Source organism: Streptomyces sp. NPDC008092, assembly GCF_042957285.1.
Taxonomy (GTDB): domain Bacteria; phylum Actinomycetota; class Actinomycetes; order Streptomycetales; family Streptomycetaceae; genus Streptomyces.
Genome location: NZ_JBIBHY010000011.1, coordinates 224,867 through 282,353, shown reverse-complemented (window position 1 = coordinate 282,353; position 57,487 = coordinate 224,867). Strand labels below are relative to the sequence as shown.

Below are 57,487 nucleotides of genomic sequence, written 5' to 3'. Positions count from 1 at the left end.
GGGCGGACCACGGCACGGAGGTCGCGGATCATCGACATGGGCAGGCTCCTTCGCGACAGGCAGCGGAAGTCCGCCGAGGAACGGGTGGAACTACCCGGAATGAGGACGTCCTGGCTTCGGATGTTTGGCACGTCCACAAAGCGGGGAGCACCGCACCGTTGCGGTGGCGACTTCGCTACTGATTCAGATCAGACGAACGGATCCAGACAGATCCGGAACGGACCGGTCAGAGGGATCAGGCAAGCGAAACGAAGTGCTCTTCCGAACGACAACGCGCACGACAAGGCGGGCAGCCAGCCAGAGAAGAAATCAGAGGCCGGAAGAGCGAGTGGTACTGCACGGGTGACTTCGATCCATGACAGCCCCACCTCCTCCAGCCGGTCCCTCGTAAGGGAGTCCTGTCGGTGTCGGGGTCTGACCGCGACGCACTGCGTGCTGCCCCGAACCACCGCGGTCAGAGTAGCAGCAGCCCTCAGTGTCAAGGCGCGGCTTTGCCCGGTACTGACGAGTTCTATGCTCACGACATGGCTGAAGTTCTTCCTCTGGTCGAGGCCCGGTTGACCACCGCACTGGGCGAACCGGACGCGCGCGCGGCGGTCACCTTCCTCGGTACGGACCGCATCGAGGTGCTCCGCTTCCACGAGGACCTCCAGGGCGAGAACGTCGTCCGCTACGCCACGCTCGGCATGTCCGCGCACCCCATGGCCGACCCCACCGCGACGGTCGCGGACCCCGTCGAGGGACCGCGCGCCGAGCTGGTCCTGTCGGTCCGGGCCGGGCTCGCCGAGACCGACAAGGTGCTCCGCGCGCTCGCCGTGCTCGCCGCGTCCCCGCAGGTGGAGGGCCTGGTCGTCACGCCCGGCGCATCGCTGGACGTGGGCGGCCCGCTGTGGCCGGGCGCGCCCTTCACCTCCGTCCTGGTCGGCGAGCCGGGCGGTCTCGTCGAGGATCTGGAGCTGGACGATCCCCTCGACCCCGTACGGTTCCTGCCGCTGCTGCCGATGACGCCGAACGAGGCCGCCTGGAAGCGGGTGCACGGCGCCGGGGCCCTCCAGGAGCGCTGGCTCGCCAACGGGGCCGACCTCCGGGACCCGCACCGGAAATCCGTCCCGCTGGACTGACGCGGGGGTGAGGAAGCTCACCAAGCGGCATCAGTGGTCGGCCAGTTGGCGGAGACGGTGACGCCGGCGCCGGTGGCGGGCCGCGCGCAGGGAGCCGTCCAGCCCACGCCGCCGCGTGCGCTGGACGGGTGATCGTCCTTGACGTGGGGGATCCGGGGTAGGACCGTGGGGCTCTATGAGGGGCGAACCCAGTTGCCCGAAGTGTGGTGGCCGGGTCAGGGCTCCCGGACTCTTCGCCGACACCTGGCAGTGCGATGTCCACGGGACCGTGCATCCGGTACAGCCCGTGATCCCGCCCAGCGTCGAGGCCCTCGGTGTGGTGGTGCACCGCACCCAGGTTCCGGTGTGGATGCCCTGGCCGCTGCCGGTCGGCTGGCTGTTCACGGGCGTGGCGTGCGCCGGTGACGACCGCAGCGGCGGCCGCGCGACCGCCGTGGCCTGCTCCGGACCCGCGCCGCTCGGCGGCATAGGGGAGATGATCCTGGTCGCCGAGGAGCTGGGAGTCGGCCTCGGCGCCCGGTACGCGGGGATCGACGGACCGGACCCCGGGCCGTACATGAACGTGGAGAAGCCGCCCCAGGCGAAGGTCCTGGCGGCAGGCCGGCCCACGCCGCTGTGGCATGTCTCCGGGGCACCCGACGACCGGGCCGTCTTCGCGGGCGAGGCACGGGGGCTCTGGCTCTGGATCGTGGTGTGGCCCGAGCAGACGGGGCTGCTGATGTACGACGAGCTGGTGCTGACCGATCTGCGGGACGCGGGGGCAGAGCTGGACCTGGTGCCCTGCGGGGCGCTGTCGCCGCGGTTGCTGGAGCCGTAGAGCCGTAGAGCCGTAGAGTCGTAGCGCCGTAGCGCCGTAGGCGCCGTAGAGCCGGTGCGATCGTCGTCCGCGGGCCCGTGGGGGCCGGTCGCGCGGTTCCCCCCGCCCCTTTGGGGCGCGTTGCCTGTGCGTCCGCTGTACGGGGCGCCCCTGGCATTCGGGTGTGACAGGGCACCCGCTGTCGGCCGCTATCCTTGACGCGTCCCTTCCGTACCGTCCCGCTGGAGCCTGTGTCGTGCGCATCGATCTGCACTGCCACTCCACCGCCTCCGACGGTACGGACACCCCGGCCGAGCTGGTGCGCAACGCCGCCGCTGCCGGTCTCGACGTCGTCGCGCTGACCGACCACGACACCACCCGCGGGTACGCCGAGGCCCTCGCCGCGCTGCCCGAGGGGCTCACGCTGGTCACCGGGGCCGAGCTGTCCTGCCGGGTCGACGGCGTCTCCATGCACATGCTGGCCTACCTCTTCGACCCCGAGGAGCCCGCCCTGCTCGCCGAGCGCGAGCTGGTCCGCGACGACCGGGTGCCGCGCGCCCAGGGCATGGTCGCCAAGCTGAACGCGCTGGGCGTGCCGGTCACCTGGGAGCAGGTGCTGCGGATCGCCGGGGACGGTTCGGTCGGGCGGCCGCACGTCGCCTCCGCGCTCGTCGAGCTCGGTGTCGTACCGACCGTGAGCGACGCCTTCACCGAGGAATGGCTGGCCGATGGCGGCCGGGCCTTCGTGGAGAAGCACGAGACCGACCCCTTCGAGGCGATCCGGCTGGTCAAGGGCGCCGGCGGGGTCTGCGTCTTCGCGCACCCTGCCGCCGCCAAGCGCGGACGTACGGTCCCCGAGCGGGCGATCGCCGAGATGGCCGCGGCCGGTCTCGACGGCATCGAGGTCGACCACATGGACCACGACGAGGACACCCGCGCACGGCTGCGGGGGCTCGCCGGGGAGCTGGGGCTGCTGGTCACGGGGTCGTCCGACTACCACGGCAGCCGCAAGACGGTGACCCTGGGCGAGTACACCACCCATCCCGAGGTGTACGGCGAGATCACCCGCCGGGCGACCGGTGCGTTTCCCGTCCCGGGGACCGGCGGAGCCTGAGGCCCGTCCTCGCCCGCCCGTTCCCCTCCTCCCGCAAGGCCTGTAGCACCCCCATGTTCGATCTCGCCGTCTTCGGCTCCCTCTTCCTGACCCTCTTCGTCATCATGGATCCCCCGGGGATCACCCCGATCTTCCTCGCCCTCACCGCCGGGCGGCCCGCCAAGGTGCAGCGGCGGATGGCCTTCCAGGCCGTGTGCGTGGCGGGCGGTGTGATCACGGTCTTCGGGCTGCTGGGGCACCAGATCCTGGACTACCTGCACGTCTCCGTGCCCGCCCTGATGATCGCGGGCGGGCTGCTGCTCCTGCTCATCGCCCTGGACCTGCTCACCGGCAAGAACGACGAGCCGAAGCAGACCAAGGACGTCAACGTGGCGCTGGTGCCGCTGGGCATGCCGCTGCTGGCCGGCCCCGGTGCGATCGTGTCGGTCATCCTCGCCGTGCAGAAGGCCGACAGCGTGGCCATGCAGGTGTCCGTGTGGACCGCGATCCTCGCCATCCATGGCGTGCTGTGGCTGGTGATGCGCTACTCGCTGCTGATCATCCGGGTCATCAAGGACGGCGGCGTGGTCCTGGTGACGCGGCTCGCGGGCATGATGCTCTCCGCGATCGCCGTGCAGCAGATCATCAACGGCGTCACCCAGGTGATCAAGGGCGCGTAGCGCCACGCGGCGGGCCGGTGAACGCAGAACCCCCGCACGGCGTCGGTGCCGTACGGGGGTTCTGAAGACTGTGCGGTGCTCCGCGCGTCGTCGGTCTGGCTGCTCTCGTCTGTCGTTGTCGCGTCGTCCTGGGGCGTCTTGTGGCGCCCTGTGCCGTCCTGTTACGAAGCCTGGGTCTCGGCCGGTCGGATCCACAGGCGCTGCCCCACGGCGGCGGCCTGCTGGACGATCCTGCTGACGGAGGCGGCGTCCACGACAGTGCTGTCCACGGTGGTGCCGTCGACCTCGTCGAGTCGCATGATTTCGAAGCGCATGGCCTCTCCCTTCGTCGTCGTGTTCCGTAGGAGTCAACGGCTTGCGTGTTACAAACATTCCCTACGCTAAAGAAATTTTTCGAACGTCTAATTACCGACCGGTAAGAGTGTGCAGGAGACTGACCGGGACCGGTTGTGTTCGCAGCGTGACCGCCGGGACAATGGAGGCGATGAACGACGACCTCGCCGCCCTCCAGTCCCGTGTCGACCGCACGAACGAGCTGCTCACCCGCATGCTCGCCGAAGTGGCCAAGACGCCCTCGACGCACGCCATCTTCGTGGACGCGGGCTACCTCTACGCGGCCACGGGCCGGCTCGTCGCCGGGACGGAGGACCGCCGCGCCTTCGACCTCGACGCCGAAGGGCTCATCGAGGCGCTCATCGACAAGGCGCGCCAGATCTTCGCCGACAGCAGGCTGCTGCGCGTCTACTGGTACGACGGCGCCCGCCGCCGCATCCACACCGCCGAGCAGCAGGCCATCGCCGAACTCCCCGACGTCAAGGTCCGCCTCGGCAACCTCAACGCCAACAACCAGCAGAAGGGCGTCGACTCCCTGATCCGCACGGACCTGGAGTCACTCGCCCGGCACCGCGCCATCAGCGACGCGGCCCTGCTCGGCGGCGACGAGGACCTGGTCTCGGCCGTCGAGGCCGCCCAGGGCTACGGCGCCCGCGTCCACCTCTGGGGCATCGAGGCCCCCGAGGGCCGCAACCAGGCCGAGCCGCTGCTCTGGGAGGTCGACAGCCAGCGCACCCTCGACCTTGAGTTCTTCAAGCCGTACGTCTCCAGACGCGCCGCCCCCGCCTACGAGGCCGGCGCCACCCGACCCACCCGTGAGGACGTCCGGTTCGTCGGCGCGCAGATCGCCGCGAAATGGCTGTCCGCACGGGGCCGGGAGTCGCTCGTCGAACTGCTGCCCGGCCACCCCTACCTGCCGGGCTCCGTCGACCAGGACCTCCTCGTCGAGGCCGAGGGGCTGCTCCAGTACTCCCTGCGCGGCCAGGCCGACCTCCGCCGCGCCCTGCGGGACGGCTTCTGGGAGCACCTCCAGACGCAGTACTAGGCGCAGACGCGGTACCAGGGGTGCAGACGTAGTACCGGGCGCGGGCGCAGTACCAGGCGCAGTACCAGGCGCAGTACCGGGCGCAGTACCAGGCGCAGGCGCAGTGCCGGGTGCTCCGCCGGGACTGCCGTGCGGCGCCGGCGTTCGTCCCCGGCGCCGTCGAGGCTGCTCAGACCTGGTCCCGGGCGCCGTCCCAGAAGTCCGCGATCGCCTCGGCGGTGGCGGCCGGCCGGTCGGTGTTGGGCGAGTGCTCCGCCCCCTCGACGACCGTCCGGTGCGCCCGCAGCCGCAGCGCCATGTCGTCCAGCAGCGGTACCGGCCAGGTGTCGTCCCGCGCGCCCGACAGGACGTGGAACGGCAGCGGTACCGCGGCGAGTTCCGCGACGCGGTCCGGCTCGGTGCACAACTGGCGGCCGGTGGCGAGGAGTTGGGCCGGCTTGTTGCCCAGCCAGCGGCGCCGCAGATCCTCGCCGTCCTCCAGACCCTCCTCCGGCCCGTCCGGTTCCTCTAGCTCCTCCGGTGCCTCCATGGCCTGCATGGCGTCCCACACCTCGGCCATCGACATCACGGCCAGCGCGTCCCGCAGCAGCTTCACGCGCTGCTGCTGGGAGGAGGAGATCTGCGCCGGGCCCGAGGCCATCAGGGTCAGCGAGCGGAACGGCGTGCGGTCGAGGAGCACGGCCGCGCGGGCGATCTGGCCGCCGAGGGAGTGCCCCAGCAGATGCACCGGCCGGCCCGCCCCGACCACCGCCGCCTGCGCGAGCACGTCCCGCGCGAGCTCCTCCTGGGCGTACGCCGACTCGTCGTCCACCGGCCCGTCCGACTCGAACTGCCCGCGCCCGTCCACGGCGACCGTCCGGTACCCGCGCCGGGCCAGCGGCACGTGCAGCCGGTTGAAGTCCTCCTTGCTCCCGGTGAACCCGGGCAGCAGCAGCGCGACCCCCCTGGGCTCGACCCCGGCGGCCACGGGCGCGTCGACGACGGCGAACTCACCCCGGCCGGTGGCGAGTGCGTACGCGCGGGCGCCGGCGGGCGGGACGAAGGTAGGAGGCCTGCTCATGGGGGAGAGGGTATCCGGAGCGGGGTGACCGGCCGGGAGCCGGTGGGTGAATCCCGGCGCCGGGGCGAGAGGTGCGGAAACGCCGACGGCCCGGACCACACGGGGTGTGGTCCGGGCCGTCCTGCGGTGCTCAGGCCTCCGGGGCCGCGGCGGTCGCCTTCCGGGTCCGGCGGGCCTTCGGCTTCGCCTCCGCGTCGGCCGCCTCGGCGGATCCTGCGGTCCCGGCAGCCTCGACGGACTCGGCCGCCTTGCGGGTGGTGCGTCGCCTCGGCTTCGCCTCCGGCTCCTCCGTGGCCTGCGCCGGGATCTCCGCGGTGGCGGCGGCTGCCGTCTTGCGGGTGCGGCGGGGCTTGGCCTCGGTGGCTTCGGCGGTGTCGACGGCGGCCTCGGCCGCCTTCCGGGTGCGGCGCGGCTTGGGCTCGGCCTCGGCCTCGGCGGTCTCCGGGGCGGCGGCCGCCGTCTTCCGGGTCCGGCGGGGCTTCGCCTCGGTGACCGCCTCGGCCGTCTCCGGCTCGGCGACGGTCGCCGCCGCCTTGCGGGTGCGCCGCGGCTTGGCCTCGACGGACTCGACGGATTCGACGGTGTCCACCGCGGCTTCGGCGGCGGCTGCCGTCTTCCGCGTGCGGCGCGGCTTGGCCGCCGCTTCGGCCTCGGCCGTCTCCGGGGCGGCGGCTGCCGTCTTGCGGGTGCGGCGGGGCTTGGCCTCGGTGGCTTCGGCGGTGTCGACGGCGGCCTCGGCCGCCTTCCGGGTCCGGCGCGGCTTGGGCGCGGCCTCGGCCTCCGCCTCGGCGGTCACCGGCTGCGGCGCGGCCACCGCGGGCTCGGCCGGCTCGACGGCCTTGCGGGTGCGGCGGCGGGCCGGGGCCACCGGGGCCTCGACGGTCTCCGCCGCAGCCTCCGCGACCTCCGTCACGGGCTCGGCGGCCTTGCGGACACGGCGACGCGGCTTGGTCTCGACCGCCTCGGCGGTGTCCACCGCGGCCTCGGCGGCCGCGGCCGTCTTCCGCGTGCGGCGCGGCTTCGGCTCCGCCACGGTCTCGACCGCCTCGACGGCTGCCGCGGGGGCGGCCGCCTCGGGAGCCTCGGCCGTCTTGCGGGTACGGCGGCGGGCGGGGGCTGCCGGTGCCTCTCCGGCATCCGGAGCCTCGGTCACCACCGGCGTCGCCTCCGCGACCGGCGCGGCCTCCGCGGACCTGCGGGTGCGACGGCGGCGCGGCTTCTCCGCCGCGGCCGGTTCCACGACGGCCTCGACGACGGCCTCGACCGTCTCGACGACGGTCTCCGGCGTCACGGTCACCGGGGCGGCGGCCGCCACCGGCTCCTGCGACGCACCGTTGCGGGTGCGGCGACGGCGGCGCGGGGTGCGGGTGGCCGCCGGCTCCGACGCCGCCAGGGCGTCGTCGGCGGAGGCGGGCGACGCGGACTCGGCGGCCGGCGCCGAGGACGCCGCCATACCGGAGGCCTGGTCCATCGCCGTACCGCCGCGCGTGCGACGGCGGCGGCGCGGAGTGCGGGCCGGACGCTCGCGCTCCTCGGTACGGGCCTCGTTGCGGGCGTCGTTGCGGGCGTCGCCCCGACCGCCCCGGCCACCGCGACCGCGGCCACCGCGGCCGCCGGTCTCGCCCAGGTCCTCCAGCTCCTCCGCGTCGAGCCCGGCGCGGGTGCGCTCCGAGCGCGGCAGGACACCCTTGGTGCCCGCGGGGATCTTCAGTTCCTCGAAGAAGTGCGGGGAGGTCGAGTACGTCTCCACCGGGTCGTGGAACTTCAGCTCCAGCGCCTTGTTGATGAGCTGCCAGCGCGGGATGTCGTCCCAGTCGACGAACGTGATCGCCGTACCCGACGCGCCCGCGCGGCCGGTACGGCCGACCCGGTGCAGGTACGTCTTCTCGTCCTCGGGGGACTGGTAGTTGATGACGTGCGTCACGCCCTCGACGTCGATGCCGCGCGCGGCGACGTCGGTGCAGACGAGGACGTCCACCTTGCCGTTGCGGAACGCGCGCAGCGCCTGCTCGCGGGCGCCCTGGCCGAGGTCGCCGTGGACGGCGCCGGAGGCGAAGCCGCGGCGCTGGAGCTGCTCGGCGATGTCGGCGGCGGTGCGCTTGGTGCGGCAGAAGATCATCGCGAGCCCGCGGCCCTCGGCCTGCAGTATGCGCGCGATCATCTCCGGCTTGTCCATGGAGTGCGCGCGGTACACGAACTGCGCGATGTTCGCGACGGTCGCGCCCTCGTCGTCCGGCGCGGTGGCGCGGATGTGGGTGGGCTGGCTCATGTACCGGCGCGCGAGGCCGATGACCGCGCCCGGCATGGTCGCCGAGAACAGCATGGTCTGGCGCTTGGCCGGCAGCATGTCGATGATCTTCTCGACGTCGGGCAGGAAGCCCAGGTCGAGCATCTCGTCGGCCTCGTCGAGGACGAGCGACTTGATGTGCTTGAGGTTGAGCTTCTTCTGGCCCGCGAGGTCGAGCAGACGGCCCGGGGTGCCGACGACGACGTCGACGCCCCTCTTCAGGGCCTCGACCTGCGGCTCGTAGGCACGGCCGCCGTAGATGGCGAGAACGCGTACGTTGCGGACCTTGCCGGCCGTCAGGAGGTCGTTGGTGACCTGGGTGCAGAGCTCGCGCGTGGGGACGACGACGAGCGCCTGCGGGGCGTCGGTGAGGGCCTCGGGGGCGGCGCGGCCGGCCTCCACGTCGGCGGGGACGGTGACGCGCTCCAGGAGCGGCAGACCGAAGCCGAGGGTCTTGCCCGTGCCGGTCTTGGCCTGGCCGATGACGTCGGTGCCGGACAGGGCGACCGGGAGCGTCATCTCCTGGATGGGGAAGGGGTTGATGATGCCGACGGCTTCCAGGGCCTCGGCGGTCTCGGGGAGGATTCCGAGTTCACGAAACGTCGTAGTCAGGGTGCTGCCTCTTCTGTGTGTCGCGGCGCGAGGCGAGCGCGGGGGGTCTTTGACGGACCGTGCCGGGGACGTCGGCTGCCTTACGTGCGGGCCGTGGGGGGCACGCCGTAGTGCACGGGACCTCTGCCGACGCTCTAGCGCTCGTACCGCTGAGGGTGTGTCCCTCCGGTCGTCGTACGCACAGTGCCGTACGAGCCGGGAGGGCTGTCGGGTCGGAGCCGATCGGGCCACCGACCGGGCATCCTCATACGTGCGGCCTGTCGAGGCACGTCGGAATTCGACGGCGTACCAGCAGGCGCATTACCACCATACCCCGGAATCGTGCACATGTGATGGCCGATTTGGTCACGTCGTGGTAGTCACAGTGGTTGACCAGGGGCTTCGCGGAGACTTCGGGTGGCCTGCCGGGACTTCCCCGGTGCTTCCCCAGGGCTCCCTCGGCGCGGCGGGCGGGCTATTGTGCGCTTCATGACGAGCTCTGACAAGCCTGAGACCGCCTCCGCCGAACCGACCGGTGTCGCCGCCCAGGACTGGGCGCAGGCGGCTGCCGACCCGCACTACCGTGCCGCGGTCGTGGACCTGCTCGGCGCCCTCGCGTACGGCGAGCTCGCGGCGTTCGAGCGGCTCGCGGAGGACGCCAAGCTGGCCCCCTCGCTGGTGGACAAGGCCGAGCTGGCGAAGATGGCGTCGGCCGAGTTCCACCACTTCGAGCGGCTGCGCAACCGGCTGACGGAGATCGGCGAGGACGCCACGCAGGCGATGGAGCCGTTCGTCGCGGCCCTCGACGGCTTCCACCGGCAGACGGCGCCGTCCGACTGGCTGGAGGGCCTGGTCAAGGCCTACGTCGGCGACTCGATCGCCAGTGACTTCTACCGGGAGGTCGCGGCCCGCCTCGACGCCGACACCCGCGAACTGGTGCTGGCCGTCCTCGACGACACCGGGCACGCCGGGTTCGCGGTGGAGCGGGTGCGTGCGGCCATCGACGCCGACCCGCGGGTGGGCGGCCGACTGGCCCTGTGGGCGCGGCGGTTGATGGGGGAGGCGCTGTCCCAGTCCCAGCGGGTGGTCGCCGACCGGGACGCGCTGTCGACCATGCTGGTCGGCGGAGTGGCCGACGGGTTCGACCTCGCCGAGGTGGGGCGGATGTTCTCCCGGATCACCGAGGCGCACACGAAGCGGATGGCTGCGCTGGGGCTGGCCGCGTAACGCCCTCCGGAGACACCACGGCGCCCCTTTCGGGGCGCTGCGGCTCAGGACGGCTGAGAGGTCCGGTTACGCCGGGATCGATCGTCGGCGGAGCCGACGGCCCGCCGGGCGGAGCAGCAGCGACAGGGACGCCGCCGAGACGATCGCCGCGCCCAGGAGAGTGACCAGGACCGTGCCGGGGCCGAGCGCGCTGTGGGTGACGAAGTCCCCGAAGAGGGCGCCCGCGACACCCGTGGAGAACACCAGCGGGCGGGCCGGGAGCCGGTGGGACAGCCGACTGGTCGCGGCCCACGACAGGGCCAGGCCGAGCAGAGCGGATCCAAGGACTTCCAGCAGCATCACGAGGGGTCCCTCCCACGGCCGGCCGGTGCTTCACGGTCGTAGCCCGTCATACCCGTGACCTGCGGAATGCAATCCTCCTCTGTGGACGACTTGTGGGCCACATGTGGAGGGGCGACATGGCGAGGGGCCGGGCGGACACAGGTCCGCCCGGCCCCTCCGCGCTGCTGTGGTCAGACCGCGCTGAAGCCGACCTTGCGCACCGTCGGCTCGCCGAGCTCGATGTACGCCAGGCGGTCCGTCGGGACCAGGACCTTGCGGCCGCGCTCGTCCTCCAGGGACAGCACCTGTGACTTGCCGGCCAGCGCGTCGGCGACGAGGCGCTCGACCTCCTCGGCGTTCAGACCGCTCTCCAGAACGATCTCGCGGGGCGCGTGCTGCACGCCGATCTTGACCTCCACGGCTATGTCCCTCCGACGGTCATTGAAGTGCGCGACGTTCCGCGCCGTACGCAGCACACATTAGCCCGGTGAGGGGACGTACACCCTGCGCACGTCCACGCCAGGAGCGAACACCGAACGGGAATTCCCTCCGGCGGTGCTGTCGGCGGTGCTGTCGGTCGTGGTGTCAGTGGTGGGAATCGAGGCCGTGCATGGGGAATCCCGCGATGCCCCGCCAGGCCAGCGAGGTCAGCAGCTGGACCGCCTGGTCGCGCGGGACGGAACGGTCGCTGTGCAGCCAGGAGCGGGCCACCACCTGGGCGAGGCCGCCGAGGCCGGAGGCCAGCAGCATCGACTCGGCACGCGGCAGACCGGTGTCCTCGGCGATGACCTCGCAGATCGCCTCGGCGCACTCGGTGGTGACCTTGTCGACGCGTTCGCGCACCGCGGGCTCGTTCGTCAGGTCGGACTCGAAGACCAGGCGGAAGGCCCCGCCGTCGTCCTCGACGTACGCGAAGTACGCGTCCATGGTCGCCCGGACGCGCTGCTTGTTGTCGTTCGTCGACGCGAGCGCACCGCGCACCGCCTGGATCAGGGCCTCGCAGTGCTGGTCCAGCAGGGCCAGGTAGAGGTCGAGCTTGCCCGGGAAGTGCTGGTAGAGCACCGGCTTGCTGACGCCGGCGCGTTCGGCGATGTCGTCCATGGCGGCCGCGTGGTAGCCCTGCGCGACGAACACTTCCTGGGCGGCGCCCAGCAGCTGGTTCCGTCGGGCACGGCGCGGCAGGCGCGTGCCCCGCGGGCGTGCCGCCTCTGTCTGCTCGATGGCTGTCACGCCGCCTCCCAAAGTCGTCCACATGAGTCGTCCACATGCGGATCGCTCCGCGCGGCCATCGTACTTTTCGGTAACCCTGCTGTGCGCGGTGCGAGCGCAGAATTTCACGTACCGGACGACGGCGAAAGCCGCACCGGGAAATACCCGGACATGCGAACAGGCCAGGTGGGCACGCCCAGGCCGGTCGTGGTCAGCGGTAGTCGTCCTCGTCGAGGGCGACCACCCGTGCCTGCTCGATGAGATCGGCCTCGTTCGCGCGGTCCGCGTCCACACCGGTGAGCGGGTCGTCGTGGGACGGCGTGACGTCCGTGTGCTGCTCTGCCGCGTCGCCCTCCGGGGCCTCGACACCGATCTCCGGGACGTCCTCCGCCTCCAGATCGTCGAGTACGTCGGGGTCGGTGGGGTCATGGGCCATGGTGGGCTCCCTTCCTTCGGAGATCCCTGGCGGAAGCAGGGGGCCACAAACGGGTGCCCTGTCTACGAGCGTAGGAGACACCGGATGCGGACGCTATGCCGTACGCGGATCGCACGGCTCGCCCGGGCAGGTCTGTGACGGCGAACACATGAATCACTGTGTGATCGTCTCGTAACATTGGCCCATGTCTTCGACCGAGCTGCCCTTCGTGCCGCCCACCAGCGTGCTCCCCGAGGCGGCGGCAGTCAGAGTCGCGGCGGGCGAGCGGCTGCGGTCCGTGGGACTGCCCGGCGTGACCCTCTCGGTCCGCTCACGCCCGCCCGCGCGCGAGGGCCTGCCGCCCGCGCTCTACATCCACGGGCTGGGCGGCTCCTCGCAGAACTGGTCGGAGCTGATGGAGCGGCTCGAAGGCGTCGTGGACGGCGAGGCGGTCGACCTGCCGGGCTTCGGCGACTCACCGCCGCCGGACGACGGCGACTACTCCGTCACCGGGCACGCGCGCGCGGTCATCCGCTATCTCGACGCGGCCGGCCGCGGTCCGGTCCATCTCTTCGGCAACTCCCTCGGCGGCGCGGTCGCCACCCGTGTCGCCGCCGTCCGCCCGGACCTCGTGCGCACCCTGACGCTCGTCTCCCCGGCCCTGCCCGAACTGCGCGTGCAGCGCACCGCCGTGCCGACGGTCCTCCTCGGCCTCCCCGGCGTCGCCGGGCTCCTCACCCGCACGACCGGCAAGTGGACCGCCGAACAGCGGGTACGGGGTGTGCTGGCGCTCTGCTACGGCGATCCCAGCCGGGTGACGCCCGAGGCGTTCGAGCACGCGGTGGAGGAGCTGGAACGGCGGCTGCGGCTGCCGTACTTCTGGGACGCGATGGCGCGGTCCGCGCGCGGGATCGTCAACGCGTACACGCTGGGCGGCCAGCACGGGCTCTGGCGCCAGGCCGAGCGCGTGCTCGCCCCGACCCTGCTGATCTACGGCGGCCGCGACCAGCTCGTCGGCTACCGCATGGCCCAGAAGGCCGCGCGCAGCTTCCGCTACTCCCGGCTGCTCTCCATGCCGGACGCCGGGCATGTGGCGATGATGGAGTACCCGGCGGCGGTGGCCGGGGCGTTCCGTGAACTCCTCGCTTCCGCCGACAGGTTGGGCGACGGAACGGCTTCCGGGGCCATCGGCGGCGGTCCGGTCGCGCCGGGCGCGGGGAGCTGAGGGGCGAGTGGGACGGCACAGCCGCCGCGGGCCGGCGTCCAAGGGTGATGCGGCGGACATAGCGAACGTGCCCGCGGCCCGGAAACAGGGCCCCGCGGGCGGCGAGCGTGGTCCAGCGGGGCCGACGGTGCCGCGTCCGGCCGACGGGACACCCGCGGGCGGGACGCCGCGGTTCGCGGACGGCACGCCTGCGCAGGGCGTCCCGCGGCTGCCCGACGGCACGCCTGCCCGGGGGATGCCGGGGTTCCCCGGCGGTATGCCGGCCCGTGGTGTGCCGACCGGCGGTGTGCCCCGCCACCCCGACGGGACTCCGGCGCACGGCGTCCCGCGTTTCCCGGACGGAACCCCGGCGCACGGCGTCCCGCGCGTCCGTGGCGGTCACCCGCAGCAGCGTGAAGCGGGCGGCGCATGGGGCCGGCTGGGTGGGCCGGCCGGTGCTCCCGCCGGTCCCATCGGTCCCGGTTCCGGTCCCATCGGTCCCGGTTCCGGCCCCGCAGGCCCCGGTTCCGGCCCCGCAGGTCCCGCTTCCGGGCCTGCCGCTGCGGCCTTCGGGGCGACCGGTGTGTCGATACCGAGGCAGCGGCGGAGCGGGCCCGGTGGGCCGCGGCAGGACTACGTGGCCGCCTTCGACGAGGACGTGGACCTCTTCGCGCCCCGCCCCGGTATCGGCGCCCAGCGCGCGGAAACGTATCCGCCCGGCTTCGGTCAGCACCCGCACCCGTCCCCGTTCCCGTCCGGCATCGACGGCGGTGAGGGCGATGCCGACGCCGCGGCGCCCACCGGTGAGCCCGCGCAGCCCAAGGGCGGCAAGAACCGGGCCTTCGCGGGGGTCGCGGCCGCCGCCGTCACCACCGTGCTCGCGGTGATCGTCGCCGGGCAGGTGATCGACGGCCGGGACGGCGACGCCGTGCGGTCGGAGTCGGCCGCGGGCGGGACACGGGCCACCGACGGCGCCGCCTCGCGCGGAAACGACCGTACGACGCCGTCCGCCTCGGTCTCCGCCTCGCCGAGCGTGGCGACGCTGTCGTACGAGCAGGCGATGGGCGAGAAGTACCCGCTCGGCGCCAAGCTGGCCGGGTCAGGGAAGTTCACCACCGTGCCCGGGAGCGCGAAGGCGCCGGGCACGGGGCGGAAGTACACCTACCGCGTCGACGTGGAGCAGGGGCTGGGCCTGGACGGGAAGCTGTTCGCCGAGGCCGTGCAGAAGACGCTCAACGACGACCGCAGCTGGGCCCACGGCGGCGCCCGTACCTTCGCGCGCGTCTCCTCCGGCAAGGCCGACTTCGTGATCACACTGGCCAGCCCCGGCACCACCGCCAAGTGGTGCGCCAAGTCCGGCCTCGACACGACCGAGGACAACGTGTCCTGCGACTCGGCGTCCACGGAACGCGTCATGATCAACGCGTACCGGTGGGCGCAGGGCAGCAAGACGTACGGTGACAAGATTCACGCCTACCGGCAGATGCTGATCAACCACGAGGTCGGCCACCGGCTCGGCTACGGCCATGTGACCTGCGACAAGGACGGCGAGCTCGCGCCGGTCATGCAGCAGCAGACCAAGTTCCTCGACCACGACGGAATCCACTGTCTGCCCAATCCCTGGCCCTATCCCAAGAGTTGACAGGTGGCTCATACATCACATTGACATGCGCAGAAAGTTCGTACATATTTCTGGGCATGTCGTCCCTTCACGCCTCCCCGCGCGCCGCCATCGAGCTGGCGCTCATTGGCGTGACCGCGCTCTGCGTGGCCGACATCCACTGTCGCTGACGCCCGCCTTCAGGCGTTCGCGTCGCGATCTCTCCCTGCTGCCGTGACCTGGGTCACGGCTCTTTCGACGACCTGACGCCCGGGCAGACGTCTGTTCACTTTCGTCTCACTCCTCGTCAATCTGTCTCGTATACCGAGACTCGCCTTCCGAGAGGTCGTCATTCCGATGCGTCACCCGTCCGTGAACAGCGCCCGCGCGGCGTACGTTTCGCTCGCCCTGGTCGTGGCGGCGGGCGCCGCCGCCTGCGGGCCGAAGGACAACGATGCCAACGGCTCCAGTGGCGACTCCACGCCGCACCAGGGCGGCACGCTCACCGTCCTGAACTCCGACCCCCAGTCGGACTTCGACCCGGCCCGCCTGTACACCTCCGGCGGCGGCAACGTGCCCTCCCTGGTCTTCCGTACCCTCACCACCCGCAACCGCGCGAACGGCGCCGCCGGCACCAAGGTCGTCCCCGACCTGGCCACCGACACCGGGCGCCCCAGCAAGAACGCGACCGTGTGGACGTACACCCTGAAGGCGGGCCTCAAGTACGAGGACGGCACCGCGATCACGTCCGCCGACATCAAGTACGGCATCGAGCGCTCCTTCGCCCCCGAACTCAGCGGCGGCGCTCCCTACCTGCGGGACTGGCTGGTCGGCGCGGCCGACTACCAGGGGCCGTACAAGGACAAGAAGGGGCTGTCGGCGATCGAGACGCCGGACGACCGGACGATCGTCTTCCACCTCAACAAGCCCGAGGGCGAGTTCCCGTTCCTCGCCACGCAGACGCAGTTCACGCCCGTCCCGAAGGCCAAGGACACCGGCACCAAGTACGAGGAGCACCCGATCTCGTCCGGCCCGTACAAGGTCGTCAAGAACGAGAACGACGGCGAGCACCTGGTCCTGGAGCGGAACAAGTACTGGTCCGCGGGCGTCGACGACCAGCGCAAGGCCTACCCGGACAAGATCGACGTGCAGTCCGGGCTCGACTCGTCCGTGATCAACCAGCGGCTGTCGGCGTCCCAGGGGACGGACGCGGCCGCGGTGACGACGGACACCAACCTCGGTCCTGCCGAACTCGCCAAGGTCACCGGCGACAAGGAACTCGCCGCCCGCGTCGGCACCGGGCACTTCGGCTACACGAACTACATAGCGTTCAACCCGAAGGTCAAGCCGTTCGACAACCCCAAGGTGCGGCAGGCGATCTCGTACGCCGTCGACCGGTCGTCCGTGATCAACGCGGCGGGCGGCAGCGCCCTCGCCGAGGCCGCGACCACCTTCCTGCCGAACCAGAAGTCCTTCGGCTACACGCCGTACGACCTCTTCCCGGCGGGTGCCACCGGCAACGCGGCCAAGGCCAAGGAGCTGCTGAAGGAGGCGGGGTACTCGAACGGGCTCACCGTCACGCTGACCCACGACAACGCCGACAACTTCAAGACGAGCCCCGAGATCGCGACCGCGATCCAGGACGCTCTCAAGAAGGCCGGCATCACGGTCAAGCTCCAGGGTCTGGAGGACAACAACTACTCCGACACCGTCCACAGCGTGAAGACCGAGCCGGGCTTCTTCCTCGCCGCCTGGGGTGCCGACTGGCCCTCCGGCGGTCCCTTCCTCGCGCCGATCTTCGACGGCCGGCAGATCGTCAAGGACGGCGCGAACTTCAACGCCTCCCAGCTCAACGATGCTTCGGTCAATGCCGAGATTGATGCGATCAACAAGTTGACCGACCTTGACGCGGCCGCCAAGCGGTGGGGTGCACTGGACCAGAAGATCGGCGCGCAGGCCCTGACCGTGCCGCTGTTCCACCCGGTCTACAAGCGGCTGGTCGGCAAGGACATCAAGAACGTCGTGATCAGCGACTGGACCGGTGTCCTGGACATCTCCCAGGTCGCGGTGAAGTAGCACCGTGAGCGAGGCACTTGTCGCCACCCAGGCCCCCGAGGCGTCCGCCTCGGGGGCTTCGGGGGCTCGTCAGTTCTGGCGGCGGCTGCGTGTGCAGCGGGCCGCCGCGGTCGCGGCGGGCGTCGTCGCGCTGCTCGTCCTGGTCGCGCTCGCCGCGCCGCTGCTCACCGCGCTGGAGGGCCAGGACCCGACCACCTACCACCCCGCCCTCATCGACTCCGCGCGCGGCGGTGTGCCGATCGGCTCCCTCGGCGGCATCTCCGCCGACCACTGGCTGGGCGTGGAGCCGCAGACCGGGCGGGACCTGTTCGCACGACTGGTGTACGGGGCGCGGGTGTCCCTGGGCGTCGCGTTCGCGGCGACCGTGATCCAGGTCTTCCTCGGTCTGGTCGTCGGCGTGGCGGCCGCGCTCGGCGGTGGATGGATCGATCAACTGTTGAGCCGGATCACGGACATCATCGTCGCGCTGCCCCTGATGATCATGTCGCTGGCGCTGCTCGCGGTCGTGCCGCAGAGCTTCCCCCGGCCCGTCCTGGTCACCCTCGTCATCGGGCTCATCGCCTGGGGCACCATCGCCAAGATCGTGCGCGCCCAGACACTCACCCTGAAGGGGCTCGACTACGTCGCCGCCGCGCGGCTCAGCGGCTGGGGTGCCTGGCGCATCGCCCGCCGCGAACTGCTGCCCGGGCTGGCCGCACCGGTCATCACGTACGCCTCGATCCTCATCCCGGTCAACATCAGCGTCGAGGCGGCCCTGTCCTTCCTCGGCGTCGGGGTGAAGCCGCCGACGCCCTCCTGGGGCCAGATGCTCACCGCGGCCGACGTCTGGTACCAGGCGGCCCCGCAGTACCTGCTCCTGCCGGCCGGCGCGCTGTTCGTGACCGTCCTCGCCCTGACCGTCCTCGGCGACGGCGTCCGCATTGCCCTGGACCCGCGCGCGGCCTCCCGGCTCGGCGTCGGCACCGGCCGCGGGCGCGGGCGCGGGCGCGGGACCGTGACGACGGCGAAGTCGACTGCGGAGCCGACCACGAAGCCGACCACGGAGTCGACGGCTCAATCGACGGCGCAGTCGACGGCGAAGGAGGAATCCGCGTGAACGGCTTCGGCGGCTTCCTGCTCCGCCGCACCATCGGCGCCCTGGCGACCCTGCTCGCCATCTCGGTGCTCGTCTACGTCGTCTTCTACGTCACCCCGGGCAACGTCGCCCAGATCACCTGCGGTCCGCGCTGCTCCCCGGAGCAGGTGCACCAGGTGGCCCAGCAACTGCACCTGGACGACCCCCTGTACGTGCGCTACTGGCACTTCCTGCAGGGCCTGGTCGCCGGCCAGGACTACTCCACCGGCACCTCCGTGGAGCACTGCTCGGCGCCCTGCCTCGGCCTCTCCTACCAGACCGACCAGCAGGTCCTGAGCATCATCCTGACCAGGCTCCCGGTCAGCCTCTCGCTGGTGACCGGGGCGATGGTGCTGTGGCTGGTCCTGGGCGTCGGCACCGGCGTGCTCTCCGTCTGGCGGCGCGGCCGGCTCACCGAACGGGTGCTGACCGGCCTCACGCTGGCGGGCTGGGCCACGCCGGTCTTCGTCATCGGCCTGGTCCTGATGATCGTCGTGTGCGGCGAACTGCAACTGCTGCCCTTCCCGCAGTACGTGAAGTTCACCGACGACCCCGAGCAGTGGGCGTGGAACCTGCTGCTGCCCTGGTTCTCGCTCGCCCTCATCGAGTCCGCCGCGTTCGCCCGGATGACCCGGGCGTCGATGCTGGAGACCCTGGCCGAGGACCACATCCGCACCTTCCGCGCCTACGGCGTCGGCGAGCGGTCGATCGTCGGACGGCACGCCCTGCGCGGGGCGCTCGCACCGGTCATCGCGCTGAACGCCAACAACTTCGGCTCGGCCGTAGGCGGCGCCGTGCTCACCGAGACGCTGTTCGGCCTGCCCGGCCTCGGTCAGGAACTCGTCCACGCCGTCAGCGTGGTCGACCTGCCCGTCGTCGTCGGCATGGTCCTCGTCGTCGGCTTCTTCGTGGTCCTCGCCAACGCCGTCGCGGACGTGCTGTACGCGGTGGCCGACCGACGGGTGGTACTGACGTGAGTCTCGTCCGAGTCACCGATCTGACCGTCGACTTCGGCGGCCTGCGGGCCGTGGACGGGCTGTCGTTCACCCTGGAGCGCGGCGCCGCCCTCGCCCTGGTCGGCGAGTCCGGATCCGGCAAGTCCACGGTCGCCTCGGCCCTGCTGGGCCTGCACCACGGCACGGGAGCACGGCTCGGCGGCGCCGTCGAGGTCGCCGGCACCGACGTACAGGCCGCCTCCGACGCCGAGCTGCGCACGCTGCGCGGCGCGAAGGCGGCGATGGTCTTCCAGGACCCGCTGTCGTCCCTCGACCCGTACTACGCGATCGGCGACCAGATCGCCGAGGTGTACCGCGTGCACACGCGCGCGTCACGGCGGGCCGCACGCGCGCGTGCCGTGCGGGTGCTCGACCGGGTCGGCATCCCGGACGCCGCGCGCCGGTCCCGGTCCCGCCCGCACGAGTTCAGCGGCGGCATGCGGCAGCGCGCGCTGATCGCCATGGCACTCGCCTGCGAGCCCGAACTGCTCATCGCGGACGAGCCCACCACCGCCCTCGACGTGACCGTCCAGGCCCAGATCCTCGACCTGCTGCACGCCCTGCGCGAGGAGACCGGCATGGGCCTGCTGCTGGTCACCCACGACGTGGGCGTCGCCGCCGAGAGCGTCGACCGGGTGCTCGTCATGCGGCACGGGCGCGTGGTCGAACAGGGCCCGGTCGCCGCGGTCCTCGGCGCGCCCGCCGAGCCGTACACCCGGGAACTGCTCTCCGCGGTCCCGCGCGTGGACGCGGCGCGCGCGCCCTCGCAGGCCTCCGAGGAGGTCGTCCTGGAGGCGAAGGGCCTGAGCCGCGAGTTCGGGCGCGGGAAGCGGGCGTTCGCGGCCGTGGACGACGTGACCCTGACCGTGCACCGGGGCGAGACCCTCGGCGTCGTCGGCGAGAGCGGCAGCGGCAAGACCACCCTCGGCCGGATGCTGGTCGGGCTGCTGGAGCCGACGGCGGGGGAGGTCCGTTACGACGGCCACGCGCGCGTTGGCGTGAACCCGGCCGTCCAGATGGTCTTCCAGGACCCGGTGTCCTCCCTCAACCCGCGGCGCAGCGTCGGCGAGTCGATCGCCGACCCGCTGCGGGCGCGGGGCGAACGGGACGAGGGCCGCATCCGGGGGCGCGTGATCGAACTGCTGGAGCGCGTGGGGCTCGAAGGGGCGCACTACCAGCGCTATCCGCACGAGTTCAGCGGCGGCCAGCGCCAGCGCGTGGGTATCGCGCGGGCGCTCGCGGCCGACCCGCGCGTCATCGTCTGCGACGAGCCGGTCTCCGCGCTGGACGTCACCACGCAGGCCCAGGTCGTCGCCCTGCTCGGCGAGCTCCAGCGGGAACTCGGGCTCGCGCTCGTCTTCGTCGCCCACGACCTCGCCGTCGTGCGTCAGGTGAGCGACCGGGTCGCGGTCATGCGGCGCGGCCGGATCGTCGAGACCGGTCCTGCCGACGAGGTCTACGACAACCCCCAGGACCCGTACACCAGGCAACTCCTGGCCGCCGTGCCCGCCCTCGACCCCGAGGCCGCGGCCCGGCGCCGGGCGGCGCGCCGGGAACTGGCGTCGGCGTGACGTTTCCGCAGATCTGGACGCGGATCCGGGCACGGATCCGGGCGTGACGTTCCGCCGCCGTCCGGTCGCCTAGCGCGACTGAACGCGACCCGCACGGGAAAGTTACGACCGTTCACCCCTTTTGGTGGCGCGATGGACAACCGTCCGTCGCGCCACCGCCTTGTCCGCATACCTTCGTCCCGCTGCGAGCCGCCGAGCCACGGTGGCTCCCCATACGGGAGATCGATCGGGGGTGCACACGTGCGCATCGGACTGGTTACGGAGGGTGGCTATCCGTATGTGGGCGGTGACGCCGGGCTCTGGTGCGACCGGCTCGTGCGCGGGCTCGGGCAGCACGAGTTCGACCTCTACGCGCTCAGCCGCACCCGCCGCCAGGAGGACGAGGGCTGGCTGCCGTTGCCGCCGCACGTCAGCCGGGTCCGGACGGCTCCCCTGTGGACCGCCGACGAGGACGGCATCACGTACGGACGGCGCGCGCGCCGGCGCTTCGCCGAGTGCTACGGCGAGTTCGTGGGGGTGTTGTGCGCCGGTCCGGCCGCGGACGGCGCGGATGGCTCGAACGGCGTGAGCGGCTCGAACAGCGCGGGCGGCGCGAACGCGGCAGACGGCGTGGTCGGGTCGGACGGCGCGGGCGGCCCCCGGGCCGTGCCCGATTCCCTGACGGACCGTTTCGGCAACGCACTCCACGGACTCGCCGAACTCGCCCGTGACGAGGGCGGCCTGGCCGGTGCGCTCCGCTCCGACACCGCGGTGCGGGCCCTGGAGCGCGCCTGTCGCACACCCGGCGCACTCGGTGCGGCCCGCGAGGTGCGCGTGCCCGATCTGCTGGCCGTCGCCGCACACCTCGAACGCGCCCTGCGCCCCCTCTCGCTGGACTGGTACGGCGACGACGGCCTCGGCGCGGCCGACCTCTGCCACGCCACCGCAGGCGGCCCGGCCGCCCTGGCCGGCCTGCTTGCCGGGCACTTCTCCGGCGTGCCGCTGCTGGTCACCGAGTACGGCGTGCAGTTGCGCGCGCACTACCTCGCCGCCGGCCCCGACGAGGCCGCCCCCGCCGTGCGCGCGCTGCTCGCCGCCTTCCACGGCCGGCTCGCCGCCGAGGTCTACCGCCGCGCCGCGATCATCACGCCGGGCAACGCGCACGCCCGTCGCTGGCAGGAGCGCTGCGGCGCCGACCGCGCCCGCATCCGTACCGTGCATCCGGGCATGGCGTCCGCCCGCTTCACCGAGGTGGGCGAGGCCCCGGACCGCGCCGATCCGGACACGCTCGTGTGGGTCGGCCGCATCGAGCCGGCCAAGGACCTGGTGTCACTGCTGCACGCCTTCGCCGAGGTCCGCAAGGAGGAGCCCAAGGCGCGGCTGCGCATCGTGGGCGCCCCCGCGGGGCCGGAGGGCGAGGCCTATCTGGGGCACTGCAGAGCGCTCGCGGCACAGCTCTTCCCCGACGAGGCCGAGGGAGCGCACGCCGTCGGCGACAACCCGGTCTGCTTCGACGAGATAGGCGGCCCGGAGGCGCCGACCCTCGCCGACGCCTACGCGTCCGGCGCGGTCGTCGTCCTGTCCAGCGTCGTCGAGGGCTTCCCGGTGGGGCTCGTCGAAGCGATGTTCTGCGGCCGCGCGACCGTCTCCACGGACGTCGGCGCCGTGGTGGAGGCCATCGGCGGCACCGGACTCGTCGTACCCCCGCGCAATCCGCGGGCGCTCGCGGAGGCGTGCGTGGCGCTGCTGCGCGATCCCGAGCGCCGCGAGCGCCTCGGAGCCGCCGCGCGCGCCCGAGCGCTCGAACTGTTCACCGTCGAGCAGAACATCGCGGCATTTCGCAGCATTTACCTGGAGATCGTCTCGCACTGCCCGGTACGCCGGGTCGTTCTCGACGAGGCGGGTGAGCCGCTGCCGTTCGCCGTCCCGGCCGAGGCCCACGTACCGGGCCGCTGGACCGGCCCCATGCCCCGCGTCGCGCATCGCGCGGGGCCCGGCTGGGCCCTGGGTACCGCCCTGCGGCCCGCCCCCGTACGGGCCACCCCGCTCACGGCCACCGAGGGGGCGCTGTGAACGGCGACGAAGGCGGCACGGTGACCGGCGGCCCGGGAGAGCTGGACCGGCCCGGACGGCCCGGCGCGGCCGGCGCCTGGGACGCGCGGTCGGAGGGATGGCTCCTGGCGGCGGACGAGGCCGGCCCCGGGCACGCCTTCCCCGCGAGCCGGACACCGGCGTCCGGCGGGGTCCCTCTGGGCGCCCCACCGGCTGCCGGGGGCACCGCCGGCAGCCGCGGAACCTCGCGCCGCCGAGGCGCGGCCGCCGATCCCGTGAAGGCGCTGATGCACCGGCACCGCGCGCTCTGCGAGCGGGCCGTGGACCCGCTGGAGATCGCGGCCGGCCTCGAAGCGCACGGCGTCACCGACCGCACCGCCGCCCGCTTCCGGCACCGTGACGTCTTCTCCCTCGCCGAAGAGCTCTACGCGCGCGTGCCCCGCGACGGCGACCGGCGCCCGCCCCCCGAACCGGAGCCCGCACCCCGCGTGCGCGCCCACCAGGCAGTGCTCACGCTCCTCCCGGGCGCCGTGTGCGCGGCGGCCGTGACCGGCGTACGGCTCACCGAGGGCCGCCCCCGCCTCCTCGCGGCAGCCGTCGGCGTGCTCGCCGTCGCCCTGGCCGTACGTCCGGTCCTGCGCCGCGGCCCGCTGGCCGCACCGGCCCGAACGCCCGCCCGGCGTGCCGTCACCGGCACCCGCGCGTGGACCTGCTGGCTCCTCGCCTACGCCCTGCTCGGCGACGGCCTGCTGCGGGCCGTCCTGGACGGCGGCCCCGACGGCCTGCCGACCGGTGCCGCCGACGGCCCCTGGCCGGTGACCACGGCCCCCGTCCTCGCGCTCGCCCTGGCCTGCGCCCCGGCCGCCTGGAGCACCCACCTCTTCACGGCCGGGGCCCGCCGCAGGCTCGCGGCCAGCCGGGGCCTGGAGGAGTTCACCGGGGCCGTACAGCCCTTGCTGCTCGGCACGATCGCCCTCTTCCTGGGCGTCCTCACCGCCCTGCTCGCCCTGTGCGGCGCCGCCCTCGGCGAACCCGCCGGCTACCCGGCGGCCCTCAGCCTCGGCGCGCTCCTCCTGCTCGCCCGCCTCCTCGCCGTCCACAACGTCCCGCAGGGACCCGCCCTCGCCGCCGCGGCCGCCACGGAAGCGGCGGCCCTGGCCCTCGTCCTGGCCGGCCGGCTGCCCGGCTGGGCCTTCCTGGCCGCCCCCGTCGACGCCCTGGCCGACGCCTGCGGAGCGGGCGGCGTCCCGGCCCTCGGCTGCGGCGCCGCAGCCCTCGCGCTGCTGTTCCGGGCGACCCGCACCCTCACCCGGGCCCCGGCCCACGCGCCGTCGGGAGACCCGGAATGAGCAGAGCCGCCGTTGACCACGCACGCCTCGCCGAGCCGTCCCGGCGGCGGGCCCCCGGCACCCCGCCTGAGGCAACCGCACCACCCCTTGAAGGAGACCACCAGATGACCACCTCCCGACCCGGACCCGGAGCGTCCGGAACCACCGGAAGCGCCGGAACCACCGGAGTCGCCGGAGCGCACACCCCGGGAGCCGCGCGATGAGGGTTCTGCTGATCGGAGCCAACGGATACCTCGGCCGCTTCGTCGCCGACCGCCTGCTCGCCGACCCGGCCGTCCAGCTCACCGCGCTCGGCCGCGGCGACGACGCCGACGTCCGCTTCGACCTCGCCACCGGCAGCCCCGGCGCGCTCACCCGCTTCCTCGACGCGGTCCACCCGGGCGTCATCGTGAACTGCGCCGGCGCCACCCGCGGCGGCGCCCGGGAGCTCACCCGGCACAACACCGTCGCCGTCGCCACCGTCTGCGAGGCCCTGCGCCGCAGCGGCTGCGGCGCCCGCCTGGTGCAGGTCGGCTGCAGCGCCGAGTACGGGCCCAGCCAGCCCGGCTCCTCCACCGCCGAGGACGCCGTGCCCCGCCCCGGCGGCCCGTACGGCGTCAGCAAGCTGGCCGCCACCGAACTCGTCCTCGGCTCCGGCCTCGACGCCGTCGTCCTGCGCGTCTTCTCGCCCGCCGGACCGGGCACCCCGGCCGGCTCACCGCTCGGCCGCCTGGCCGAGGCGATGCGCCGCGCCATGCAGTCCGGCGACGGCGAGCTCAAACTCGGCGGCCTCGGCGCCCAGCGCGACTTCGTCGACGTACGCGACGTCGCCCGCGCCGTCCACGCGGCCTCGCTCTCCGCGGCCCAGGGCGTCATCAACATCGGCTCCGGCCGCGCCGTCCGGCTCCGCGACGCCGCCGCCGTCCTCGCCCGGGTCGCCGGATACGGCGGCGCCCTGCACGAACTGGACGGCCCGCCGGGCCCGCTGCGCGGCGCCATCGGCCATCCCCGGATGGACGGCGAGCACACCGGACCCGTCGCGTACCCGTACCCGGACGGCTGCGGCAGCTGGCAGCAGGCCGACGTGCGCTGCGCCCGCGACCGGCTCGGCTGGCGCCCCCGCATCAACCTCGAAGAGTCCCTCGCGGACATCTGGATGGAGGCGGCGTGCCGCATCTGACCAGCAGCAGGGCGGGCGCCGCGACCACCGGCGTCCGCACCGCCGTCGGTGTCCCCGGCTACGCCCACCCCCTCCTCGCCCCCGCCCAGTGGGCCGAACTCACCCGTCCGGGCACCCCTCTGCACTGGGTCGTCCTCAACGTGGCGAACGGCCCCGGCAGCCTCCCCGACCCGCACTGCCTGGAGGCGGTCGGCCGGCTCCGCAACGCGGGCATCCGCGTCCTCGGCCATCTGGACACGACCTACGGCGCCCGCTCCCACGGCGACCTGCTGGCCGACGCCGGCCACTTCCACGACTGGTACCGCGTCGACGGCTTCCTGCTGGACCGCTGCCCCACCGAGCGCACCGCGCTCCCCGAGATCCGCCGCGCGGTCGCCGCGCTCCGCGCCATCGGTGACGGCACGCACATAGTCCTCGGGCACGGCACCCACCCCTATCCGGGCTACGCCGAGAACGCCGACCAGCTGGTGACCTTCGCCGGGCCCTGGAGCGACTACCGCTGGTCCCAGGTCGCCGAGTGGACCGCCGACTACCCGCCCGACCGCTTCTGCCACTTCGTGCACGGCGTGCCCCTCGGCCACCTCGACGAGGCGCTGCGCATCGCCCGCTGGCAGGGGGCCGCCACGATCTACTTCACCGACCGGACCGATCGCTGGGGCCGGGCCGATCCCTGGGAGGCCGTGCCCGGCTACTGGGACGAATTCGTCTCGCGGATCGGAACGGGTGTCTCGGAATGAAGAAGCCCGTGGCAGTGTTACAGGGAGAACAACTGTAGTGATTGACCGATCAACGGAGTCTCCGTGTCGCTGCCACCCCTGGTCGAGCCAGCTTCTGAGCTCACCGTAGACGAGGTCCGCAGGTACTCCCGCCACCTGATCATCCCCGACGTCGGGATGGACGGGCAGAAGCGGCTGAAGAACGCCAAGGTGCTCTGTGTGGGCGCCGGCGGCCTGGGCTCGCCGGCGCTGATGTACCTGGCCGCCGCGGGTGTCGGCACCCTGGGCATCGTGGAGTTCGACGAGGTCGACGAGTCGAACCTGCAGCGCCAGATCATCCACAGCCAGGCCGACATCGGCCGCTCCAAGGCGGAGTCGGCCCGTGACTCCGTCCTCGGCATCAACCCGTACGTGAACGTGGTCCTTCACGAAGAGCGGCTTGAGGCCGAGAACGTGATGGACATCTTCAGCCAGTACGACCTGATCGTCGACGGCACGGACAACTTCGCCACCCGCTACCTGGTGAACGACGCCTGCGTGCTGCTGAACAAGCCGTACGTCTGGGGCTCCATCTACCGCTTCGACGGCCAGGCCTCGGTCTTCTGGTCCGAGTACGGCCCCTGCTACCGCTGCCTGTACCCGGAGCCCCCGCCGCCGGGCATGGTCCCCTCCTGCGCCGAGGGCGGCGTCCTGGGCGTGCTGTGCGCGTCCATCGGCTCCATCCAGGTCACCGAGGCCATCAAGGTCCTCACCGGCACCGGTGAGCCCCTCGTCGGCCGTCTGATGATCTACGACGCCCTGGAGATGCAGTACCGCCAGGTGAAGGTCCGCAAGGACCCGAACTGCGCGGTCTGCGGTGAGAACCCGACCGTCACCGAGCTCATCGACTACGAGGCCTTCTGCGGCGTCGTCTCCGAGGAGGCCCAGCAGGCGGCCGCCGGCTCGACGATCACTCCCAAGCAGCTCAAGGAGTGGATCGACGACGGCGAGAACATCGAGATCATCGACGTCCGCGAGCCGAACGAGTACGAGATCGTCTCCATCCCGGGCGCCAAGCTGATCCCGAAGAACGAGTTCCTCCTCGGCACCGCCCTGGAGGGCCTGCCCCAGGACAAGAAGATCGTCCTGCACTGCAAGACGGGTGTCCGCAGTGCGGAGGTCCTCGCGGTCCTGAAGTCCGCGGGCTTCGCGGACGCCGTCCACGTGGGCGGCGGCGTGATCGGCTGGGTCAACCAGATCGAGCCGTCGAAGCCGGTCTACTGAGCACAGGCTCCGCGGTGGGCGGGGGCTTCCGGCACGACAGGTGCCCGAAGCCCCCGCCTTCCTCATGAGCAGACCGTGCCGTCCTTCGGCACTGTGCCGCCGACCAGGTAGGCGTTCACCGCCGAGTCCACGCAGTCGCTGCCGCTGCCGTACGCCCCGTGGCCCTCGCCCTTCCAGGTCAGCTCGACGCCGACGCCCTTGCCCAGCTCGTCGGCCATCCGCCGGGCGCCCGCGTACGGGGTGGCCGGGTCGCCGGTGTTGCCGACCAGCAGGATCGGTGCCGCGCCCGGTGCGCTCACCTCAGGCGTGTCCCACTGCCCCGCCACCGGCCAGTCGTGGCACCAGCCGGCCGAGTCCCAGCCCAGGAAGTCCCCGAAGACGGGCGAGGCCTTCTCGAATTCCGCCAGCCGCTGCTTCGTCTCCGCGAGCGTCGGCCGCTCCTTGTCGTCCAGGCACGATATGACCCGCTGGGAGTGCGTGGTCGTGCCGTAGTGCCCCGAGGAGTCACGCTCGTTGTACTGGTCCGCGAGCGAGAGCAGCTCCGAACCGTCGCCCTCCTCGGCCGCCTTGAGCGCGCTGGTCAGTGTCGGCCAGCTGTCCTGGCTGTACAGCGGCAGCACGATGCCGGTGACCGCGAGGCTCTGGGTCAGCTTCCGCCCGGAGGACGTGGGCAGCGGCGTGGCGTCCAGCCGCTTCAGCAGCTCGGCGATCTTCTGCGAGCCCTGTTCCGGGTCCTGGCCGGTGGACTTGAGGTAGTCGTCCAGGGCCCGCTGGAAGCCGGCGGCCTGGTTCTTCTCCTGGCCGACCGAGTCGGCCGTCGGGTCCACCACCGCGTCCAGGATCAGCCGGCCCACGTTCTTCGGGAACAGGTGGGCGTAGACGCCGCCGAGTTCGGTGCCGTAGGAGATGCCGAAGTAGTGCATCTTCGCGTCGCCGAGGACCTGGCGCATCAGGTCCATGTCGCGGGCCGTGTCGGTCGTCGAGACATGCGCGATCAGTTTGCCGGCGGCCTTCGCGCAGCCCTTGCCGAAGTCCGCGGCGTCCTGGAAGTACGCCGTCTCCTCCGCCGGGGTGTCCGGGGTGGCGTCGATCGACTCGGCGCTCTGGATGTCCTTGTCGCTGCGGCAGCGGATCCCCTCACTGGCCCCCACCCCGCGGGGATCCCAGCTCACCAGGTCGTACCGCTCGCGCAGCGCTGAGGCGGTGGCGGCGAAGTACGGCATCGTGGAGACGCCGGAGCCGCCCGGTCCGCCGAAGTTGAACAGCAGCGAGCCGATCCGCTTCCCCGAGCCCCCGCTCGCCTGCTCCCGGATCAGTGCCAGCCCGATGGTCTCCCCGTCCGGCTTCGACCAGTCCAGCGGCACCTTGAGCGTCGCACACCGCCACTCGTCCCCGGGCGCGGCGGAGTCCGAAGTGGCCTTGCAGCGGCTCCAGTCGAGCTTCTGCGCAGTGAGGGACGCGGGCAGGGCCGCCGAGCCCGTGGCGGCGGACGTCGCGGCGGACGGCTGCCCGGACGAGGCCTTCCCCTCGTCCCCGCCCCCACCCGACGACCCGCTGCTGCACCCGGCCACGAGCAGCCCAGCGGCCACGGCAGCCGCCCACCGTACGAAACGCAACATGCGTGCACACCCCCCACACAGGCTCTCCGCAGGTTGGTCGCGGAAAGCGGTCAGGCCATAGTAGGCGGCGCGGGCGAAGGCCGTTGAAGCCTGTGGATAACCCTTTGACCTGCCGTTTTGTGATGCGCCCTCACGTACAGACCGCTCCCGCCTTCGGTACCGTCCCCTCCAGCAGGTAGCCGTTCACGGCGCCCTGCACGCACTTGTTCTTGCTGTCGTACGCCCCGTGCCCCTGCCCCTTGTACGTCAGCTCGACCCCCACGCCCTTCCCGAGCGCGTCCACCATCTTCTTCGCGCCCTCGTACGGTGTCGCCGGATCCCCCGTGTTGCCCACGACCAGGATCGGCGCCGCCCCGGGCGCGCTGACGTCGGGGTGGTCGGCGGCCCCCGGCACCGCCCAGTTCGTGCAGCTGACCATCCCCCAGGCGAGGTAGTCGCCGAACAGCGGCGAGGCGGCGCGGAACTCGGGCAGTTTCTGCTGGACGTAGTCGGCGGTGTACCGCGGCTTCTCGTCGGCGCAGTTGATGGCGATGTTCGCCGCCGCGATGTTGCTGTACTCGCCGTTCTCGCTGCGGCCGTTCATCGAGTCGGAGAGCAGCATCAGGATCTTCCCGTCGCCGTCGTACGCCTCTTCGAGCCCCTCGGTGAGGTACTCCCAGAAGTCCTTGGAGTACAGGGACTGCGCGATGCCGTTGGTGGCGGCGGACTGGGTGAGCTGGCGGGGCAGGATGCCCGGGATCGGCTTCTTGTCGAGGTCCGCGAGGAGCACCGCGATGCGGTCCTTCACGTCCTGCGGGGTGTCGCCGATCGGGCACTCCGTCTGCTTCGACGTGCAGTCCTCTGCGAAGTTGTCGAGCGCGAGCTGGAACCCCTTCGCCTGCCCGAGCGAGCTCTGCTCCGGGTCCTGGGTGGGGTCGACGACGCCGTCGAAGACGGCCCGGCCCACGTTCTTCGGGAACAGGTGGGCGTAGACGCCGCCGAGTTCGGTGCCGTAGGAGATGCCGAAGTAGTGCATCTTCGCGTCGCCGAGGACCTGCCGCATCAGGTCCATGTCGCGGGCCGCGTCGGTGGTGCGGACGTGCGGCAGGATCGCCCTGGAGTTCTTCTCGCAGGCGGCGTTGAACTGCTTGGTGCGGTTGATCAGCTGGGTGCGCTCGGCGCTGGTGTCGGGCGTCGCGTCCTGCTGGAAGTAGTTGTCGAGCTGGGCGTCGTTCTCGCACTCGACGGGGTCGCTGCGGCCGACTCCGCGCGGGTCGAAGCTGACCAGGTCGTAGCGGGTGCGCAGGGCCGCGTAGTCCGAGCCGAACGCGGGGAGCGTGGTGACGCCGCTGCCGCCGGGCCCGCCGAAGTTGAAGATCAGGGAACCGATCCGCTTGCTCGCGTCGCCGCTGGCCCTGGCCCGGATCAGCGCGAGACCGATGGTGGCGCCCTTCGGCTTCGACCAGTCCAGGGGCGCCTTCATGGTGGCGCACTGCCAGGTGCCGCCGCCGGGCAGCGGTGACGGCGCGTCGCCGCCGCCCTCGGCCTCGTCGGGCGCCGGGCAGTTCTTCCAGTCCAGTTTCTGCGCCGTCAGGTCCCCGCCCGCGGAAGCGTCGCTGCACCCGGTCAGCGAGGAGGCCAGCACCAGGGCGGCGGTCAGGGCTGCGACACGGATCCGGTAGGGGTTCGGCATGATCCCATCCTGGGGTCGCGCACCGCCACGCGCGCGGGGCGCGAGCCGTCCGGGGTAAGGCCCTAGAGCGCGCCCTTGCGCGAGAGGTGGTTGAAGGCCAGCCAGCCGGGCAGGACCGGCAGCCACAGGGTCAGCAGCCGGTACAGCAGGACGGCGGGCGCGGCGACCTCCTTGGGAAGGCCGACGGCGATCAGGCCGACGGTCAGGGTCGCCTCGACCGCGCCGACACCGCCGGGGGTCGGCGCCGCGGAGCCGAGCGCGTTGCCGGCGAGGAAGACGACGGCGACGCTGGCGATGCTCAGCGAGGTCGACTGGTCGCCGAACGCGCGGATGGAGGCGTCCAGGCACATCACGAAGCAGGCGGTCAGCAGCAGCATGCCGCCGATACCGGTGACGAGCTTCTGCGGCCGCTGGAGGACGTCCAGCATGCGCGGCACGACACCCGCGAAGAGCGACCGCACGCGCGTGCTGACGAACTTCCGCAGGAACGGCACCGAGGTCACCACGAGGACCAGCACGGCGACGGTCAGCAGGCCCGCGATGACCGTACGGGACGGCGACAGCGACGGGGTCTTCTCGGTGCCGGTCAGATAGCCGAAGGACAGCAGCATGAGGATGTGGCAGCCGAGCGAGAACAGCTGCGAGGCGCCGACGCTCGCCACCGCGCCCCCGGGGCGCACGCCCGCGCGCTGCAGGAAGCGCGTGTTGAGGGCCACACCGCCGACCGCGGCGGGCGCCACGATCTTCACGAACGAACCGGCGAGCTGCGCCGCCACGGTCCGCACGAAGGGCACCCGCTCGGGCACGAAGCCGAGCAGCGACATCGCGGCGGCGACATAGCTGAGCGCCGAGAACAGCACCGCGGCGATCACCCAGCCCCACTGGGCGTTCGCGACCAGGGGGCCGAACTCGATGTGGGTGAGCTGGGTCAGCAGGTAGTACCCGCCGATGGCGCCGGCGATGACGCTGATCAGGGTCCGCGGCCGCACCCGCTCCAGACGGGCCGGCTCGACGGGCGCCTGCGGCCTGATCCGCAGCACCTGGTGCCGGATCTGGGTGAGCAGGTCCTCCTCGCGGGCCTCTTCCAGCGCGTCGTCCAGCGCCCGCTTCTCCGCCCGCTGCTCGGCCCGCACCGTCTTCTTGTCCGGCTTCTCGGCCTCCTCCGCGCGGGCCTGCTTGGCCTGCCGGGAGGCCTCCAGGACCGCGTCCCGCTCGCGTTGGGCGCGCTCCCTGGCCAGTCTGCGCAGCGTCGCGCGCGTGGAGCGCGTGAGCGCGATCGGCTGGAGCATCGGAAGGCAGTCGGCGACGGCGTCGGGGCCGAGGACGCCGACCGCCGAGGCCACCGCCCGCTCGGCGCCCACCCGCAGTCCGAGCGTGGTGACCAGCTGGGCGACGTCCATGCGCAGCAGCAGCTCACCGGCCGCGATCTCGCCGCCGCGCAGGTCGGTGAGGATCACCGTGCCGGAACGATCCACCAGGATGGCGTCGCCCGCGAGCCTGCGGTGCGCGATCCGGCGCGACTGCAGCGCCTGCACCTGGTGCCAGGTGTTGCGCAGCAGTTCGTCGGTGATCTCCTCGTCGGCCAGCGAGTCGAGCGTGCGGCCGCCGGTGTGCTCGTAGACGAGCATCACGGCGTCGGGGCCCAGCTCGGAGGTGGCGATCAGCTTGGGCGCGTTGGCGCCGGCCGCGATCGCCGCGTACGCCAGCAGCGCCTCCTGCTCCAGGGCCTGGCGCAGGGACTGGAGGCTGGAGCGGGTGGCGAAGCCGCGCAGGGTCAGGTTGCGCCACGCGCGGTAGAAGAAGCCCTGGGCCTGCTGTTCCCGGTCGACGACCGTGACGTCCAGCGGCGGGCCGTCCTCCAGGGTGACGAAGTAGCGTCGGCCCCGGTCGCCGTTCTCGGTGTCCAGGGCCTCCTCGCGGGCCGCGCCGACCGGGTGGAAGCCGACGTGCCTGAGGCCGGCCAGCAGGGTCCGGCCGGTCGGGCGGACGTTGGGGGAGCCGACGGCGTACAGCGTGCCGTAGGCGACGGTCCAGCCGATCAGCACCGTGAGGATGATCGAGAACGGTGTGGTGTAGCCGGTGACGAGCATGGAGAACGCGTCGAGCAGCAGCACGATCCACAGCACCGCGCGCCATCTGGGGCGCCGGGACATGCCGACGGCCGTCATGTAGGCGATGACGGGTGCGAGATAGCCGTGCACGGGGTCGGTGAGGGCGTGGATGTCGCCGGGGGAGGGCTGGGTCAGCGCCTCCTGGATGGAGTCCGGGGCGGCCCTGGCCACCCACAGGTCGGTGGCGAGGGTCACGCCGTGCGCGAGGACGGCGGCGAGCACGCCGTCGGCGATGCGCAGCCCGTCCCGCTTGATCAGCCGCTCGATCGCGAACGCGACCGGGACCAGCAGGATCGCGATGCTGGAGGCCAGCCCCGCGAACCTGATCAGCAGGTCCGGGGCCTGTCCGGTGCCCTTGTTGATGTCCTGTTCGAGCCCCGAGGTGGTGCCGTGCGCGAACGCGGCGATACCGAGCAGTACGGCGACGGCGAGCACGCCGACCAGGAGCCGCATGAGGTCGGAGGGGCGGTGCACGCGCGCGGGGAGCAGCGGCTCGTCGCCCTCCACCTCGTCGGCGTGCGTCTCCTCGCACGCGTGCTCGGCCTCGGCGTCCGTTTCGGCGTCCTTTTCGGCTTCCGGATCGACGGCGCCGGGGGCGACGGCGTCCGACTGCACGGCGTCCGGCTGCACGGCGTCCGACTGCGCGGAATCCGGGTGCGCGGTGCCGGATTCCGGCGTATCGGGGCGTGCGGCGGCGTCAGAGGTGCCCGCCCCGCCCTCGGGGTGCACGCCCTGCTGCTCGGTCGTCTCTTCTTGATCTCGTATCACCAGTCACCGCCCGCACGATGGTGGCATGCTCCACCGACACCCGGGGGCATCAGGGTGCAGATGCGGGGGCGCACAGTCTGCCCCAAGCGCCGCCAGAGGGCGAGGCGGCGGCCTGCCGCGGACCGCGCGGGTTGTCGGTGGGGTGCGGCAGGATGGGGCGAATGAGCGAGCAGAGCCTTCCCGAGGACACCCGAGAGGGGTACGCGGACGAGCTGCCCGAGTACGCCGAGCGGGTCCTGGAGGTCGCCGAGCGGATCCCGCAGGGGCGCGTGATGACGTACGGCGACGTCGCGGAGTGGCTGGAGGAGGGCGGTCCGCGTCAGGTCGGGCGGGTGATGTCCCTCTACGGCGGTGCCGTCCCGTGGTGGCGGGTGGTGCGCTCCGACGGGGTCCTGCTGCCGGGCCACGAGCTGGACGCACTGGACCACTACCGCGCCGAGGGCACCCCGCTGAAGCAGGCGAGCAGGGCCGCGGAGGGCCATCTGCCGCGGCTCGACATGAAGCGGGCGCGGTGGGACGGCGGCGCGGACGCGGGGGCTCACACCTGACAGCTTCCGCCATCGGAGGCCCTCGGGGGGAACCTGTGGCCCGTACGAGGGACACCGGGGACGTCCGTGGCATGACGTACGTTCGTGAGATGTGCGGCGCGCGTGCCGCGAGCGCCGCACGAGGCGGACGGGAAGAAGCGGAAGCTCTGCTTCCGTCCGGTTCGGCGGCGTAGCGTCGGCTGCGCGTGTCCCGCTCACCCCGCGGCCACCCCCGCGCACGCGCGACCGCGCACCGACCAGCACACCCACCAGGACCGGCGAACCACGTGAGCTCCTCTTCCTCCACCAGGCGCCTGCCGCACCAACAGGGGCGGCAGGGGAGCCGTGGCGCTTACCGACTGGTCCGTACCCCGCCGGCCGACGTGGATCCCCCTCGTCTGGACGCCGCACAGCGCGCCGTGGTTGACCACGGGGCGGGCCCGCTCCTCGTCCTCGCGGGTCCCGGCACCGGCAAGACCACCACCCTGGTGGAGTCCGTGGCCGCGCGGATCGCCCGCGGCGCGGACCCCGAGCGGATCCTGGTGCTGACGTTCAGCCGCAGGGCCGCCGTCGAGCTGCGCGACCGGATGGCCCTGCGGGTGGGCGCGGCCCGTGCGCCCCGCGCGACCACCTTCCACTCGTACTGCTACGCCCTGGTCCGCGCCCACCAGGACAGCGGCCTGTTCGTGAACCCGCTGCGGCTGCTGTCCGGCCCCGAGCAGGACGTCGCCGTCCGTGAGCTGCTGGCCGGCCAGCCCGACCTGGAGCGGCTCGGGCTGGACCATGTGCGCTGGCCCGACGAACTGCGCGCCTGCCTCACCACCCGGGGCTTCGCCGACGAGGTCCGCGCGGTCCTCGCCCGCAGCCGTGAACTGGGCCTGGACCCGGCCGCCCTGGACGCCTTCGCCCGCCGTATCGGGCGCCCCGACTGGGGGGCCGCGGCCGCCTTCCTCGCCGAGTACCTCGACGTCCTCGACCTCCAGGGCGTCCTCGACTACTCCGAACTCGTCCACCGCGCGGTGCTGCTCGCCCACCGCCCCGAGGTCGCCCTGGACCTCGCCGGCCGCTACGACGCCGTGTACGTCGACGAGTACCAGGACACCGACCCGGCCCAGGTGCGCCTGCTGCACGCCCTGGCCGGCGGCGGCCGCACCCTGGTCGCGTTCGGCGACCCGGACCAGTCGATCTACACGTTCCGCGGTGCCGACGTGAACGGCATCCTGGACTTCCCGTCGGCCTTCGCGCGCGTGGACGGGCGTCCCGCCCCGGTGCAGGTGCTGCGCACGTCCCGCCGGTCCGGGGCCGGCCTGCTGGCCGCGACCCGGCTGCTGACCCAGCGGATGCCGCTGACCCGGCTGCCCGCAGACAAGGTGCGCGCGCACCGCGAGCTGACCGCCGCGCGGGAGGGCGGCCGCGCAGAGGTCTACACGTACCCGACGTCCGGCACCGAGCTGGACAACATCGCCGACATCCTGCGCCGGGCGCACCTGGAGGACGGCGTCCGCTGGAGCGACATGGCCGTCCTGGTGCGCGCCGGCTCCCACACCATCCCGACGGTCCGCCGCGCCCTCACCGCGGCCGGCGTGCCCCTGGACATCGACGGCGACGACGCGCCGCTGCGCCACGAACCGGCGGTGGCGCCCCTGCTGACGGCGCTGCGGGCGGTGGCGGTGGCGGAAGCCGCGAGCACCCGGGAGGAAGAGACCTCCTGCTGGCTCGACACCGAGACCGCGCTGACCCTGCTCACCTCGCCGCTCGCCGGCATGGACGCCGCCGACCTGCGCCGTCTCGGCCGTGCCCTGCGCGACGAGGAGCGCGCGGCCGGCAACGCGTTCCCGCCCCCGTCGGACGAGCTGCTCGCGCGGGCGCTCGCCGAGCCCGAGCGCCTGGCCGTGCACGACCCCGGCTACGCGCGCGGGGCGCAGCGGCTCGGCGCGCTGCTCGGGAAGGCCCGGGAGCGCCTTGCCGACGGCGGTACGGCCGAGGAGGCGCTGTGGGTCCTGTGGAACGGCACGCCCTGGCCCTCGCGCCTGGAGCGCGCCGCCCGCCGCGGCGGCGCCGCCGGCCGCAACGCCGACCGGGACCTGGACGCCGTGTGCGCCCTGTTCGCCACGGCCGCCCGCGCGGAGGAGCGCAGCGGCGGCCGGGGCACGCTCAACTTCCTGGCGGAGACCGAGGCCGAGGACATCGCCGCCGACACCCTCGCCGGCCGCGCGGTACGGCCCGACGCCGTCCGCCTGATGACCGCGCACCGCGCCAAGGGCCTGGAGTGGCGCCTGGTCGTCGTGGCCGGCGTCCAGGAGGGCCTGTGGCCGGACCTGCGCCGCCGCGGCTCGCTCCTGGAGGCCGACCGCATCGGCCGTGACGGACTCGCCGAGCCGCTCACCCCGGGCGCGCTGCTCGCCGAGGAGCGCCGCCTCTTCTACGTCGCCGCCACACGCGCGCGTGAACGCCTCGTCGTCACCGCGGTGAAGGCCCCCGCGGACGACGGCGACCAGCCCTCCCGGTTCCTCACCGAACTGGGCGTCGAACCCCAGGACGTCACCGGCCGGCCCCGCCGCCCCCTCGCCGTGACCGCCCTGGTCGCCGAGTTGCGCGCGACCACCGTCGACCCGCGCGCGTCCGAAGTCCTGCGGGAGGCCGCCGCCCGCCGCCTGGCCCGGCTGGCCGCGCTCGCCGACGAGGACGGCCGCCCGCTGGTGCCGTCCGCGCACCCCTACCGCTGGTGGGGCATGTTCGAGCCGACCGAGAGCAAGGTGCCGCTGCGCGACCGGGACCAGCCCGTGGTGCTCTCCGGCAGCGCCCTCGACCAGCTCGCCAATACCTGCAGCCTGCAGTGGTTCCTGGGCCGCGAGGTGAAGGCCGACGCGCCCGCCACCACCGCCCAGGGCTTCGGCAACGTCGTGCACGTCCTCGCCGACGAGGTCGCCTCCGGACGCACCCCCGCCGACCTCGCCGTCCTCATGGAGCGGCTGGACTCGGTGTGGAACGCGCTCGCCTTCGACGCGCCCTGGAAGTCGGCGCAGGAGAAGGACAACGCGCGCGTGGCGCTCGAACGCTTCCTGAAGTGGCACGTCCTGGACCGCACCGCACGCACCCCGGTCGCCAGCGAGCAGGACTTCGACGTCACCCTCGGGGCGGGCGACTACGAGGTGCGCATCCGCGGCCAGATGGACCGGGTGGAGGCGGACAGCGAGGGCCGCGCGTACGTCGTCGACTTCAAGACCGGCAAACAGGCGCCCAGCGCGGCCGAGGTGGCCCGGCACCCGCAGCTCGCCGTCTACCAGCTCGCGGTCCGCGAGGGCGCCGTCGACGAGGCCTTCGACGGCGTACGGCCCGAGCCCGGCGGTGCCGAACTGGTCCACCTCAGACAGGGCGCCGCCCAGCGGGACGGCGGCGAGACCCTGCCCAAGGTGCAGGGGCAGGAGCCGCTGGAGGGGGAGTGGGTCGGCGAACTGCTGGCCACCGCCGCCGGCAAGGTCCTCGACGAGCGGTTCGCGCCGACGACCGGCCAGCACTGCACCCACTGCGCCTTCCGCGCCTCGTGCAGCGCGCGGCCGGAGGGGCGGCACGTGGTGGAGTGAGCGCCGCTGCGCCGATTGCGCCGTTTTATCGATTGTCAGTGCCCGCCGCTAGCCTCTTTCCTCATGCCCGCCCGTATCACCGACCCCGAGCAGCTCAAGGAGCTCCTCGGCATCCCGTTCACCCCGGAGCAGACGGCCTGCATCATCGCGCCGCCGGCCCCACAGGTGATCGTGGCCGGCGCCGGGTCGGGCAAGACGACGGTGATGGCGGCCCGCGTGGTCTGGCTGGTCGGCACCGGACAGGTGGCCCCGGAACAGGTCCTCGGCCTCACCTTCACCAACAAGGCGGCCGGCGAGCTCGCCGAACGCGTCCGCAAGGCGCTCGTCAGGGCCGGCGTCACCGACCCCGACGTCATCGACCCGGACCACCCGCCCGGCGAGCCGGTCATCTCCACGTACCACGCCTTCGCGGGCCGGCTGCTGACCGACCACGGCCTGCGCATCGGCCTGGAGCCGACCTCCCGGCTGCTCGCCGACGCCACCCGCTACCAGCTCGCCGCGCGCGTGCTGCGCGAGGCCCCCGGCCCCTACCCGGCCCTCACCCGCTCCTTCGCCGACCTGGTCAGCGACCTGCTCACCCTCGACTCCGAACTCGCCGAACACCTGGTGCGCCCCGAGGACCTGCGGGCCTGGGACGCCGGTCTGCTGAACACCCTGGCGGGCGTCAGGCTCGGCAACGCCGACCTGCGCAAGGTTCCCGAGGCGGCCGCCGCGCGCCGTGAACTGGCCGAGCTGGTCGTCCGCTACCGGGCCGCCAAGCGGGAGCGGGACCTGCTCGACTTCGGCGACCAGATCGCGCTGTCCGCGGCACTGGCCGGCATCGCCGAGGTGGGCAGGCTCATGCGCGACGAGTTCCGGGTCGTACTCCTCGACGAGTACCAGGACACCTCGGTCGCCCAGCGCGTGCTGCTGGCGGGCCTGTTCGGCGCCGGCACCGGCCATCCCGTGACCGCGGTCGGCGACCCCTGCCAGGCCATCTACGGCTGGCGTGGCGCCTCCGTCGCCAACCTGGACGACTTCCCCGAGCACTTCGCGCACGCCGACGGGCGCCCCGCCACCCGCCAGGCGCTCAGCGAGAACCGCCGCAGCGGCGGCCGCCTCCTCGACCTCGCCAACGGCCTCGCCGAGCCGCTGCGCGCCATGCACGCGGGCGTGGAAGCCCTCCGCCCCGCCCCAGGCGCGGAACGCGACGGCACGGTCCGCTGCGCCCTGCTGCGCACCCATGCCGAGGAGATGGACTGGATCGCCGACTCGGTCGCCCACCTCGTCCGCACCGGCACCGCGCCGGGTGAGATCGCGGTCCTGTGCCGTACGGCGACCGACTTCGCGGAGATCCAGGGCGCCCTCGTCGCCCGTGACGTCCCCGTCGAGGTCGTCGGCCTCTCCGGGCTGCTGCACCTGCCCGAGGTCGCCGACCTCGTAGCCGTCTGCGAGGTGCTCCAGGACCCGGGCGCCAACGCCTCCCTGGTCCGGCTGCTGACCGGCCCGCGCTGGCGCATCGGCCCCCGCGACCTCGCCCTCCTCGGCCGCCGCGCCCGGCTGATGGTGTCCCACACGCGCGTGGGCGACGCCGACGACCCGGACCGCAGGCTCGCCGAGGCAGTCGAGGGGGTCGACCCCGCCGAGGTGATATCCCTCGCGGACGCCCTGGACACGTTCCTGGAGCTGCCGTTCGACGGAGACCGGCTCGGCCAGGGCGACGACGGGCTGCCGTTCTCGCCGGACGCGCGCGTGCGCTTCGCCCGCCTCGCCACCGAACTGCGCGAGCTGCGCCGCTCCCTGTCCGACCCGCTGATGGACGTCCTGCACCGGGTCCTCGCCGTCACCGGCCTGGAGGTGGAGCTGTCCGCGTCCCCGCACGCGCTGGCCGCCCGCCGCCGCGAGACCCTGTCCAACTTCCTGGACGTCGCCGCCTCCTTCGCGGCCGGCGACCAGGAGGCGACCCTGCTCGCCTTCCTCGGTTTCCTGCGCACCGCCGCGCAGTACGAGAAGGGCCTCGACAACGCCCTGCCCGGCGGCGAGAACACCGTCAAGGTGCTCACCGCGCACAAGTCCAAGGGCCTGGAGTGGGACGTCGTCGTCGTCCCCGGCCTGGTCAAGGGCACCTTCCCGAGCAGCCAGGGCCGCGAGAAGTGGACCGCCCAGGCCAAGGTGCTCCCGCACGCCCTGCGCGGCGACACCGCCACCCTGCCCGACGTCGAGGCCTGGGACTCGCGGGGCATGAAGGCCTTCCACGAGGCCATGAAGGACCACCAGCACACCGAGGAGCTCCGCCTCGGCTACGTCACCTTCACCCGGCCCCGCTCCCTGCTCCTCGGCTCCGGCCACTGGTGGGGCCCCAGCCAGAAGAAGCCGCGCGGCCCCTCCGACTTCCTCCAGGCCCTGTACGACCACTGTGCCGCCGGGTACGGCGAGATCGAGGCCTGGGCCGACGAACCGGAGGAGGACGCGGAGAACCCGGCCCTGCACGCGGTGAGCGCCGACCAGGTGTGGCCGCTGCCCCTGGACGAGGCCGCCCTGGCCCGCCGCCGCGCGGCGGCCGAGACCGTCCTCGCCCACCTGGACGCCCTCACCGCCGGAACCGGCGGAGGCGCTCCCGCCGCCGCCGACGCCGCCGTCGAGGACCCGGACTGGCCCCCGCCGCCCGAGGACGAGGAACCCGATCCCTACGAGGACGACCTCCCGGACTACGAGGACGACCTCCCGGACGCGGACTCCGCCGACTGGGACTCCTTGAGCAGCGACCGCCCGGCGATCCCGCACCAGGCCGCGCCCCCCGAGCGCACGCCGGCGCACGAGCGTGCCCCGGAACCCGAACCAGGACACGCGCGGGTGCCGGAGGAAACCGAGCGGACCCCCCTCACCCCCGAGGAAGCCCGCACCATCGCCTCCTGGGACCGCGACCTCGACGCACTCACCGGCGAGCTGCTGCGCGCCCGCCGGAACGTCACCGACGTCCCCCTCCCCGCCACGCTGTCCGCGACCCAGCTGATGCGGCTGGCCGAGGACCCGGACGGGCTCGCACAGGAACTCGCGCGCCCCATGCCGCGCCCTCCGCAGCCCGCCGCGCGCCGGGGCACCCGGTTCCACGCCTGGGTCGAGGCCCGCTTCGAGGAACTCACGCTGCCCATGCTGGAGCCCGACGAGCTGCCCGGCGGCGATGCCGAGATCGCCGACGAACGCGACCTGGAAGCCCTCAAGGAGGCCTTCGAACGCACCGAGTACGCGCACCGCACGCCGTACCGCGTCGAGGCCCCCTTCCAGCTCTCCCTCGCGGGCCGGGTCGTCAGAGGCCGTATCGACGCCGTCTACCGGACGGACCACGGCGACGGGGCGACGTACGGGACGACGTACGAGATCGTCGACTGGAAGACCAGCCGCACCCGCCTCGCCGACCCGCTCCAGCTGGCGATCTACCGGATCGGCTGGGCCGAGCAGCAGGGCGTGCCGCCCGAGTCGGTCACGGCCGCGTTCGTGCACGTACGCACCGGCGAGGTCGAACGACCGGACGGTCTGCCGGACCGGGCCGGCCTGGAAAGGCTGATCGTCGGACAAGCCGAGTGTGACGAACCGCCCGCCGAGGATGTCGGTCCGGGCCGATAGGCTCGTGACCATGAGCCAGACCCCGGACAGCGCCGTCCGTACGTACATCGAGCAGCACCGCGCCGCCTTCCTCGCCGACCTTGCCGAATGGCTGCGCATCCCCTCCGTGTCGGCCCAGCCCGATCACGCCCCCGATGTACGCCGCAGCGCCGACTGGCTCGCCGCCCGACTGACGGAGACCGGCTTCCCGACCGCCGAGGTCTGGGAGACACCGGGCGCCCCGGCCGTCTTCGCCGAGTGGCCCGCGGCCGATCCGGACGCGCCCACGGTCCTCGTCTACGGCCATCACGACGTCCAGCCCGCCGCCCGCGAGGACGGCTGGGACAGCGACCCCTTCGAGCCGGTCGTCCGGGACGGCCGGCTCTACGCGCGCGGGGCGGCCGACGACAAGGGCCAGGTGTTCTTCCACACACTCGGCGTCCGCGCCCACCTCGCCGCCACCGGCCGCACCGCCCCCGCCGTGCACCTCAAGCTGCTCGTCGAGGGCGAGGAGGAGTCCGGCTCGCCGCACTTCCGGGCGCTCGTCGAGGAGCACGCGGAGCGGCTCGCCGCCGACGCCGTGATCGTCTCCGACACCGGCATGTGGTCCGAGGACACCCCCACGGTGTGCACGGGCATGCGCGGGCTCGCCGAGTGCCAGATCGTCCTGCACGGCCCCGACCAGGACATCCACTCCGGCGCCTTCGGCGGCGCCGTCCCCAACCCGGCCACCGTCGCGGCCCGGCTGGTCGCCGCCCTGCACGACGAGCACGCGCGCGTGGCGGTCCCCGGCTTCTACGACGGCATCGTCGAGCTCAGCGACCGTGAACGGCAGCTGTGGGCCGAGCTGCCGTTCGACGAGGAGAGCTGGCTGCGCGAAGCGCACTCGTACGCCACCGAGGGCGAGGCCGGGCACACCACCCTGGAACGCGTCTGGGCCCGCCCGACCGCCGAGGTCAACGGCATCGGCGGCGGCTACCAGGGCCCCGGCAGCAAGACGATCATCCCGTCCTCGGCCCTGCTGAAGCTGTCGTTCCGGCTGGTCGCGGGGCAGGAGCCCGAGCACATCGAGAAGATCGTCCGGGCCTGGGCCACCGAGCGGATTCCCGCCGGGATCCGCGCCGAGATCACCTTCCTGCCGGCCACGCGCCCGTGCCTGACCCCGCTCGACCACCCCGGCCTCCAGTCGCTCGCCCGCGCCATGGGCCGGGCCTTCGAGGAACCGATCCGGTTCACCCGATCGGGTGGCTCGGGACCCGCCGCGGACCTCCAGGACGTCCTCGGCGCACCTGTTCTCTTCCTGGGCATCTCCGTCCCCTCCGACGGCTGGCACGCCCCGAACGAGAAGGTCGAGCTGGACCTCCTCCTCAAGGGCGTCGAGACCAGCGCCTACCTCTGGGGCGACCTCGCCGAGAACTGGCGCCATGCCCCCTGAGTCCCCGACGCCGTCGGGAGTGGCACCGCGAGCGGGGCACACTGGAAGGGCCGCCCCGCCCGCCCCGCCCCCGCCCCACCCGTTCTCCTCCCGCCCTTCGTCCCGCTGAACCGCCCGCTGAAACATCCGTTGCACTGGGGGAGTTGGAAGCACCCGTGACCACCTGGACCGACCACACCGCAGACCGACCCATCTCGCTCACCGCCCCGAGCGGCATCGACCGCGCCGCCCACCACCGGCTCGACGAAGCCTGGCTGGCCGCGGCGTGGAGCCACCCCGACACCCGCTGTTTCGTGGTCTCCGGCGGTCAGGTCCTCATCGACGAGACGCCCGACGGCCGCACCGAACTCGTCATGACGCCCTCCTTCGAGGCCCCCCTCACCGAGGCGCACCGCTACTTCCTGGGCACCGACGAGGACGGCGTCAGCTACTTCGCCCTCCAGAAGGACGCCCTGCCCGGCCGCATCGACCAGTCCGCACGCCCGGCCGGCCTGCGCGAGGCCGGACTGCTGCTGTCCCCGCGGGACACCGGCCTGATGGTGCACGCGGTCGGCCTGGAGAACTGGCAGCGCACCCACCGCTTCTGCTCCCGCTGCGGCGAGCGCACGGTCATCGCAGCCGCCGGCCACATCCGCCGCTGCCCCGCCTGCGGCGCCGAGCACTACCCGCGCACCGACCCCGCCGTGATCATGGCCGTCACCGACGAGGACGACCGCATCCTGCTCGGCCGCCAGGTCCACTGGCCCGAGGGCCGCTTCTCCACGCTCGCCGGCTTCGTGGAGCCCGGCGAGTCCATCGAGCAGGCGGTGCGCCGCGAGGTCTTCGAGGAGGCCGGGATCACCGTCGGCCCGGTCGAGTACGTCGCCAGCCAGCCCTGGCCGTTCCCGTCCAGCCTGATGCTCGGCTTCATGGCCCGCGCCACCACGACCGAGGTCGACGTCGACGGCGACGAGATCCACGAGGCCCGCTGGTTCTCCCGCGACGAACTCGGCGCCGCCTTCGACTCCGGCGACGTCCTGCCGCCCTACGGCATCTCGATCGCGGCCCGCCTGATCGAGATGTGGTACGGCAAGCCGCTGCCGACGAGGAGCTTCGTCTGAGACGGCCGTCATGACCGCAGAGGAGTACTGGAACCACAACGTCCACTACCACCCCGTGGTGCTGGACGCGGTCCCGGACGGCTGCCGCGCCGCCCTGGACGTCGGCTGCGGCGACGGCCTGCTCGCCGCCGGGCTCGCGACCAGGGCGGAGTCGGTGACCGGCGTGGACCGGTCGGCGGAGATGATCAGGCAGGCGCGGAAGCGGGACACTGAGAACGTCACCTTCCTGGAGGGCGACTACCTCGACGGCGCCGGTCTCGAAGAGGAGGGCTACGACTTCGTCAGCGCGGTCGCCGTCATCCACCACGCCCCCTTCGACGACGCGATCGACCGCCTGGTGGGGCTGCTCGCGCCCGGCGGCCGACTGGTCGTCGTCGGCCTGGCCCACGACCACACCCTGCTGGACCGGGTGATCAGCGGCTGCGGGGTCCCGGCGAGCCTGCTGACCGCGCTCCGGCGAGGCGGCAAGCGGGGTCCGGCCGACATGCCGATGGAGGACCCGATCATGACCTGGGGAGAGGTCCGGCAGTCGACCGCGCACCGGCTCCCCGGCCGCCGCTACCGGCGCCGCCTGCTGTGGCGCTACACGCTGGTGTGGGACAAGCCGGAGTGAACATGCGAAAGCGGCCCCTGACCTGAGTCGGGGGCCGCCACGCGCCGGGAGGCCTACGCGCTGATCTTCTGCTTCACCTGGGCCAGCGACGGGTTCGTGAGCGTCGAGCCGTCGGCGAAGAGCACCGTGGGGACCGTCTGGTTTCCGCCATTCGCCTTCTCCACGAATGCGGCCGACTCCGGGTCCTGCTCGATGTTGATCTCGGTGTAAGCGATGCCCTCGCGGTCCATCTGGCTCTTCAGCCGGCGGCAGTAGCCGCACCACGTGGTGCTGTACATCGTCACAGTGCCCTGCATCTCGCTCGCACTCCTTCGGCGGGTCGGGGAAGCTCGTCCAGGAGAGGAACGTACGCGGCCTGTCCGCCATTCCCGCAGCACGGGCCCCGGGTGACGCCTGCCGCGTCAGCCCGAGTGACGCCTGCCGCATTAGTACGACTGCGCGGGGCTGCCTGTGGACAACCGGCACAGCCGTCTCCGGCGACCTGGCAGCATGGCCATGTGACAGCAGCAACGCACTCCTCCCTCTTCCCGCCGGTACCGGACTCTGCCGACGCGGTGCTCGATGGGCTCGACCCCGAGCAGCGCGCGGTGGCGACCGCCCTGCACGGTCCGGTGTGCGTGCTGGCCGGAGCAGGTACCGGCAAGACCCGGGCGATCACCCACCGGATCGCCTACGGGGTGCGGGCCGGCATCCTCCAGCCGTCCAGCGTGCTCGCCGTCACCTTCACCAACCGCGCCGCCGGGGAGATGCGCGGCCGGCTGCGCCAGCTCGGAGCCCAGGGGGTGCAGGCCCGCACCTTCCACTCGGCCGCGCTGCGCCAGCTCCAGTTCTTCTGGCCGAAAGCGATCGGTGGGTCCCTGCCCCGGCTCGTCGACCGCAAGATCCAGCTCGTCGCCGACGCGGCCGCCGCCTGCCGCATCCGCCTCGACCGGGGCGAGCTGCGGGACGTCACCGCCGAGATCGAGTGGTCCAAGGTCACCCAGACCGTCCCCGCCGAGTACGCCCTTGCGGCGGTGAAGGCCGGCCGGGAGGTACCCCGTGACCCCGCCGAGATCGCCCAGCTCTACTCGGTGTACGAGGACCTCAAGCGCGACCGCACGGTCATCGACTTCGAGGACGTCCTGCTGCTGACCGTCGGCATCCTGCAGGACCGGCACGACATCGCCGACCAGGTCCGCGCCCAGTACCAGCACTTCGTCGTGGACGAGTACCAGGACGTCAGCCCGCTCCAGCAGCGGCTGCTGGAGCTGTGGCTCGGCGACCGCGACAGCCTGTGCGTCGTCGGCGACGCGAGTCAGACCATCTACTCGTTCACAGGAGCAACCCCCGACCATCTGCTCGACTTCCGCACCCGCCACCCCGGGGCGACCGTGGTCAAGCTGGTCCGCGACTACCGCTCCACACCCCAGGTCGTCCATCTCGCCAACGGGCTGCTGGCCCAGGCCCGCGGCCGGGCCGCCGACCACCGCCTGGAGCTGATCTCCCAGCGCCCCGCCGGACCCGAGCCCGTCTACACCGAGTACACCGACGAGCCCGCCGAGGCCGAGGGCGCCGCCCGCCGCATCCGGGAACTCGTCGACGGCGGGGTCCCGGCCGCCGAGATCGCCATCCTCTTCCGGACGAACTCCCAGTCCGAGACCTACGAGCAGGCCCTCGCCGACGCCGGGGTGCCCTACCAGCTGCGCGGCGCCGAGCGGTTCTTCGACCGGCCCGAGGTGCGCAAGGCGGGCGTGGCCCTGCGCGCGGCGGCCCGCTTCGGCGGCAACGACGCGCTGCTGGACGACACCGTGGACCTGCCCTCCCAGGTGCGCGCCGTCCTCTCCGGAGAGGGCTGGACGACCGAGCCGCCGGCCGGCTCCGGCGCGGTCCGGGAGCGCTGGGAGTCGCTGGCCGCCCTGGTCAACCTCGCCCACGACGTCGTCGCCGCCCGGCCCGCCGCCACCCTCGCCGACTTCGTCGCCGAACTCGACGAGCGCGCGGGCGCCCAGCACGCCCCGACCGTCCAGGGCGTCACCCTCGCCTCCCTGCACTCGGCGAAGGGCCTGGAGTGGGACGTCGTCTTCCTGGTCGGCGTCGCCGAGGGCATGATGCCGATCACCTATGCGAAGACCGACGAGCAGATCGAGGAGGAACGCCGTCTTCTCTACGTCGGCGTGACCCGCGCCAGGGAACGGCTCCACGTCTCCTGGTCCCTCTCCCGCACCCCCGGCGGCAGACCCGGCCGCCGGCCCAGTCACTTCCTGGACGGTCTGCGCCCCGGCTCCACCGGCACCGTCGGCCGTGCGGGCGGTGCCGGTGGCGGAGGTGTCGAGCGCGGCTTCACCGGCGGCCCCGCGACCGCGCCGCGACGCACCCAGCGCAGCCCCGCCCGGTGCCGGGTCTGCGGACGCACGCTGACCGACGCCGGCGAGATGAAGCTGATGCGCTGCGACGGCTGCCCGTCCGACATGGACGAGGGCCTCTACGAGCGGCTGCGCGAATGGCGTGCCGACCAGGCCCGGCTCAGCGGTCAGCCCGCCTTCTGCGTCTTCACCGACAGGACGCTGATGGCCATCGCCGAGAGCGCTCCGGACGACGATCGCGAGCTGGCCCGCATCCCCGGTGTCGGCATGCGCAAGCTCAACCGTTACGGCGCCGATGTTCTGGCCATCTGCGCAGGCCAGGAGCCCGAGGGAGAAGAAGTGGGGGACTGATGCGAACTCGTCGAAAAAATAGTTTGCGCATGCCCCAGCAATCCCCATAGGTTCTAGGCACGGAAGCGGCGGCCTTCTCGAAGGCCCGGTTCCGTGTTGTACTTGCATATCCGAGCGGATCGGCTCAACACCGGTCCCCTAGACGCCGAGAGGAGGCGAGTCCAGTGATCAGCATCAAGACCAACATCAGCGCGGCCAAAATGACCGATCTCTCGGCCGTCTCCGTGTGCATGCTCGGCGTCTCGAACCTGGGCACCGGTCTGTCCGGCATTCCTGCCGTGCGTCCGGCGTCCTCCGTTTCTCTCGCGGGTCTTCCCGTCCGTGAGCGCAATGAGCGACCGACCAAGGCACTGGAAGCAGTAGCGGCACAGGCCCAGGCCTATGCCTTTACGGCAGCCGGTGCCGGAAGCCGGAAGCAGACGACGCAGCACCACCTGATGTGGGCCTTCCGTGGGCCAGAACCCTGGAGTGATCCAGCCTGATCGATCAGGCCGGCGCCTTCAGGGCCGCGGAACCCCATCCGGGATCCGCGGCCCTTCTGTTTTCCCTGAACAGGGAGAGCGGAGCGAAGGGGCCTCGGGACACGAGCAGAACCCGGTACCAGCCGCCAACCGGTCCAACCCGACCGGCACGACCAGACGAGGAACAACAGCCGTGCAACTCGAAGCGCACGCCCCGTCCGTACCGCCTTCCGAAACGATCCCCCCGCCCGGCCTCACGGAGGACTCCACCTTGATCCCGCTCACCGCGCTCACCGCGCTCGACGACGCCATCGAGAACCTCGGCGTACCCGTCCCCTGCCGTTCCTACGACCCGGAGGTCTTCTTCGCCGAGTCGCCGGCCGACGTCGAGTACGCCAAGTCCCTCTGCCGCACCTGCCCGCTGATCGAGGCCTGCCTCGCCGGGGCCAAGGAGCGGCGTGAGCCCTGGGGCGTCTGGGGTGGCGAGCTGTTCGTCCAGGGCGTCGTCGTCGCCCGGAAGCGGCCGCGTGGCCGCCCGCGCAAGAACCCGGTCACGGCATGAACATCCTCGGAACGATCGACCGCCCCCTCACGCACGATCCCAAGAAGCAGGCCCCGATGAAGCCGTCCACCAGCGAGCCCGCAGGCTCCGCGATCTCAGACTTCACCACCGCCGGTACCGTCACCGGCTCGCGTCAGAACAGGACCCGAGAGATGCAACTCATCCCAGAAGCCCTCGCTCGTGCGCATATGCACGAGCGACTGCACGAGGCCGAGCAGGAACGCCGGGCCGTGCGCCTGGCGACCGCTCGCCGGATGCAGCGCAGGGCCGAGCGCGCCTCGATGCGTGCCCGCCGTGCGCTCGCCATGGCCCTGATGCAGTAACCCAGCACACCTGAAGCGGTGGCCTCCCGATCCCGGGAGGCGAAAGCTCCCCGCGGGGGCCGGTCCGGCCGAACGGACCGGCCCCCGCGGTGCGTTGTCCCGTCGGATCAGCGCCGCGGAGTTATCGTCACCGGGTGACGAGTCTTTCCGGAGGCAGTGATCACGGCGGCTCCGACACGGAGCCCCACCCGCTCGTGTGCGCACGCTGCGGCACCCCGGCCGACGGCCCCCCGCCCGTCACCTGGACCTGCTCCGTGGAGAACGGCGTCCGCCAGTTCTTCTGCGAGGCCTGCGCCAGGGACAACCTCAGAGCGATCGAGGGCCGGCTCGACTCGTCCTGGTGGTGAACACCGCCCCCTACTGAGCCTCCACGGCCGCCCCGGCCTCTTCCGCTTCCCCCGCTTCTCCGCCCGCCACGCCCTCCGCGACCTCCGCGACCTCTGCGGTCTCGTCGGGTTCTTCGAGTTCCTCCAGATCCTCCAGATCCTCGGGCACGAACCCCGGCAGCCATGCCTCCAGTTCCTCCCGCAGCCGTACCGTCGCGCCCAGCTGGCACAGCACGCCGATGGTGCTCAGGGTCACCCGGTGTATCAGGAGGTAGGCCGGCGGCAGGTTGAGCTGCTTGCCCAGCTGGTGGGCGGGGTTGCGAGGGTCCGCGATGCGGGCCGCCTGGCTGCGCATCCAGTTGCGGGTGAAGGTGAACTCGTCGACCTGCGCCGGCTCGATGATCGGCAGCAGGTAGTCCAGGACGGCGTCGGGGTCCAGCTCTATGGACTCCTTGACGAACCCCTCCGCACACAGCAGCTCGTAGACCGCCTCGGCGTCACCGTCCAGCGTCATCCGCAGGGAGTCGCCGATCGGGCTGGGCAGGCCGCCGGAGAGACGGTCGACGGTGCCGAAGTCCAGCACCCCGAGACGCCACTCCTCCTCGTCCTCCGGTGCACCGGGCAGCAGGCGGAAATTGCCGGGATGCGGGTCGGCGTGCAGCAGACCGGTGCGGGCCGGGCCCGAGAACAGGAAGCGGGCCAGCAGCTGACCGGCCCGGTCGCGCTGCTCCTGCGTACCGTTCGAGATGATCTCGGAGAGCGGTATCCCGTCGATCCACTCCGTGACCAGCACCTGGTCGCGCTGGTGCACCACCGCCGGCACCACCACGTCGGGGTCGCCCTCGAACTCCTCCGCGTGCGCCGCCTGGGCCTTTGCCTCCAGGGAGTAGTCCAGTTCCTCGGAGACCCGGTCGCGCAGCTCGGCGATCAGGGGCTTGATGTCCATGCCGGGGATCAGCGGCCCCAACAGGCGGGCGAAACGGCTCAGTTGCCCCAGATCGGAGAGCAGGGCGTCGCCGGCTCCCGGGTACTGCACCTTGACCGCCACCGCCCGGCCGTCCCGCCACACCGCCCGGTGCACCTGACCGATGGAGGCCGCCGCCGAGGGCTTGTCGTCGAACTCCAGGAACAGCTCCCGCCAGTCCTCCCCGAGGCGCTCGGTGAGCACCGCGTGCACGGTGCGGGTCGGCATCGGCGGCGCGGCGTCCTGGAGTTTGGTGAGGGCCGCCCGGTAGGGGCCGGCGACCTCCTCCGGGAGGGCGGACTCGAAGACGGACAGCGCCTGCCCGAACTTCATCGCCCCTCCCTTCAACTCACCCAGGACCTTGAACAGTTGCTCCGCGGTGCGCTGTTGGAGCTCCCGGCCGACGATCTCCGCGGACTCGCCCACGATGCGCTTGCCCAGACCCCAGGTCGCCCGGCCGGCGAAGCCGAGCGGGAGCGCGGCGAGCTTGGCGGTCCGGGTGACCGCCTTCCGGGGAAGATCAGACATGCGCCCTCCAAGTCCCAGTCGGCCGTGCCGCGTCGGTGTGCTCTCGTCGCTCCGCCGACGGCCGTTGCACCACCATTGTCGCGTGTGGATCCCCGTTGGTTGAGGAGTGTTCTCCCTTAGCTTTCTCCGCTGCTGCGCACGGGCATGCGGAGTGCGGCCAGACCGGCCGCGCGTGCCAGTGCAGAACCGGTACGGACGCCTCCCAGCGCACCCCCGTGACGGCCGGCGACTCGCCGTCGAGGAAGGCCAGGGCGTGCGCGGCGGCCAGCCCGGCCACCGCCGCCGCCAGCGTCTGATCGCAGGCGCCCACCCGGCGCGCCTGCCCGGACCGCCACTGGGCGACCAGGCGCGGCCATACCGGGTCCCGGTCCGTGCGGTGCTCGTGCAGACAGCGGGCGCAGCCCGTCCCGCCGGGCAGCACGAGGGGGCCGACCACGCCGGTGCCCTCCACGACACCGGTGTAGAGATGAGGGGTTCCCGAGGCCATGAGCGGCTCGGCGGCGCGCGCGTCCGGGGCGTGCACCAGGACGTCGTCGCGCGGGGCGATGATCACCAGCGCCAGGCCGGGCTCCGCCCCGGCCGGGTCCGGGCGCCGGGGCGGGCGGTCCGGAGCCGCCCGGCGGACGACTCTGCGCGCGGCCTCCGCACGGCTCTCGCCGACCGCCTCCGCCGGCAGCCCGCCCGGTGCCACGTCCCACGGCTGGACCCGGCCCACGTCCCGCACGTCGACCTCGCCGACGCCCGCACCCGACAGCAGCGCGGCCAGCGTGACCCCGACCCGGCCCGCGCCCTGCACCTGCACCCGCAGCGCCCGCCGGGCCGCCAGCCGGTCGATCGCGCCGCCCGGCTCCGGAGTGATCAGGGAGAGCGAGGCGAGATCGGGGCGCAGCCGGTCCAGCGCCTCCTTCTTCCCGCGCAACGCCTCAGCCGGAGGCCCGCCGCCCTGTGCGTCGTCCACCAGCCCGGCCCGGGAGAGGCGCTTCACCAGCGCGTCGACATGGCCGTCCGGCAGGTCCATGCGCCGCCCCTCGGCACGCAGCAGCTCAAGACCCCGGGCGCCGTCGAGCAGGTCCAGGAAGCTCCCGGTCGCCGTGTCCATCGGCCCCAGTGTCATCGCGTGCGCGGGAGTCATCCCGAACTGCACGGTGTTGAGATCGCGCCAGCCGCGCCGCAGCGCGGGCTTCATCAACGGATGCATGACAGGCCCCCGTAGCCGTCGAAAGGTCACAGAACGTCCCCGTGCGCCGGTGGAGCCGGTCCCGCTCCGCCGACGAGTGCCAGCATGCCGGGCCCGCCCGGCGGGCGCCGAAAGTTGTCCACAGGCGGTGAGTATTCGTCGTACAAATCAGACGCATGGTGGGGGATCGGCACCGAACCGTCCCGGACCCGGGACTTCCCCCATGTGCAGCGGGTAACGTCGGGGCGTGCCCGCCGACCCACTGCACCGCGCCGGAAAGCCACAGCGCAGCACGACGAGCCAGCCGCCCAGCGGCTTGGGGGCGAGCGCGATCGAGGTTCGCAGGAGCGCCCGGCGCCGCCGGACCGTTTCCGCGTACCGCGAGGGCGATCGCACCGTCGTGCTGATCCCCGCCCGGATGTCCGAGGCGGAGGAGAAACGCTGGGTGACCGTCATGCTCAACAAACTCGCCGCCCAGGAGAGCAAGCGAGTGCTGGGCGACGCCGAACTGGCGGAGCGCGCCGAGCGGCTGTCGGCCCAGTACTTCGGCGGCCGGGCCCGCCCGGCCTCGGTGCGCTGGGTCACCAACCAGAACACCCGCTGGGGCTCGTGCACCCCCTCCGAGGGCAGTATCCGCCTCTCCCACCGGCTTCAGGGCATGCCCGAGTACGTCGTCGACTACGTGCTCTGCCACGAACTGGCGCATCTGCTGGTGCCGGGGCACGGCCCCCGCTTCTGGCGGCTCCTGGAGGCGTACCCGCGGACCGAGCGCGCCCGTGGCTACCTGGAAGGAGTGGTCGCGGCCGACCGGCTGCCGCAGGTGCCCGGCGCGCGTGATGAGTGACACACTCCGGGAACGCTCCTTTCGGGGTCGCCGAGCGCGGTTGTGTACCGGGTCTGTACCGACTTCTTCCGATGTCCGAGTTAGCCGTTAGCCTGGCGCGACGCACTCGCATTCGGGATGGGGGACGGTCGTAACGCATGGCCAGGGAATTCCAACGCGGCCACAAGGCCAGGATCAGTGACCTCACGGCCGGCACGGATCTGTACGTAGGCGTGCAGATCGCCGGCCCCGGACTGACCTTCGACATCAGCTGCTTCGGCCTCGACGCCGACGAACGGCTGTCGGACGACCGCTACTTCGTCTTCTTCAACCAGCCGAAGTCGCCCGAGGAGTCCATCCAGCTGCTGGGCACGCAGGCGGGCGACACGGAGTCCTTCCGGGTCACGCTGGACCGGATCCCGCCGCAGATCCAGAAGCTGGCGTTCACGGCGACCATCGACGGCGCCGGGCAGATGTCGCAGGTCGCGCCCGGGTACATCCGGATCGTCGCGGGCGGCGAGGAGGTGGCCCGGTACTCCTTCAACGGCTCGGAGTTCTCCACCGAGCGCGCCGTGATGCTCGGCGACTTCTACCTCAAGGACGTGTGGCGCTTCGCCGCCGTCGGTCAGGGCTTCGACGGCGGTCTGGAGGCGCTGCTGAAGAACTTCGGCGGCGAGGTGATGGAGGACGAGGCGCCCGCCGCGCCCGAGCCGCAGCCGTCGCAGACCGGGTCCGCGCCCGGATTCGCGCCGCCCGCGTTCGCCGCCCCGCCCGCGCCGGTTCCCGCCCCGGCCCCGGCGCCGGCGCCGGTGCCGGCCGCCCCACCCGCACCGCAGGGATTCACCCCGCCGCCGGCCCCCGGTCCCGTGCCGGTCCCGAACATGCACGGCGCGCCCACGGTCATCGCCCCGATGACCCCGCCCGTCGGCGGCACCGTGCCGCCCCCGGCCCCGGCACCCGCGCCCTACGGCCAGCCGCCCGCACCCGGTGCGCCCGTGCCGCCGCCCGGCTACGGCCTGCCCCCGGCGCCCCCACAGGCTCCGGGCCCGCCGCCCGGCTACCCGCAGGCGCCCCAGGCCCCGACCCCGCCCCCGGGCTACGGCCAGCAGCCGCCGTTCGGCCAGGCCCCCGGCCCGCAGAGCTACGCGGTCCCGCAGGGCGCTCCCCAGGGCGGTGCCGGGGTCGGTGCCGCGCTCCAGAAGTTCAAGGAGACGCCCACCGGGCAGCGCTGGACCCCGCAGAACAGCAAGCTCATCCGCGTCGACCTCGGGATGGGCGGGCAGCCGGTGCTGGCCCGGCAGGGCAGCATGGTGCTCTACCAGGGCAAGGTCGACTTCAGCTACAAGGGCGCCGGGTTCGCCGGCCGGATCGTGGGCAACGCCACCGGCCAGGAGATGCAGCTGATGCGCTGCACCGGCCAGGGTCAGGTGTTCTTCGCCGAGAACTCCGCCAACCTGCACCCGATCGAGCTCCAGGGCGACGCGATCTGCGTCTCCGCCGAGAGCGTCCTCGCCTTCGACGAGAGCCTCCAGTACGAGGTTCGCCGGATCGAGGGGCACGGCATCCCCGGCGGCGCGCTGTTCACGATGCAGTTCCAGGGCACCGGCACGATCGTCGTCAAGACGCACGGCACGCCCGTCGTGCTGCCCGTGACGCCGACGACGTTCGCCGACTGCAACGCGATCGTCGCCTGGTCGGCGGCCTCCCAGGTGATCGTCTCCAGCCAGGTGCGGATGCGCCGCAACGCCTACCCGGGCGACACCGGCGAGAGCGTCAACCTGCAGTTCCGGGGCGCGCCCGGCAACTTCATCGTCGTCCAGCCGTACGAGGTCTGAGGGAGCCCGTCATGAACCAGCCGCTCGCGGGCTTCGCCCCCGCACCCGTCACCGCCCGCATGGACAACCACGGCGACCACATGCTGAAGGTCGCCATGCAGACCGGGAACGACCTCCTCGCGCGCGTGGGGTCGATGGTCGCCTACGAGGGCTTCGTGCAGTACGAGCCGAACCCGCCGGCCGTGCGCCAGATCGCCCGGGACTGGATGACCGGCGAAGGCGCGCCGCTGATGAAGTGCTCCGGCGACGGTCTGCTCTACCTCGCCGACTACGGCGCGAACGTCGTCGTCATCAACCTCAACGGCGACGGCATCTCCGTCAACGCCACCAACCTGCTCGCCTTCGACGCGCATCTGACGTGGGGCGTGGAGCGGGTCAAGGGGCTCGCGAAGTTCGCCGGGCAGGGCCTGTGGAACACCAAGATCTCCGGGCAGGGCTGGGTCGCGCTGACCTCCCGGGGCAAGCCGATCGTCGTCGACTGCGGCGGCGGCGAGGACGAGACGTACGTCGACCCGGACGCGCTGGTCGCCTGGTCCCCGAACCTCAAGGTCAAGGGCAAGCGCAGCTTCAAGGCGCAGTCGCTGATCGGCCGGGGCAGCGGCGAGGCCTACCAGATGGCCTTCTCCGGTCAGGGCATCGTCGTCGTCCAGCCCAGCGAGGACAGCACCGACCGCCTCCGGTTCCGGGGCTGAGGGGGAGTCAGGAAACCATGCAGAGCCCGCTTTTCGCCTTCAACGACTCCCAGGCCCGGGACCGCTACAGCCTGCAGAACAAGCAGATGCTGCGGGTCGTCCTGGAGGGCCACGACGACATCCTCGCCCGCAAGGGCACCATGGTCGCCTACCAGGGGCTCGTCGAGTTCGACGCCGAGTACCAGGGCCGCAACCAGGCACGCGCGCGTGCGTACACCGGCGAGGGTCTGGACCTGATGCGCTGCCACGGGCAGGGCACGGTGTACTTCGCCAACCTCGCCCAGCACATCCATGTCCTGGACGTGGAGCAGGACGGCCTGACCGTGGACAGCTCCTACGTCCTCGCCATGGACTCCTCGCTGCACCACGAGGTCGTCGCCGTCGACAGCCTCTACGGCATCTCCGGGTCCGGGAAGTACCAGCTCAACATCACCGGACGCGGCCAGGTCGCCCTGATGACCTCGGGCGCGCCGCTGCTGATGCAGGTCACGCCCGACAAGTACGTGAACTGCGACGCCGACGCGATCGTCGCCTGGTCCACCGGGCTGCGCGTCCAGATGCAGGCCCAGACGCATTCCTCCGGCGTGTGGCGGCGCCGGGGCAGCACCGGCGAGGGCTGGGAGCTGAGCTTCATGGGAAGTGGCTTCGCGTTGGTCCAGCCGAGTGAACTGCTGCCTCCGCAGCACGCCCAGATCGGTCAGGGCGTCGCCGCCCAGTTCGGCATGGGGCAGCAGGGCGCGCGCGGGATGAACCAGGGGAACGTCTGGAGCTGAGAGCCCAGAAGCCCATGTGTAAGGGGCGCCCGCCGTGGCGGGCGCCCCTTACACATGCGCTCACCGAGCGCCGGTATCCCCGGAAGCTCCAGGTCAGAGCCGCGCGCGGGTCCCTTCCAGCAGCCGTACGACCGACTCGTCGGCGACCTCCGGTACCTCGTCGTAGGCGAACCAGCGCAGGTCGAGGGACTCGTCGCTGATCGCGTGGGTGGCGCCGCGCGGGGCGAGGGCCGCGTACTGGACGTCGAAGTGCCAGTGGCACGGCGCCGGGATCGGATGCCGGTCCAGGCGGACCGGGCCGCCCGGCAGCAGCGTCAGCCCGGGGACGCCGGACTCCTCGGTCGCCTCCCGGAGCGCCGCGGCCGCCAGCGTGGCGTCGCCCGGCTCGCAGTGGCCGCCCATCTGCAGCCACATCCGCAGCTTGCGGTGCAGGGTCAGCAGCACCCGCCCGTGCTCGGGGTCGACGACCAGCGCGCTCGCCGTGACATGGCCGGCGTGACAGGCCTTCCACATGCCGTCCGGGTGCGCCGCGAGGTGGTCCAGGTAGGTCTGGCGCAGCTCGTCCTGGCCCTCGTACCCCTTGAGGACGAGGACCGCGTCGTCGTACAGGCTCACTCGCTGTCGTCGCCCTTTTCCCGGTCGTCCTGGTCCTGGGCGTCCTTCTTGCGCAGGTCGGGCTTCTGTGCGGCCTCGCCGAGCATCTTGTCCAGCTCGGAGAAGTCCAGCTGCTCGCGGTGCACGAAGCCGTCCGGGTCGTCCAGGTCGGACGCCGTCGGCAGCATGTCCGGGTGGGCCCAGAGGGCGTCACGGCCGTCGACACCGCGCGCGTCGGTGAGCGAGGCCCACAGGCGGGAGGCGTCGCGCAGCCGGCGCGGCCGCAGCTCAAGGCCGATCAGGGTGGCGAAGGTCTGCTCCGCGGGGCCGCCCGTGGCACGGCGGCGGCGCAGGGTCTCGCGGAGCGCGTCGGCGGACGACAGACGCGGCTTCGCGGCCGCGTGGACCACCGCGTCGACCCAGCCCTCGACGAGCGCCAGAGCCGTCTCCAGACGGGCCAGGGCAGCCTTCTGCTCGGGCGTGTCCTCCGGCTGGAACATGCCCTGCTGGAGTGCGTCCTGCAGCTGCTCGGGGTTCTGCGGGTCGAACTGGCCGACCACGTCCTCCAGCTTGGCCGTGTCGACCTTGATGCCGCGGGCGTACCCGTCGACCGCGCCGAACAGGTGCGAGCGCAGCCACGGCACGTGCGCGAACAGGCGCTGGTGGGCCGCCTCGCGCAGGGCGAGGTACAGCCGCACCTCCTCCTTCGGCACGCCGAGGTCCTTGCCGAACGCCTCGATGTTCACCGGCAGCAGCGCGGCCTTGCCGGCCGGGCTCAGCGGCAGGCCGATGTCGGTCGAACCGACGACCTCGCCCGCGAGCACGCCCACGGCCTGCCCGATCTGGGTGCCGAACATGGCGCCGCCCATTGAGCGCATCATGCCGATCAGCGGGCCCGCCATGGCCTGCATCTCCTCCGGCAGGACGTCGCCCATCGCGGCGCCGACCCGCTCGGCGACCGGGTCGACCAGCTCCTGCCAGGCGGGCAGCGTCGCCTCGACCCACTCCGCGCGGGACCACGCCACGGCCGAACCGGAACCGGACGGCAGCGACGTCGCGTCGTCCAGCCACAGGTCGGCCAGCCGGACCGCCTCCTGGACCGCGGTGCGCTCGGCGGGACCGACGCTCGCGTCCTTGACGCCGTCCGAGGTGCCCTGGGAGACCGTCTGGCGGGCGATCTGCTTGGCCATGTCCCAGTTCACCGGGCCGCCCTCGTACGAGAGCATCTGGCCCAGCTGCTGGAAGGCCGCGCCCAGGTCGGTGGGGTTCAGCGAACCGAACATGGCAGCGAACGGATTGTCGGCGCCGGGGCTGCCGAAGCCGCCGGCTCCGGGTGTGCCGAAACCGAACGGGTTGGCCGGTCCCTGCCCACCACCGCTCTGCTGGTCCTTCTTCTTGCCCTCGTCGCCGTCTTCCGGCTCCTCCGGCGGAAGGCCGAAACCGAATGGGGTGTCACTCACGGGAATCCT

Annotated in this window: 49 protein-coding genes (1 of these 49 only partly in view); 33 read left to right on the top strand and 16 right to left on the bottom strand. The window is 72.6% G+C overall.

What is annotated here, in order from left to right:
• Positions 1-38: the beginning of a CorA family divalent cation transporter gene (locus ACFZB3_RS33290; RefSeq protein ID WP_391381982.1), read on the bottom strand. Its footprint begins 1,093 nt before the window's first position; 38 of the gene's 1,131 nt are visible here — the first part of the coding sequence; the start codon lies at positions 36-38; its stop codon lies beyond the left edge, outside the window.
• A 486-nt stretch (positions 39-524) separates the two neighbouring features.
• Here ACFZB3_RS33290 and ACFZB3_RS33285 point away from each other — a divergent pair, with 486 nt between their 5' ends.
• The 4 genes from ACFZB3_RS33285 (at position 525) to ACFZB3_RS33270 (ending at position 3,690) form a co-directional block, all read left to right on the top strand.
• The gene (locus ACFZB3_RS33285; protein WP_391381980.1) at positions 525-1,121 is read left to right on the top strand and encodes a suppressor of fused domain protein; all 597 of its coding nucleotides are present in this window, start codon (positions 525-527) and stop codon (positions 1,119-1,121) included.
• A gap of 175 nt (positions 1,122-1,296) precedes the next feature.
• Positions 1,297-1,938 carry a DUF6758 family protein gene (locus tag ACFZB3_RS33280; RefSeq protein ID WP_391381977.1) on the top strand — a complete coding sequence of 214 codons (642 nt, stop codon included), beginning with the start codon at positions 1,297-1,299 and terminating at the stop codon, positions 1,936-1,938.
• A gap of 235 nt (positions 1,939-2,173) precedes the next feature.
• Complete coding sequence (locus ACFZB3_RS33275; RefSeq protein ID WP_391381975.1) at positions 2,174-3,031, top strand: PHP domain-containing protein; 858 nt, start codon at positions 2,174-2,176, stop codon at positions 3,029-3,031.
• A 53-nt stretch (positions 3,032-3,084) separates the two neighbouring features.
• Complete coding sequence (locus ACFZB3_RS33270) at positions 3,085-3,690, top strand: MarC family protein (RefSeq protein WP_391381973.1); 606 nt, start codon at positions 3,085-3,087, stop codon at positions 3,688-3,690.
• A 161-nt stretch (positions 3,691-3,851) separates the two neighbouring features.
• Here the strand turns inward: ACFZB3_RS33270 and ACFZB3_RS33265 are convergent, their stop codons facing one another.
• Complete coding sequence (locus tag ACFZB3_RS33265; protein ID WP_089098921.1) at positions 3,852-4,004, bottom strand: hypothetical protein; 153 nt, start codon at positions 4,002-4,004, stop codon at positions 3,852-3,854.
• 170 nt (positions 4,005-4,174) lie between these two features.
• On the opposite strand from ACFZB3_RS33265, the gene ACFZB3_RS33260 reads away from it, so the two are divergent.
• Positions 4,175-5,068, top strand: a complete 894-nt coding sequence (locus tag ACFZB3_RS33260; protein ID WP_391382173.1) for an NYN domain-containing protein — start codon at positions 4,175-4,177, stop codon at positions 5,066-5,068.
• A gap of 169 nt (positions 5,069-5,237) precedes the next feature.
• Here ACFZB3_RS33260 and ACFZB3_RS33255 read toward each other — a convergent pair whose 3' ends face one another.
• Together ACFZB3_RS33255 and ACFZB3_RS33250 are read right to left on the bottom strand one after the other, a co-directional pair.
• Positions 5,238-6,128 (bottom strand): alpha/beta fold hydrolase, encoded by an 891-nt coding sequence (locus tag ACFZB3_RS33255; protein WP_391381970.1) that lies wholly within the window; start codon positions 6,126-6,128, stop codon positions 5,238-5,240.
• A 130-nt stretch (positions 6,129-6,258) separates the two neighbouring features.
• Positions 6,259-8,934: a DEAD/DEAH box helicase gene (locus ACFZB3_RS33250; protein WP_391381968.1), complete on the bottom strand. Its 2,676-nt coding sequence runs from the start codon at positions 8,932-8,934 to the stop codon at positions 6,259-6,261.
• Positions 8,935-9,486: 552 nt separating this feature from the next.
• Between ACFZB3_RS33250 and ACFZB3_RS33245 the strand changes: the two genes are divergently transcribed.
• Positions 9,487-10,233, top strand: coding sequence for a ferritin-like fold-containing protein (locus ACFZB3_RS33245; protein ID WP_391381966.1), 747 nt, complete (start codon positions 9,487-9,489; stop codon positions 10,231-10,233).
• 66 nt (positions 10,234-10,299) lie between these two features.
• Here ACFZB3_RS33245 and ACFZB3_RS33240 read toward each other — a convergent pair whose 3' ends face one another.
• From ACFZB3_RS33240 to ACFZB3_RS33225, 4 genes are all read right to left on the bottom strand, one after another.
• The gene (locus tag ACFZB3_RS33240; RefSeq protein ID WP_391381963.1) at positions 10,300-10,572 is read right to left on the bottom strand and encodes a hypothetical protein; all 273 of its coding nucleotides are present in this window, start codon (positions 10,570-10,572) and stop codon (positions 10,300-10,302) included.
• A 173-nt stretch (positions 10,573-10,745) separates the two neighbouring features.
• Positions 10,746-10,973 carry a DUF3107 domain-containing protein gene (locus ACFZB3_RS33235; RefSeq protein ID WP_046730492.1) on the bottom strand — a complete coding sequence of 76 codons (228 nt, stop codon included), beginning with the start codon at positions 10,971-10,973 and terminating at the stop codon, positions 10,746-10,748.
• 166 nt (positions 10,974-11,139) lie between these two features.
• Positions 11,140-11,784: a TetR family transcriptional regulator gene (locus tag ACFZB3_RS33230; RefSeq protein ID WP_391381961.1), complete on the bottom strand. Its 645-nt coding sequence runs from the start codon at positions 11,782-11,784 to the stop codon at positions 11,140-11,142.
• Between the two features lie 190 nt (positions 11,785-11,974).
• A complete protein-coding gene (locus ACFZB3_RS33225) occupies positions 11,975-12,199 on the bottom strand; it encodes a hypothetical protein (protein ID WP_391381959.1) in 225 nt (74 codons plus the stop codon).
• A gap of 184 nt (positions 12,200-12,383) precedes the next feature.
• Between ACFZB3_RS33225 and ACFZB3_RS33220 the strand changes: the two genes are divergently transcribed.
• The 12 genes from ACFZB3_RS33220 to moeZ all read left to right on the top strand — a co-directional run bounded on the left by ACFZB3_RS33220 (position 12,384) and on the right by moeZ (position 27,256).
• The gene (locus ACFZB3_RS33220) at positions 12,384-13,403 is read left to right on the top strand and encodes an alpha/beta fold hydrolase (RefSeq protein ID WP_391381957.1); all 1,020 of its coding nucleotides are present in this window, start codon (positions 12,384-12,386) and stop codon (positions 13,401-13,403) included.
• 7 nt (positions 13,404-13,410) lie between these two features.
• Entirely contained in the window at positions 13,411-15,024 is a 1,614-nt protein-coding gene (locus tag ACFZB3_RS33215; RefSeq protein WP_391381954.1) for a DUF3152 domain-containing protein, read from the top strand.
• Between the two features lie 56 nt (positions 15,025-15,080).
• Complete coding sequence (locus ACFZB3_RS33210) at positions 15,081-15,173, top strand: Ms4533A family Cys-rich leader peptide (RefSeq protein WP_366901440.1); 93 nt, start codon at positions 15,081-15,083, stop codon at positions 15,171-15,173.
• A gap of 166 nt (positions 15,174-15,339) precedes the next feature.
• A complete protein-coding gene (locus ACFZB3_RS33205; protein WP_391381951.1) occupies positions 15,340-17,058 on the top strand; it encodes an ABC transporter substrate-binding protein in 1,719 nt (572 codons plus the stop codon).
• A 4-nt stretch (positions 17,059-17,062) separates the two neighbouring features.
• Positions 17,063-18,154 carry an ABC transporter permease subunit gene (locus ACFZB3_RS33200; RefSeq protein WP_391381949.1) on the top strand — a complete coding sequence of 364 codons (1,092 nt, stop codon included), beginning with the start codon at positions 17,063-17,065 and terminating at the stop codon, positions 18,152-18,154.
• Positions 18,151-19,149, top strand: a complete 999-nt coding sequence (locus tag ACFZB3_RS33195; protein WP_391381947.1) for an ABC transporter permease subunit — start codon at positions 18,151-18,153, stop codon at positions 19,147-19,149. Before ACFZB3_RS33200 ends, ACFZB3_RS33195 begins: the two co-directional genes overlap by 4 nt.
• Positions 19,146-20,738: a dipeptide ABC transporter ATP-binding protein gene (locus ACFZB3_RS33190; protein ID WP_391381945.1), complete on the top strand. Its 1,593-nt coding sequence runs from the start codon at positions 19,146-19,148 to the stop codon at positions 20,736-20,738. The genes ACFZB3_RS33195 and ACFZB3_RS33190 overlap by 4 nt, the downstream gene beginning before the upstream one ends.
• A gap of 240 nt (positions 20,739-20,978) precedes the next feature.
• Positions 20,979-22,790 carry a DUF3492 domain-containing protein gene (locus tag ACFZB3_RS33185; protein WP_391381942.1) on the top strand — a complete coding sequence of 604 codons (1,812 nt, stop codon included), beginning with the start codon at positions 20,979-20,981 and terminating at the stop codon, positions 22,788-22,790.
• A complete protein-coding gene (locus tag ACFZB3_RS33180; RefSeq protein ID WP_391381940.1) occupies positions 22,787-24,118 on the top strand; it encodes a hypothetical protein in 1,332 nt (443 codons plus the stop codon). Before ACFZB3_RS33185 ends, ACFZB3_RS33180 begins: the two co-directional genes overlap by 4 nt.
• A 199-nt stretch (positions 24,119-24,317) precedes the next feature.
• Positions 24,318-25,277, top strand: a complete 960-nt coding sequence (locus ACFZB3_RS33175) for an NAD-dependent epimerase/dehydratase family protein (protein WP_391381938.1) — start codon at positions 24,318-24,320, stop codon at positions 25,275-25,277.
• Positions 25,265-26,014: a spherulation-specific family 4 protein gene (locus tag ACFZB3_RS33170; protein ID WP_391381935.1), complete on the top strand. Its 750-nt coding sequence runs from the start codon at positions 25,265-25,267 to the stop codon at positions 26,012-26,014. Before ACFZB3_RS33175 ends, ACFZB3_RS33170 begins: the two co-directional genes overlap by 13 nt.
• Before the next feature lie 63 nt (positions 26,015-26,077).
• On the top strand, positions 26,078-27,256 hold the full coding sequence (gene moeZ / locus ACFZB3_RS33165; RefSeq protein ID WP_181805304.1) for an adenylyltransferase/sulfurtransferase MoeZ: 1,179 nt from the start codon (positions 26,078-26,080) through the stop codon (positions 27,254-27,256).
• Between the two features lie 62 nt (positions 27,257-27,318).
• On the opposite strand, the gene ACFZB3_RS33160 is transcribed toward moeZ, so the two are convergent.
• From ACFZB3_RS33160 to ACFZB3_RS33150, 3 genes are all read right to left on the bottom strand, one after another.
• Positions 27,319-28,875 (bottom strand): alpha/beta fold hydrolase, encoded by a 1,557-nt coding sequence (locus ACFZB3_RS33160; protein WP_391381933.1) that lies wholly within the window; start codon positions 28,873-28,875, stop codon positions 27,319-27,321.
• Between the two features lie 130 nt (positions 28,876-29,005).
• Positions 29,006-30,547, bottom strand: a complete 1,542-nt coding sequence (locus ACFZB3_RS33155) for an alpha/beta fold hydrolase (RefSeq protein ID WP_391381931.1) — start codon at positions 30,545-30,547, stop codon at positions 29,006-29,008.
• Between the two features lie 62 nt (positions 30,548-30,609).
• Complete coding sequence (locus ACFZB3_RS33150; RefSeq protein ID WP_391381928.1) at positions 30,610-33,426, bottom strand: lysylphosphatidylglycerol synthase domain-containing protein; 2,817 nt, start codon at positions 33,424-33,426, stop codon at positions 30,610-30,612.
• Between the two features lie 161 nt (positions 33,427-33,587).
• Here ACFZB3_RS33150 and ACFZB3_RS33145 point away from each other — a divergent pair, with 161 nt between their 5' ends.
• The 6 genes from ACFZB3_RS33145 to ACFZB3_RS33120 all read left to right on the top strand — a co-directional run bounded on the left by ACFZB3_RS33145 (position 33,588) and on the right by ACFZB3_RS33120 (position 44,267).
• A complete protein-coding gene (locus ACFZB3_RS33145) occupies positions 33,588-33,974 on the top strand; it encodes an MGMT family protein (RefSeq protein WP_391381926.1) in 387 nt (128 codons plus the stop codon).
• A 266-nt stretch (positions 33,975-34,240) separates the two neighbouring features.
• On the top strand, positions 34,241-37,537 hold the full coding sequence (locus ACFZB3_RS33140) for a UvrD-helicase domain-containing protein (RefSeq protein WP_391381923.1): 3,297 nt from the start codon (positions 34,241-34,243) through the stop codon (positions 37,535-37,537).
• 63 nt (positions 37,538-37,600) lie between these two features.
• Complete coding sequence (locus ACFZB3_RS33135; protein WP_391381921.1) at positions 37,601-41,140, top strand: UvrD-helicase domain-containing protein; 3,540 nt, start codon at positions 37,601-37,603, stop codon at positions 41,138-41,140.
• A 10-nt stretch (positions 41,141-41,150) separates the two neighbouring features.
• Positions 41,151-42,554: a dipeptidase gene (locus ACFZB3_RS33130; protein ID WP_391381919.1), complete on the top strand. Its 1,404-nt coding sequence runs from the start codon at positions 41,151-41,153 to the stop codon at positions 42,552-42,554.
• A 155-nt stretch (positions 42,555-42,709) separates the two neighbouring features.
• Positions 42,710-43,654, top strand: coding sequence for an NAD(+) diphosphatase (nudC, locus tag ACFZB3_RS33125; RefSeq protein WP_391381916.1), 945 nt, complete (start codon positions 42,710-42,712; stop codon positions 43,652-43,654).
• A 10-nt stretch (positions 43,655-43,664) separates the two neighbouring features.
• Complete coding sequence (locus tag ACFZB3_RS33120) at positions 43,665-44,267, top strand: methyltransferase domain-containing protein (RefSeq protein WP_391381914.1); 603 nt, start codon at positions 43,665-43,667, stop codon at positions 44,265-44,267.
• A gap of 53 nt (positions 44,268-44,320) precedes the next feature.
• Here the strand turns inward: ACFZB3_RS33120 and ACFZB3_RS33115 are convergent, their stop codons facing one another.
• Positions 44,321-44,563, bottom strand: coding sequence for a mycoredoxin (locus tag ACFZB3_RS33115; protein ID WP_361449847.1), 243 nt, complete (start codon positions 44,561-44,563; stop codon positions 44,321-44,323).
• Positions 44,564-44,764: 201 nt separating this feature from the next.
• Between ACFZB3_RS33115 and ACFZB3_RS33110 the strand changes: the two genes are divergently transcribed.
• The 5 genes from ACFZB3_RS33110 (at position 44,765) to ACFZB3_RS33090 (ending at position 48,653) form a co-directional block, all read left to right on the top strand.
• Positions 44,765-46,960, top strand: coding sequence for a UvrD-helicase domain-containing protein (locus ACFZB3_RS33110; RefSeq protein ID WP_391381911.1), 2,196 nt, complete (start codon positions 44,765-44,767; stop codon positions 46,958-46,960).
• A gap of 164 nt (positions 46,961-47,124) precedes the next feature.
• On the top strand, positions 47,125-47,442 hold the full coding sequence (locus tag ACFZB3_RS33105; protein WP_383707734.1) for a hypothetical protein: 318 nt from the start codon (positions 47,125-47,127) through the stop codon (positions 47,440-47,442).
• Between the two features lie 172 nt (positions 47,443-47,614).
• Positions 47,615-47,983, top strand: a complete 369-nt coding sequence (locus tag ACFZB3_RS33100) for a WhiB family transcriptional regulator (protein WP_010984500.1) — start codon at positions 47,615-47,617, stop codon at positions 47,981-47,983.
• Entirely contained in the window at positions 47,980-48,306 is a 327-nt protein-coding gene (locus tag ACFZB3_RS33095; RefSeq protein WP_391381908.1) for a hypothetical protein, read from the top strand. Before ACFZB3_RS33100 ends, ACFZB3_RS33095 begins: the two co-directional genes overlap by 4 nt.
• 134 nt (positions 48,307-48,440) lie before the next feature.
• Entirely contained in the window at positions 48,441-48,653 is a 213-nt protein-coding gene (locus ACFZB3_RS33090; protein WP_391381905.1) for a hypothetical protein, read from the top strand.
• A 10-nt stretch (positions 48,654-48,663) separates the two neighbouring features.
• Here ACFZB3_RS33090 and ACFZB3_RS33085 read toward each other — a convergent pair whose 3' ends face one another.
• Both ACFZB3_RS33085 and ACFZB3_RS33080 read right to left on the bottom strand, forming a co-directional pair.
• Complete coding sequence (locus ACFZB3_RS33085) at positions 48,664-50,124, bottom strand: AarF/UbiB family protein (RefSeq protein WP_391381903.1); 1,461 nt, start codon at positions 50,122-50,124, stop codon at positions 48,664-48,666.
• On the bottom strand, positions 50,117-51,322 hold the full coding sequence (locus ACFZB3_RS33080) for a TOMM precursor leader peptide-binding protein (RefSeq protein WP_391381901.1): 1,206 nt from the start codon (positions 51,320-51,322) through the stop codon (positions 50,117-50,119). Before ACFZB3_RS33080 ends, ACFZB3_RS33085 begins: the two co-directional genes overlap by 8 nt.
• 226 nt (positions 51,323-51,548) lie before the next feature.
• Here ACFZB3_RS33080 and ACFZB3_RS33075 point away from each other — a divergent pair, with 226 nt between their 5' ends.
• From ACFZB3_RS33075 to ACFZB3_RS33060, 4 genes are all read left to right on the top strand, one after another.
• Entirely contained in the window at positions 51,549-52,145 is a 597-nt protein-coding gene (locus ACFZB3_RS33075; RefSeq protein WP_391381899.1) for a SprT-like domain-containing protein, read from the top strand.
• Between the two features lie 137 nt (positions 52,146-52,282).
• Positions 52,283-53,959, top strand: a complete 1,677-nt coding sequence (locus ACFZB3_RS33070) for a TerD family protein (RefSeq protein WP_391381897.1) — start codon at positions 52,283-52,285, stop codon at positions 53,957-53,959.
• A gap of 11 nt (positions 53,960-53,970) precedes the next feature.
• Positions 53,971-54,651: an AIM24 family protein gene (locus tag ACFZB3_RS33065; RefSeq protein ID WP_391381894.1), complete on the top strand. Its 681-nt coding sequence runs from the start codon at positions 53,971-53,973 to the stop codon at positions 54,649-54,651.
• A gap of 17 nt (positions 54,652-54,668) precedes the next feature.
• Positions 54,669-55,424, top strand: coding sequence for an AIM24 family protein (locus ACFZB3_RS33060; RefSeq protein WP_391381892.1), 756 nt, complete (start codon positions 54,669-54,671; stop codon positions 55,422-55,424).
• Between the two features lie 93 nt (positions 55,425-55,517).
• On the opposite strand, the gene ACFZB3_RS33055 is transcribed toward ACFZB3_RS33060, so the two are convergent.
• Together ACFZB3_RS33055 and ACFZB3_RS33050 are read right to left on the bottom strand one after the other, a co-directional pair.
• Positions 55,518-56,039, bottom strand: coding sequence for an NUDIX domain-containing protein (locus ACFZB3_RS33055; protein ID WP_391381890.1), 522 nt, complete (start codon positions 56,037-56,039; stop codon positions 55,518-55,520).
• Entirely contained in the window at positions 56,036-57,478 is a 1,443-nt protein-coding gene (locus ACFZB3_RS33050; protein ID WP_391381888.1) for a zinc-dependent metalloprotease, read from the bottom strand. Before ACFZB3_RS33050 ends, ACFZB3_RS33055 begins: the two co-directional genes overlap by 4 nt.
• Between the last annotated feature and the right edge of the window lie 9 nt (positions 57,479-57,487).

Bases quoted from the DNA above. Each gene is read 5' to 3' on its own strand.
- ACFZB3_RS33240 (WP_391381963.1), bottom strand. From the start codon at position 10,572: ATGCTGCTGGAAGTCCTTGGATCCGCTCTGCTCGGCCTGGCCCTGTCG.
- ACFZB3_RS33065 (WP_391381894.1), top strand. From the start codon at position 53,971: ATGAACCAGCCGCTCGCGGGCTTCGCCCCCGCACCCGTCACCGCCCGC.
- ACFZB3_RS33285 (WP_391381980.1), top strand. From the start codon at position 525: ATGGCTGAAGTTCTTCCTCTGGTCGAGGCCCGGTTGACCACCGCACTG.
- ACFZB3_RS33145 (WP_391381926.1), top strand. From the start codon at position 33,588: ATGAGCGAGCAGAGCCTTCCCGAGGACACCCGAGAGGGGTACGCGGAC.
- ACFZB3_RS33120 (WP_391381914.1), top strand. From the start codon at position 43,665: ATGACCGCAGAGGAGTACTGGAACCACAACGTCCACTACCACCCCGTG.
- ACFZB3_RS33115 (WP_361449847.1), bottom strand. From the start codon at position 44,563: ATGCAGGGCACTGTGACGATGTACAGCACCACGTGGTGCGGCTACTGC.
- ACFZB3_RS33160 (WP_391381933.1), bottom strand. From the start codon at position 28,875: ATGTTGCGTTTCGTACGGTGGGCGGCTGCCGTGGCCGCTGGGCTGCTC.
- ACFZB3_RS33060 (WP_391381892.1), top strand. From the start codon at position 54,669: ATGCAGAGCCCGCTTTTCGCCTTCAACGACTCCCAGGCCCGGGACCGC.
- ACFZB3_RS33255 (WP_391381970.1), bottom strand. From the start codon at position 6,128: ATGAGCAGGCCTCCTACCTTCGTCCCGCCCGCCGGCGCCCGCGCGTAC.
- ACFZB3_RS33210 (WP_366901440.1), top strand. From the start codon at position 15,081: ATGTCGTCCCTTCACGCCTCCCCGCGCGCCGCCATCGAGCTGGCGCTC.
- ACFZB3_RS33270 (WP_391381973.1), top strand. From the start codon at position 3,085: ATGTTCGATCTCGCCGTCTTCGGCTCCCTCTTCCTGACCCTCTTCGTC.
- ACFZB3_RS33280 (WP_391381977.1), top strand. From the start codon at position 1,297: ATGAGGGGCGAACCCAGTTGCCCGAAGTGTGGTGGCCGGGTCAGGGCT.
- ACFZB3_RS33175 (WP_391381938.1), top strand. From the start codon at position 24,318: ATGAGGGTTCTGCTGATCGGAGCCAACGGATACCTCGGCCGCTTCGTC.
- ACFZB3_RS33155 (WP_391381931.1), bottom strand. From the start codon at position 30,547: ATGCCGAACCCCTACCGGATCCGTGTCGCAGCCCTGACCGCCGCCCTG.
- ACFZB3_RS33085 (WP_391381903.1), bottom strand. From the start codon at position 50,124: ATGTCTGATCTTCCCCGGAAGGCGGTCACCCGGACCGCCAAGCTCGCC.
- ACFZB3_RS33080 (WP_391381901.1), bottom strand. From the start codon at position 51,322: ATGCATCCGTTGATGAAGCCCGCGCTGCGGCGCGGCTGGCGCGATCTC.
- ACFZB3_RS33135 (WP_391381921.1), top strand. From the start codon at position 37,601: ATGCCCGCCCGTATCACCGACCCCGAGCAGCTCAAGGAGCTCCTCGGC.
- ACFZB3_RS33260 (WP_391382173.1), top strand. From the start codon at position 4,175: ATGAACGACGACCTCGCCGCCCTCCAGTCCCGTGTCGACCGCACGAAC.
- ACFZB3_RS33130 (WP_391381919.1), top strand. From the start codon at position 41,151: ATGAGCCAGACCCCGGACAGCGCCGTCCGTACGTACATCGAGCAGCAC.
- ACFZB3_RS33070 (WP_391381897.1), top strand. From the start codon at position 52,283: ATGGCCAGGGAATTCCAACGCGGCCACAAGGCCAGGATCAGTGACCTC.
- ACFZB3_RS33265 (WP_089098921.1), bottom strand. From the start codon at position 4,004: ATGCGCTTCGAAATCATGCGACTCGACGAGGTCGACGGCACCACCGTG.
- ACFZB3_RS33220 (WP_391381957.1), top strand. From the start codon at position 12,384: ATGTCTTCGACCGAGCTGCCCTTCGTGCCGCCCACCAGCGTGCTCCCC.
- ACFZB3_RS33095 (WP_391381908.1), top strand. From the start codon at position 47,980: ATGAACATCCTCGGAACGATCGACCGCCCCCTCACGCACGATCCCAAG.
- ACFZB3_RS33205 (WP_391381951.1), top strand. From the start codon at position 15,340: ATGCGTCACCCGTCCGTGAACAGCGCCCGCGCGGCGTACGTTTCGCTC.
- ACFZB3_RS33225 (WP_391381959.1), bottom strand. From the start codon at position 12,199: ATGGCCCATGACCCCACCGACCCCGACGTACTCGACGATCTGGAGGCG.
- ACFZB3_RS33250 (WP_391381968.1), bottom strand. From the start codon at position 8,934: ATGACGCTCCCGGTCGCCCTGTCCGGCACCGACGTCATCGGCCAGGCC.